The organism is Cellulomonas sp. HD19AZ1, from assembly GCF_004535805.1.
Classification (GTDB): domain Bacteria; phylum Actinomycetota; class Actinomycetes; order Actinomycetales; family Cellulomonadaceae; genus Cellulomonas; species Cellulomonas iranensis.
Genome location: NZ_SPHX01000006.1, coordinates 1 through 54,508 on the forward strand (window position 1 = coordinate 1; position 54,508 = coordinate 54,508).

The following is a 54,508-nucleotide window of genomic DNA, read 5'->3' on the forward strand; positions in this document are numbered from 1 at the left end:
TGGGGTACACCGTCACCGACCAGTTGGACCGGCCGGTCACGGTGTAGGTGACGTTGAAGCGGTCGCCCCAGCTCTCGCCGCGGGTCCAGCTGACGGTGCAGCCGTTGGTGGTGTTGCTGCCCGAGTCGCCGCCGCCGGTGTTGCCGCCGCCGTTGTTCCCGCCGCCGTTGTCGCCGCCGCCCGTGGTCGAGCCGACCGTGATGTTCGACGAGCCGGACGACTGGTACCCCTCGGTCGCGAGGATCTGGTAGTTGTGCGTGCCGAGCTGCATGCCCTTCGACGCCCACGCGTTGAAGTGGTTCTGGGCCGTGATCGTGCCGCCCACGCGCTTGGACTGCCGCACCGACCAGAACTGCTTGAACGTCGAGCTGTTGCCCTCGATCGACGGCGCGTTGTACCGCGTCGTCTCGTAGATGTCGTACGTGCCGCCGTCGGACGTGACGGTGCCCTTGAACGTGCCGGTCGGGCGGTACGTGCCCCACGAGTCGACGATGTAGTACTCGACGAGCGGGCCGGTGGTCCAGCCGTACAGCGTGAGGTACGCGTTGCCGGACGGGTTGAACTGGCCCGAGTAGGAGACGGCGCGGCCGGTGCCCTTCTCCCAGCCCTTGCCGATGACGAAGTTGCCCGTGTTGGACCACTGCGTCGTGTAGTTGCCGCCGTCGTTCAGGTTGGCGGACACCGTGCCGGGCGAGTCGGTCCAGAAGGAGTACCAGTAGCCGCCCTGCGTGCCGGTCTTGTTGCTGTTGACGTACTCGGCGGCCGCCGGCGTGGCGAGCGCGACCGTGCCGGCGAGCAGCGCCGCCGAGGCGACGGCGCTCACGGCGGAGCGGAACGACCGGCGCTGACGGCGCCGAGCCGGGACGAAAGTATCGGACATCTCGCGACTCCTTTGTGCGTGCGATCCGGAGGGCCGGGGGAGGGTGGCTGCGCCTGCGCTGCGGTCCGGCAGGTGCGGGTGGCCGCCCCGGGCGGTGCCACGCGGGACGTCGTCGACCCGCGTGGATACCGTTATCGAGCGAGTCTGCAACGTGGGAGCGCGACCGCCGCGCCCCGTTCGGGCGATGAAGCGTTTCAGTCGGGAGCGTGCGGCGTCGTCGCCGACGCACGCCGGTGAGGAGCGCGGAGACGTCCGACGTGCTCGAAAGTTGCGAGGCACGTGCGGGGTAGTGCCCGCACACGACTACCGTCGTCCCGTGGCGGAGCACGCAGGCGTCGTGACGATCGACGGCGGGGACCTGGGCTGCGCGCGCCTCCTGCTGCTGCTGCGCGACCGCGTCACGACGCTCGCCCCCGGCACGGTCGTGCACCTCGTCACCACCGACCCCGTGGCACCCGTCGACCTGCCGGTGTGGTGCCACATGACCGGGCACGTGTACCGCGGCGTCGTCGCCGGGCCCGACGACCGACCGACCTACGCGGTCGAGGTCGCGGAGCGTCCCGCGGCTACCGACGCGCGGCACCCGTGGCGGCTGGGCCAGGGCTGACGGTTCGTCGTCGCGCCGCCGGCCCCGCGCCCGTCAGCCCAGGACGACGACGAACCCCAGCACGGCGCTCACGACGCTGACCGCCAGCAGCGCGACCGCCGGGCCCACCGGCTCGCGCCGCCGCACGTGCACCACGACCGCCCCGACCATCGTGACCGCGAGCGCCGTCGCCGCGACCGGGGCCAGCACCGGTGCGATCCCGGTCGCGAGCGGCAGCACGAGGCCGAGCGCCCCGAGCAGCTCCGCGAGGCCGACGAGCTTGACCGCGGCGGGCGAGAAGTCCTCGACCCAGGCGAGCCCCGACGTGCGCAGCGCCTCGCGCGGGCGCACGAGCTTCATGACCGCCGCGCCCGCGAACGCGAGCGCGAGCAGGCCGTTCACGATCCAGAGCGCGACGGTCACGGGGTCTCCCCGGGGTGGGCGGTGGCGGGGGTGCTCGCGACGAGCTCGACCTCGAACCCCTGCGCGTCCTCCAGGTAGGCCGCGTAGTGGTCCGGGCCGCCCGCCCACGGGTGCCGGTCGGCGAACATCAGGGACCAGCCGTGCGCGAGGGCCTCGGCGGTCAGCGCGTCCACGTCGGCGGGGGTGCCCGCGTGGAACGCGAGGTGGTTGAGCCCGGGGCGGCGCCGCTCGTGCGCGCCCGCGACGACGTCGGGCCCCGCCTCCAGCACGACGTACGTGCCGCCGCGGCGCCACGTGCCGCCCGTCGGCCACGCGTCGTCGCGCGCGTACCCCAGGCGCTCGAGCAGCCACCCGAGCGAGGTGGTGGCCGTCTCGAGGTCGGCCACCCACAGCTCGACGTGGTGCAGGGCCCCGGTCTGAGTCACGCGGGCCAGTGTGCCGCGTCCGGGCGGGGTCGCGGGCGCGTGGCCGTCGCGCGCGGTCGTTACCCTCGGTGGCCATGCCGACCGATCCGCGCGCCCGCGTGCGCCGCCTCGTCGAGGCCCGACCGTTCCAGCGCGCCATCATCGGCCTCATCGTGCTCAACGCGGTCGTGCTGGGCCTGGAGACGTTCCCGCGCGTGATGGCCACGGCAGGACCCGTGCTGGAGACCGTCAACCACGTGGTCGTCGGCGTGTTCGTCGTCGAGGTCGTGCTGCGCATCTACGCGGACGGGCGGGCGTTCTTCCGTGACCCGTGGAGCCTGTTCGACCTGTTCGTGGTCGTGGTCGCGCTGATCCCCGCGAGCGCGGGGTCCGAGGTGCTGCGCGTGCTGCGGCTGCTGCGCGTGCTGCGCCTGCTGTCGACCGTCCGCTCGATGCGCATGGTGATCTCGGCGCTCGCGACAGCGGTGCCCGGCATCGCCGCGATCGGCGGGCTGCTGGTGATGGTGGTCTACGTGTTCGCGGTGAGCGCGTCGACGCTGTTCGCGGCCGAGGCGCCGGAGGCGTTCGGCGACCTGTCCCGGTCGGTGACGTCGCTGTTCCGCATCATGGTCGCCGACGGCTGGGCCGACATCGCGGTGCCGATCGCCGAGCGGCAGGCGTGGGCGTGGGCGTACTTCATCGGGTTCACGGTCGTGTCGACGTTCGTCGTGCTCAATCTGTTCGTCGCCGTCACGGTCGAGGCCATGAACCGCAGGCATGACGAGGAGCGCGAGCCCGGCCCCGACGCGGACGCCCGGGTGCTCGCCGAGGTCGTCGCGCTGCGCGCGCAGCTCACTCGGCTCGAGGAGCGGCTCGCGACGACCCCGGCGCCGCGGGACGGTGCCTGAGCCGGTCGCCGTCGTCCGTCGTCGGGCGCGCCGTCCCGGCGTGCGGCGTCGGTGCGGGCGGTGGTGCCGGACGTCTCCGCGCTCGGGAGCCGCCGGCACCGTGCGGCGGGCGGGCGTCAGTCCCCGTGCGCGGGAGCCTCGTCGACCGCGCTGCGGAACGGTGCCGTGAGGGTCGGCAGCAGGTGCCGGCGGTGGTAGGTCGCCGCGGCCGCCGCGATCACCAGGTAGACGCCCGCGAGGACCAGCCGCCCGTGCGTGCCGGTGACCGGGAACTGCACCGCGAACAGGGCGAGCAGCGCCCACGCCGACCAGCGCGGGAACCGCAGCGCGAGCAGCACGGCGATCCCCATGAGGGTCTGCGCCGCGGTCAGCAGCATCTCCTCGGTCTGGCGGGCGTCGAGCACGAGGCTCGCGGTGCCGCCGCCGGCGAGGTACGCGATCGGCAGCGACCCGACCAGCAGGGTCCACTGGTTGATCTTCGAGGAGATGAGCGTCGCGATCGCCGCGGTGCCCTTGCCGCGCCACGCGAACAGCACGGCGACGATGAACTCCGGAGCCTCCGAGGCGAGCGGCGCGAGCCACTGCACCAGCAGGAACTCGTCGACGCCCAGGCGTGTGCCGGACGCGACCAGCGACTCCGCGAACGGTTCCGCGGACGCGAGGATCACGCCGGCGGCGAGCACGAACAGCGCGACGACGGTGATGCGGCGCGCCCGCCGGGGGAGCGCCCCGACGGCGGCGGCGGTGCCGATCAGGTCGGGCTCCTCGGCCTCGCCGCGCGTGAGGCGGACCATGTAGAACGCGAACCACGCGATGAGCGCGAGGCCCAGCACCAGGTGGATGTGCCCGGTGGCGGGGATGACGAACGCGACGAGCCCCGCGACCAGCAGGAAGCCGAGCTCCAGGCGGTTGCCCTGGTCGAGCGCGAGCTCGCGCACCGGCGCTCCGGTGGTGCGGGAGGCGACGAACAGCGCGACGAGCACGACGAGCGGCCAGCCCAGGCCCAGCAGCAGGCGGTTGGAGCCCGTCATGTTGGCCGCCGCGTACTGCACGTACGTGGGGTCGCTGCCCGCGGTGTAGGCGTAGTACAGGTCGACGGCGTACTCGGGGAGCACCGCGATGAGCGCGAGCACGGCGATCGCCAGCCCGCCGGACACGTCGACCTGCGCGGCCTCGGCCGCCCACGCGAGCACGAACGATGCCGCGACGACCGCCACGCCGAACACGGCGAGCTGCACGAGCGGGTCGAGGTGCGCGCCCGAGGCGCGCAGCACGAGCGCGGGCAGTACGAGGACGACCGCGATCGTGGCGGACCGGGCGAGCGTGCGTACGGCGGCGCGGTCCACCACGCGCGAGGGCGAGCCGGGCGGCGCGGCGTTGTCGAGGGGTGTCTGCACGGTGCTGCCTCCACGTCGGGCGTGGTCGGGCCGTGCGACGGTCAGGGGTCGACGGCCTCGACCAGCGGTGTCCACTGGTCGAAGGTCTCGTCCACCGTCGTGGCGCGGTGACCGGGCGTCACCGCCAGCATGTCGACCACCGCTGCCGGCCTCGCGGCCGACCGGACTACTCCCCTTCGCGACCGCCACGCTAGGCGAGGCGTGGGACCGGGCGGAAGTGCGGGGCCTGTGAGGCTGATCTCGGAAAATCCGGGTGCCTGACCTGCGAAGACGAGGTTTCGGCGACCCGTGCTCCCGGTCGCCGGACGACCACCGCGCGGCACCTCGGAGACACGGTGCGGGGAGTTGCGGCGGCCTGGTGGCCGCGTCGCCGCACACCACGTCGAGCGTCGGCGGCGGAGGCCGACGCCGGGCCGCTCGGACCTCGCTCAGCCCTCGCGCAGCACGTCCGCGAACGTGATCGGCGGCGCTCCGGTCACGTCCTCGACGTCCTGCGTGACCTGCGCCATGACGTCGCTCGCGATGGCCGTGTACGTCGACACCCACGCGTCGACCTGCCAGTCCGGGGCGCCGTAGGACGCGCGCGACGCGTACGCCTCGTCGAGCGTCTCGTCGACGAAGCGCACGGGGCGCCCGCGCACGTCGGAGATGACGCGCGCGACGTCGGTGAGCGTGAGCGCCTCGGGGCCCGTGAGGTCGTACGTGCGGCCCGCGTGCGGTGCCGGGTCCCGCAGCACGGTCGCGGCGACCCGTGCGACGTCCGCGCGGGCGACGAACGCGCAGCGCCCGTCACCGGCCGGGCCGCGCAGCGCACCGTCGGCGCCGACGAAGTCCTCGAGCACGTCGAGGTAGAACGTGTCCCGCAGGAACGTCCACGCGACGCCCGACGCGCGCAGGTGCTGCTCGGTCGTGAAGTGGTCCCGCGCGAGCGTGAACGTCGCGTCCGGCGAGGCCGCCGCGAACGACGTGTAGACGATGTGCCGCACGCCCGCCGCGGCGGCGGCGTCGACGAAGGCCACGTGCTCCGCGACGCGCGTCGCGCTCTCCGACGCCGAGACCATGAGCAGCGCGTCCACGCCGTGCAGCGCGTCGGTGCACAGCGCGCGGTCGGCGTAGTCGACACGGGCCACCTCCGCCGGCCGGGCCAGGTGCGGGAGACGTGCGCTCGTGGGGTCGCGGACCAGCAGCCGCTGCGTCGCGCCCGCCTCGTCGAGCAGCCGCGCGACGCGCGCGCCGACCTGCCCGGTCGCCCCGGTGACGCCGATCGTGACCGTGCCCATGGTGCCTCCTGCGCGTGCCGCGTGGTCGCCGTCCATCCTCGCGCCGCACGGACGGCGGGGCCACCGGCGCCGGTGCCGGTGGCGGTCCCGCGGGGCGGTCCGCGGGCGCGGGCGTGGGCGGGTTGCCGGTAACGTCACGGTCCGCAGACGCGCCCGCCCACCCCCTCGCCGCGCGTCCCGCCCGTCCCCCGAGGAGCTCGTCCATGAGGATCGTCCGCACCGGCGTCGCGCTGGCCCTGCTCGGTGCGCTGGGGCTGACCGCGTGCTCGTCGGGGGCGTCGGGCACGGGGTCGCCGGGCACGGCTGCGCCCGTGGCCGACGCGGTGACGACGCCGGCCGCCCAGCCGACGCTCGCGCCCGTGGCCCAGGCGCCCGAGGAGTGGCGGACCCTGCCGCTGGGCCCGGTCGTGCTCGACGTCCCGGGCGGGTTCGAGATGGTGCAGGAGCCGGGCGACGACGACGCGCGGACCGCGTCGTGGGTCGTGCGCCGCGGCGACCAGGACGGCGCGCGGGCCGCGATCTCCGTCGCGCGGGACACCGACCCGACGCGCACGCCGGCGCAGAGCGCGGAGGCCGCGCTGCGCTCGGAGGAGTCGCAGCGCGGCGCGCACGACGGCGAGCGCACGCCCCTGACGTGGCCGGGCGTGGCGGACGCCGAGCACCTGAGCTACCTGCAGGACGTGCTGGTCGGCAGCCGCACGGTCGAGCACCGCGCCGAGTGGGTCTACGCCGACCTGCCGGACGGCTCGCAGGTGGCGGTCGGGGTGGTGGCGCCCGTCGAGATGTTCGACGAGCTCGACCTGCACGAGGTCCTGGAGACCTGGCGCCCCGCGTGACGGGGTCCGCGCGCCACCGAGGCGCGGGCGGTCCGCGTCAGACGAGCCGGACCAGCCCGGCGGCGGTCGGTCGCAGCCCGCACGCGTCCTCGTAGAACGCCACGAGGTGCGGCTCGTCGTCGGCGTGCACCCAGCGGCACCCGGCGGCGCGCGCCTGCTCGACCGCGGCGGCGACGAGCGCACGGCCGACCCCGCGCCCCCGCACGTCGGGTGCGACGCACGTGTCGAGGAGGATCGCGTGCACGCCGCCGTCGCCGACGACGTTGACGAAGCCGACGAGCCGGCCGTCGTGCCGCGCGGTGACCCACGTGAGGCTGTGGTCCGCGAGGCGGCGACCCCAGGGCGTGGCGCCCGGGTCGTGCCCGAACGCGGTCGCGTGCAGGGCCTCGAGCTCGGCGTCGGTCAGCGCGCCGCGGACGTGCAGCGTGGGGGCGGGGTCCATCACGTCATCCTGCCTGCGACGTCACGTCGACTCCCGTGCGACCGGCCCCACGGCCCGCCGTGGGCTCAGGGTGCGGCGGCCGGCCCGGCGGGGACGACGGGCGTCGCGTCGTCGTCCCGCGGCGCACCCGCGACGAGCACGCGCCCGACGCCCGCCACGACGACGCCGGCCGCGACGACGGCGAGCAGCGCGACGCGCAGGCTCGCGGCGTCCGCGACGACGCCGATCAGGGTCGGGGACACGAGGAACCCGACGCGCAGCAGCCAGCTGACCACGGTGAGCCCGACGCCCGCGGGCAGCCCGGGCAGCTCGTCGGCGGTGTGCATGACGGCCGGGACGAGCGTCGCGACGCCGAGCCCGGCGAGCGCGAACCCGACGAGCGTGGTCGTGAGCGACGGCACCGCGAGCGCCAGGCCCATGCCGCCGGCGATGAGCACGCCGCCGACCCGGGCGACGCGTCGCTGGCCGAACCGGTCGACGACGCGGTCGCCCGTGAGGCGTCCGACCGTCATGGCGACCTGCAGCGCGACGAACGCGAGGCCCGCGGCGGCGGCGCCGGTGCCGACCTCGCCGCGCAGGTACAGCGCGCCCCACGACGAGCCGGCGTCCTCGACGAACGCGGCGGCGGCCGCGAGCACGCCGAGCGCCGCGAGCAGCGCGACGGTGCGCCCGGCGACGTGCCGTAGCGAGCGCGCGCCGGGGTGCTCGTCGGCGGGGGCGGCGTCGCGCTCGGCGTCCTCGGGGCCGCGGAGCAGGAACCGGTGGGCGACGACGGCGACGACGCTGAAGACGACGGACGTGACGGCGACGTGCAGCGGCAGCGGGACGTCGAGGCCCGCGGCGACGGAGCCGAGCAGGCCGCCGAGCACGGCGCCGACGCTCCACAGGCCGTGGAACGCGTTGACGATGGACCGCCCGTAGAGGCGCTGGACGCGGAACCCGTGGGCGTTCTGCGCGACGTCGACGACCGCGTCGAGCGCGCCGGCGAGCAGGAACAGCCCGGCGAGCGCGAACCAGCTGCCGGACAGCGGGATGACGGCGACGGCGGCGGCGAGCGCGACGAGCCCGAACGACGCGACGGCGGCGGACCCGAGCAGGCGGATGAGCAGCGGTGCGAGCAGCCCGGCGAGCAGCGCGCCGAGCGGCATCGCGGCGATGGCGGTGCCGAGCGCGGCGTTGCTGAGCCCCAGGCCGTCCTTGACCTCGGGCAGGCGGGGCACGAGGTTGGCGTAGAGCACGGCGTTGACGAGGAAGACGGCCGAGACGGCGACGCGCGCGCGGCGGGCGGTGCGCGTGACGGGGGCGGGCATGGGGCTCCGGGTGGTCGTCGACGGGAGGTCGGGGGGGCGGGCGCGCGGTGCTCGACGCCGATGCGGTCGAGCGTACGCATCGATGTGTACGATCGTCCACATGACGACGCGCGACCACTTCGCCGACGACCCGCGCACGAACCGCGAGCGCATGCTCGCGGGCGACCTGTACATCGCCGACGACCCCGAGAACGAGCGCCTCGCGCGCCGCGCGTTCGCGCTCGCCGACGCCTGCTACCGCGCGACCGTCGCCGGCGACGACGAGGCCGCCCGGCAGGCGCTCACCGAGCTGCTCGGGTCGCTCGGCGAGGGCGCGTACGTCAAGCCGCCGCTCGCCGTGGACTACGGTGAGAACGTCCACGTCGGCGCGCGCACGTTCGTCAACTCGAACCTCACGGCGCTCGACGTCGCGCGCATCACGATCGGCGAGGACTGCCAGATCGGCCCGAACGTCCAGCTGCTCACGCCGACGCACCCCGTCGACCCGCAGCCCCGCCGCGACAAGCTCGAGGCCGCGCTGCCCATCGTGCTGGGCGACAACGTGTGGCTCGGCGGCGGAGTCATCGTCTGCCCGGGCGTGACCATCGGCGACAACACGGTCGTCGGCGCCGGGTCCGTGGTCGTGCGCGACCTGCCCGCGAACGTCGTCGCCGTGGGCAACCCCGCGCGCGTCGTCCGCGAGATCGCCTAGGCCCCGCGTGGCCGAGCGGCGTGCCCGACGGCACGACCCCCAGCGGCGCGACCGCATCGTCGAGGCGTGCCTGCGGGTGATCGGCGAGGTCGGCGTGGCCGGCGCCTCGACGCGCCGCATCGCCGCCGCGGCCGACGTCCCCCTCGGGTCGATCACCTACCACTTCGACGACGTCGACGCGCTGCTGCGCGAGGCGTTCGAGCGCTTCACCCGGCGCGTCAGCGACCGGTTCGAGCACGCGATGGCCGCCGCGCCCGACCGCGCCGCGGCCCGCGACGCCGTGATCGCGCTCATCAGCGTCGACGTGCTCACCGACCCGCACGAGCTCGTGCTCACCCACGAGCTCTACACGCTCGCCGCACGCGACCCCGGCTTCCGGCGGCTCACGCACGACTGGATGTCACGCAGCCGCCGCGCGCTCGAGCGGCACGTGGACCCGCAGACCGCACGCCTGCTCGACGCGCTCATCGAGGGCATGACGATCCACCGCGCGCTCGACACCGAGCCGCCCGACCCGTCCGACGTCGCGGTCGCCGTCGACCGCGTGCTCGCGGGTGCACCGTCGCCGTGACCAGCGGCGCGGCGCCCGGCGCGACCACCGGCGCGACACCCGGCCCGGCGGACGACGCCACGGCCGGCCGCACCGCCGGCGCCGACGCGGGTGGGAGGGTCGCCGCGACGACCGCGCTCGGCACACGACCTGTCGGGCGGCTGCTGTGGCACGCGTGCACGCAGACCACTCTCTCGGTGGGCGTGTACGGCGTCTACGCCCTCACCAACGCGTGGTTCGTGGCACGCGGCGTCGGGCCGACGGCGGTCGCGGCCGTCAACCTCGTCGCGCCGCTGCTGCTCGCGCTCGGGGCGCTCGCGACCGCTCTGGGCGTCGGTGCCGCGTCGGTCGTGTCGCGGCGGCTCGGCGCGGGCGACCCCGCCGGAGCGGCACGCGCCACCGGCAACGCGTTCACGGTGTTCTGGCTCGCGGCGCTCGCCACGACCGGCGTCGGGCTCACGTTCCTCGACCCGCTGCTGCACGCGCTCGGCGCGCGGGGCGCGACGCTCCCGTACGCGCGTGACTACGCGGTCGTGGTGCTCGCCGGCGCGATCGTGTCGACCGGCTTCTCGGCCGTCGTGCGCGCCGAGGGGCGGCTGCGGTTCTCGGTGCTGCTGTGGGTCGTGCCGGTCGTCGTGCAGATCGTGCTCGACCCGCTGCTGATCTACGGCGCGGGGCTCGGCGTGCGGGGCGCCGCGCTCGGCACGGTCGGCGGGCAGGCCGTGTCCGCGGCCATGAGCGTGTGGTTCTTCTTCCTGCAGCGCGGCCGCCCGTACCGCGTGCGCGCCGCCGACCTGCGGCCGCACGCGCCGACGGTCGGCACGCTGCTGGGCATCGGGTCGCCGTCGTTCCTCGCGGGCGCGGGCACGACGCTGCTCGTCGTCGTGGTCAACACGGGCCTGGCCCGTACGGCCGGTGCGGCGGCGCTCGCGGCGTACGCGATCTGCGCGCGGCTGCAGACGTTCGTGCAGATGCCGCAGCTCGGCATCAGCCAGGGCATGCAGCCCGTCGTCGGGTACAACGCGGGCGCGGGCCTCACGGCACGCGCGTGGCGTGCCCGTGTGCTGACGCTGCGCGCGACCCTGCTGTACGGGCTGCTCGCGGGTGCCGCGACGGCCGCGCTCGCCGAGCCCGTGGTCGCGGTGTTCGTCGACGCGGGGCCGACGCGGACCACGGCTGTCGACGCGCTGCGCGTGCTCGCGGTCGGGTTCGCCGCGGCGGGTGTGTCCCCGCTGGTCGCGGCGTACTTCCAGGCTCTCGGCCGGCCGCGTCCGGCCTACCTGCTCACGCTCGGCACGCTCGTGGTGGTGAAGGTGCCGCTGGTGCTCGGGCTCGGAGCGGCCGGGCCGACGGGCACGTGGGTCGCGCTCGCGGCGGGCGAGGTGGTGGGGGCCGTCGTCGCGCTCGTCGTCCTGCGGCTGCGCGACCCGTTGCGGGGCGTGGCGGACGAGCCGGACGGGGGACAGGGCCGCGGGTGACGAGCCGGCGGGTGACGAGGCAGCAGGTGACGAGCCAGCAGGCGACGAGCCGGCTGGCGACGAGCCGGCGGGGGCGACGGCGTCGGTGTGACGGCCGTGCGCCGTCAGGCCCGCCCGACCCGCCACGCGACGCCGACCTGCACGGTCGCCAGCGCGGTGAGCACCAGCAGCGCGGGGCGCCACGACCCGGTGGCCTCGGTGAGCACGCCCGCCGCGACGGGCCCCGCCGCCGCGAGCAGGTACCCGAGCGACTGCGCCATGCCCGACAGCCGCGCCGTCTCGCGCTGGTCCCGCCCGCGCAGCGCGACGAGCGACAGCGCGACCACGAGCGCGGCCCCCTGCCCGAGCCCTGCGACGACGACCCACAGCACCACGAGGTCGGGCGCGAGCAGCAGCCCCAGCAGCGCGACGAGCGCGGGAGCGCTCGCGGCGACCGCGCCGAGGCGCTCGTCGGGGCCGCGGTGCAGGAGCGCGGGGACCACGAGCCCCCCGACGATCCCGAGGCCCTGGTAGACGAACAGGTGCACGCCCGCGGTCGTCGCCGTCACGCCCTGCGTGACCTCCACGGTCGGCAGCCACGTGACCAGCACGTAGAACACCGTGGACTGCAGGCCCATGAACGCCGTGAGCCACCACGCGGTGGCCTGCCGCCACACGCTCGTCACCGGGGCCGCGTGCGGGTCGACGACGTGCGGCGCGGAGGGCCGGGCCCGCCACGCGCGCGGCGCCCACACGGCGGCCACGAGCACCACGAGCCCCGCGGACGACGCGAGCGCGACCCGCCAGCTCGTGGCGTCCGCGAGCGGCACCGCGAGCGCCGACGCGGTCGCCGCGGCCCCCACGATGCACGCGGTGTACACGCCCGTCGCGAGCGAGACGCGCCGGGCGAAGTCCCGCTTGACCAGGGCGGGGACGAGCACGTTGCCGACCGCGATCGCCACCCCGATCACGGCGGTCGCGAGCCACAGACCGGCGGTGCCGGTGAAGGGGCGTGCGAGCGTCGCGACGCCCAGCGCGAGCAGCGCCGCGAGGATCGCGCGCTCGGGACCCGTGCGCTCCGACAGCCGGTGCACGAGCGGCGACGCGGCCGCGAAGGCCAGCAGCGGCAGCGTGCCGAGCAGACCCTGCGCGCCCTCGCCGAGCCCGAGGTCGGGCCCGAGCTGCGGCAGCAGCGGACCCACGGCCGTCAGCGCGGGGCGCAGGCACAGCGCGACGAGGAAGACGGTCGCGGGTGCGAGGGTGCGGACGAGCGTGCGCTCGGTGGTGCTCATGCGGGGCGGCTCGTTCCGGTGTGCGCGACGGGGTGCCGCACCTTCCTACACCCGCCCCGGCGCGGCGCCGTCCGAGGCCGCGCCGGGGCGGTGTGTGGCACGCGTCATGATGGGCCGGTGGACGGCTCGACAGTCATCGAGGACCCGCCCGTGCTGACGGACGGCGTCGTGACGCTGCGCTGCCTCACGGCCGACGACGTCGACGCGCTGCTCGCGGGCGAGGACGACGACCAGGTCCGCTGGCTGAACGAGGGCCACCGCTCCGAGCGCCCGCGCACCACCGCGTGGGTCGCGCAGAACCGCGCGCAGTGGCGCGACGGCGGGCCGCGGCGGCACCTCGGCGTGCTCGACGCCGCGACGGGCGAGCTCGCGGGCACGGTCGAGGCCCACCTCGCGCTGCCGGACCTGCCGGACGGCACGGCGAACGTGTCCTACGCGGTCCTGCCCGCGTGGCGCGGGCGCGGCTACGCGGTGCGCGCCGTGCGCCTGCTGCGCCGCTGGCTCGCCGAGCGCACCGACGCCACGAGCGCCGTGCTGCGCGTCGACGCCGCGAACGTCCCGTCGCTGCGGGTCGCGCGCGACGCGGGCTGCCTGCCGCCCGAGCCCGGGCCCGACGGGCTGCTGCACCACGCGCTGCCGTTGCGTGAGCCCGCGCGGGTCGTGCTGGTGTGCGGGCCCGCGGGCTCCGGCAAGTCGACCCACGCGGCGCGGCTCGCGCGCGCGGGCTGGGCGCACCTCGCGTTCGACGCCGCCGCGTGGGCGGCCGGGCACCGCGAGCACCCGCTCCCGGCCGACGTCGCGGCATGCGTCCACGAGGACCTGCGGGCCCGGCTCGTGGGCCTCGTGGGCGACGGCGTGGACGTCGTCGTCGACACGTCGTTCTGGTCGCGTGCCTCACGCGCGTCGTACCGCGCGCTGCTCGCGCCGCTCGGGGTCGTGCCCGTCACGCACCACCTCGTCACGCCCCGCGCCGAGGTGCTGCGACGCCTGGCGGCGCGCACGGGCGCCGGCCCCGACGACGTCGTCGTGCCGCCGGACCGCGCCGCCGTCTACCTCGACGGATTCGAGGACCCGACGCCCGACGAGGGTCCGCTGGTCCGCGTCCCGCCCGCCTGACCCACCTCGCCCGACCCGCCCCCGTCGCGACGACCCGCCCCCGTCGCGACGGACAGCGGTACGGCACGACGGACACGAGCGTGCGGCTGTCCGTCGTGCCGTGGGCCTGTCCGTCGAGGTGGTGGCGGGGCGGCGCCCTCCGGGGCGCGGCGGGGTGCGGACCGGGGGCGGTACCGTGGCGCGCGCCGAACCGACGGCGGCGCGCGCCGAACCGGAGGAGACCCGTGACCGAGCCGACACCGACGGACGCGCCTGCCGACGGCACGCCGCCGACCGCCGACGCGACCCGCACCGTCGACGCGCCTCGTCCGGCCGACGCGCCGCAGCGCACCGGCGCCGCGTGCCTCGAGATCCACGTGCTGCCGTGGAGGCGACGCACGCGGATGGTCGACTTCGGGCCCATCGGCGGCATCCCGTCGGTCGACGACGACGTCCTCGGACCCGTCGTCGCGACGCTGTTCACGGTGCTGGGGATCCTGTTCACCGTCGTCGTGGTCGGGTCGGTCGTGCTCGTGCTGCTCGAGCTGTGGGTGCTGCTCGCGCTCGCGGTCCTGCTGCTTCTCGCGCGGTTCGTCGGGCTGCTGCCGTGGGTCGTCGACCCCGCGACCGGCGGTCCGCGCGAGCGCTACCGCTGGCTGCCGAACGCCGTGCGCCGCGTGCGCGCGCTCAACGGCGGCGGCCGGGTCCGCGTCCGCTGGTCCTGGGTCGGTTGACGACGACGCCCGGGCGGCCGCGCGGTCGGTGAGGCGGTCCGCCGCCCGCCGACGCGTCGGTCCGCCCCCCCGGCTGTGCGGCGGTGCGGCACCTCACGGTGCGGTGCGGGAGGTGAGGTCAGGCGTCGCGCAGGGCCGTCCAGCGCAGGTGCACGTCGAGCGGCAGACCGTCCTCGGTGCCCGCGTCGTCGACGAGCTCGCCGGGCACCGCGCGGCGCATGACGTCCGGCACGGGCCGCGACACGGGTGCGCCGTAGTCGTCGGTCCAGTCGATCTCGTCGTCGTCGGTCGGGTCGAACGCGATGCCGTGGTCGGCCCAGAACCCGGCGGCGTACCGGTCCTCGATCGTGCGCAGCAGCGCGTACGTGCCCTGCTCGTCCTCGGGCACGTCCTCGACGCGGGCGTAGCGCGCGTAGTAGCTCGCGCCGAGGATCCAGTACGCGCTCAGCGCGGTCGCCCGGTCCGTCGTCGGGTCGTCGAGCACGGCGCGCACCAGGTGCTCGCCGCGGTCGTAGTCCGCGCGCCGCACGAACGTGTGGCGCTGCTGCGGGGTCGCCGCGGCGAGGAACTCGCGCAGGAACTGGTCCGGGTCGTCGGTCGCGGGGGAGCTCACCCGGCGATGCTAGACGCCCGCCCCGAGCCGTGCCCGTGGCCGGCCGCAGCCCGTGCCACCCACCCTGCCACCCGCCTCGCCGGTCACCCCGCGACTCACCAGGCGGCGCGCACGTAGTCCTTGAGGAAGCACCCGTACAGGTCCTCGCCGGCCTCGCCCCGCACGATCGGGTCGTAGACGCGCGCGGCGCCGTCCACCAGGTCGAGCGGGGCGTGGAACCCCTCTTCGGCGAGGCGCACCTTGGTGTGGTGCGGGCGCTCGTCGGTGATCCAGCCCGTGTCGACGGCGGTCATGAGGATGCCGTCCTGCTCGAGCATCTGCGCGGCGCTCGTGCGGGTCAGCATGTTGAGCGCGGCCTTGCTCATGTTGGTGTGCGGGTGGCCGGGACCCTTGTACCCGCGCGAGAACACGCCCTCCATGGCGGACACGTTGACGACGTAGGTGCGGCGTGCGGGCGACGCCGCGAGCGCGGGCCGCAACCGGCTGATGAGGATGAACGGCGCCGTCTGGTTGCACAGCTGGACCTCGAGCAGCTCCATCGGGTCGACCTGCTCGACGGTCGCGACCCACGAGTTGCTCTCGGCCACGTCGGGGATGAGCCCGCCCGCGTCGATCGACGTGCCCGCGACGAGTCGCTCGAGGCTCGCGGCCTGCGCCGTGAGCGACTGCTCGACGAGCTCCTGCGCGTCCCGCGCGGCGCGCTCGATCGCGAGCGCGGGGCTCGTCAGGTCGCTCACCGACCCGGCGAGCGCGCGCGGGTGGGCGTCGCTCGTGTGCCCGAACGCGGTGATCATGCGGTCCCCGTCGTCCGGCAGCGGGGACAGCTCGGCGTCGACGAGCCGCGAGTACGCGCCGGGCGAGCGGCGCACCGTCTGCGCGGCGTTGTTGATGAGCACGTCGAGCGGACCCTGCGCGGCGACGTGGTCGGCGAGCTGCACCACCTGCGCGGGGTCGCGCAGGTCGATCCCGACGACGTGCAGCCGGTCCATCCAGTCCGCGGAGTCCTCCATGGCGCCGAACCGGCGCACCGCGTCGCGCGGGAACCGGGTCGTGATGGTGAGGTCGGCGCCGTCACGCAGCAGCCGCAGCGCGATGTACATGCCGATCTTGGCGCGCCCACCCGTGAGCAGCGCCCGCCGACCGGTGAGGTCGGTGCGCGCGTCGCGCTTGGCGTGGTGCAGCGCCGCGCAGGCGGGGCAGAGCTGGTGGTAGAACGCGTCGACCACCGTGTAGTCCTGCTTGCAGACGTAGCAGGGGCGCGCGCGCAGCAGCGTCCCCGCCGTCGCGCCCGTCGCGTTCGACGTCAGCGCGATGCCGCGCGTCTCGTCGTCGATGCGGCCCGGGCTGCCGGTCGCGGTCGCGGCGACCACGGCCGCGTCGGCCTCGGCGATCGAGCGGCGCCGCTCGAGCCGGCGGTGCTTCTTCGCGGCCTTGAACAGCGCGGACGCCGCACGGCGGGCGACGGCGTGCTGCGGGTGGTCCTGCGGCAGCGCCGCGACCTGGTCGGCGACCCGCAGGAACGTCGCGAGGTCGGCGGGGTCGACGCCGGGGAGCGTGCCGTCGGGCGCCGTGCCGTCGGGCGGGGTGGCGTCGTGCACGCTGCCGTCGGCGGTCGCGTCGTCGTCGGTCGTCGCGGTGGCGTGCACGCTGCCGTCGGCGGTCGCGTCGTCGTCGGTCGTCGCGGTGGCGTGCACGCTGCCGTCGGCGGTCGCGTCGTCGTCGGTCGTCGCGGTGGCGTGCTCCGCGGGGGCCGTGGTGTCCGCGCTCATGCGCCGTCCGTCCTGCGTGGGGAAGGGCCCGTCCGGTCACGAGGGCCCGGAAGATCGTACGCGCTGCCCCCGCGTCGCCCCCGGCGCTAGCGCCCGTCCCCGCACCGCGCGCGCCTGCGTGCTCCAGTCGTCGGCGGACAGCCCGACGGTCCCACGGACACCGGCGCGCGCGTGCCCGTGGGACCGGGGCGCTGTCCGCCGGTGGACGAGGGTGCGGCATGGCTACGGTGGTTCGTCGCGTCCGACCGAAAGGAGGCCCTCCTTGCCCACCTCGCCCGTGTCGTCGCCGGCGTCGTCGTCCGAGCGGACGCTGCTCGAGACGTTCCTCGACGGCTGCCGGACCGCGCTCCCGGCCACGCTCGACGGCCTCGACGAGGAGCAGGTCCGGCGTCGGCTGGTGCCGTCCCGTACCACGCTGCTCGGGTTGCTCAAGCACCTGACCTACGTCGAGGTGTTCTGGTTCCAGCACGCCGTCACGGGGGCGTCGCTGCGTGACCTGGGCGTCGCCTCGACGCCCGACCGCTCGTTCGTGCTGCGGAAGGACGACTCGGCGGCCTCGCTGCGCGCCGCGCACGCGGCGGTGGTCGAGGCGTCCCGCGCGGCCGTGGCGGGGCGTCCGTTCGACGATGTCGTCACGGGTCGCGGGCGGCCCGTCAGCGTCCGGTTCGTGCACCTGCAGGTGCTCAAGGAGTACGCGCAGCACACCGGCCACGCCGACATCCTGCGCGAGCAGCTGCTCGCGGGCTGACGGGCACCGGCCGGGGCGGACCCCTCAGCGGCGGCGCGCGACGAGCGTCGTGACGACCGGGGCGAGCAGCGCGACGGCCGACGCGACGAACGCGGCGTTCGCGACGGTCGCGTCGACGAGCGGGCCGTTGGTGCGGCCGAGGCCGATCCACGCCAGGCCCCACGCCATCGCCAGGCCGATCGGCAGCGCGACCGCGGGCCGCACCCGCGCGAAGACGGCGTACGCGACGGACAGCGCCGCGCCCGCGGCGAGCACGACCACGGCCCACGTCGTGGCGCCCAGGCCGAGCTCGCCGACCTCGGCCACCGTGAGGAACGCGGCGACGTTCGCGAGCGTCGCGACGCTCACCCACCCCAGGTACAGGCCGGTCGTCACGTCGGTCACCGCCGACGGCAGAGCCGCGGTGTGCGGCGTCCGCACGAGTCGCACGAGCACCACGGACAGCACGACGACCAGCGCGACGATGACGAGCACGCTGCCGCCCACCGACCCGGCCTGCACGACGCCGATCCACAGCGCGTTGAGCAGCATCGACGCGAGCAGCCACCACGACACGGCCCGCAGCCGCGCGTCGGACGCGTACCGCGGCAGCGCCTGCACGACCGCGAACACCAGGAGCGCGGTGTAGATGACGGACCAGATCGAGAACGCGGGGGTGTCCGGCGCGAGCGGGGTCGCGCTCGCGGACAGCGCACCGCCCGCGGCGTCGGCGGTCGACTGCCCGCCGAACGCGCCCGACCCGTACGCCGCACCGAGCGCGGCGACTAGCGACCCGACGAGGACGACGACCTGCCGGACCCGGTCGCGGGTCGTGGCGGTCCCGGTGGTGGCGGTGAGGGAGGTCATGCCCCCAGCGTGCGCTTCCTCAGCGTGCTGAGCATCTTGAACGCCCGCCCGGCTCCCCGGCTGCCTAGGCTCATGCCGTGACCACCCCCGCACCCGTCCCCCTGGCCGCGACCGTCGTCGGCGACACCGGTGCCCCGGTCGTCTTCCTGCACGGCCTGTTCGGGCAGGGGCGCAACTTCACGCAGATCGCGAAGGCCCTCGCGCCGGACGCGCGGTCGCTGCTCGTGGACCTGCCGAACCACGGGCGTTCGGCGTGGACCGAGCGGTTCGACTACCTCGAGGTCGCCGACGCGGTCGCGGCGCACCTGCGCGGCGGGTTCGCGGCCGACGGTCCCGTGCACGTCGTGGGACACTCGATGGGCGGCAAGGTCGCGATGGTCCTCGCGCTGCGCCACCCCGACGTCGTCGACCGGCTCGTCGTCGCGGACATCGCGCCCACCGCGCGCAGCTCGCTCGGGGAGTTCGAGCACCTGCTGGACAGCCTCGCGGCGCTCGACCTGCCGTCGCTGACGCGCCGCTCCGACGCCGACGAGGCCCTCGCGCGGCGCGTCGACGACCCGCGCGTGCGCGGGTTCCTGCTGCAGAACCTGCGCACCGACGGCGACACGTTCCGGTGGCAGGCGAACCTCGCGCTGCTGCGCCGCGACCTCCCTGCGATCGGCGGGTTCCCCGACCTGGGCGACGCGGTCGACGACGGCCCCGTGCTGTGGGTCGCCGGCGAGCGGTCCGACTACGTGCGCCCGGAGGACGGCCCGACCATGCGGCGGTACTTCCCGCGCACGACGCTCGTGACGATCAAGGGCGCCGGCCACTGGGTGCACTCGGAGCAGCCCGCGGCGTTCGTGTCGGTGCTGCGGACGTTCCTCGGGCTCGGGGCCTGACGGCGACGACACCGTGTTCGGTCGTCCCCAGGCGTGCGTCGGGGCGACGGATGACGGTGTCGGCGTGCGCTCGGTCGTCCCGAGGACGGGCGCCGTCGCGTGGCGCTAGCGTGCAGACGTGCCCCGACGCGCGCGTGCCACCCTGCCGTCCGTCGTGCTGCTGACCGCGCTGCTCGCCGCGCCGGTGCTCACGTCGTGCGCGGGTCTGCGCGCCGCCGACCCGAGCGGCGCCGACGACGCCCGCGCCGACGGCGGCTCGGCCGCGGACGTCGACGCGCGTCTCGCGGGGGCCGGCGTCGCGCGCGACCTCGTGCGCGTCACGCACGTCGACGGCCTCGCGGTGGCGACGCAGTCCGTCGGGGTGTCGGGCGACGAGGGCTTCGGCGCGGCGTACGTCGGCCCGGACGGGGCGCAGGTCCTGCTGCGGACGTCGCGGACCGCCGACCCGAGCGCGGTCGCGTGCGCTGACCTGACGGACGACGACGTCGACCCGCCGCTGTGCGGGGTCGAGCACGAGGGCGTGCACGTCACGTTCGAGGGCGACGGGGTCGACGCGGCGACGCTGCGGGCCGCGGGCGAGGCCGTCCGGGTGCCGAGCGGCGACGAGCTCGCCGCGCTCGTCGCGGACCTGCCCGAGGTCGGCGACCAGCCCGTCGAGCGCGGCGACCTGCCCCCGGGCGACGGCGCGCCGCGCGACGACGTCGGTGAGGGCGGCTGACCGGAGCCGACCGGCACCGGGCACGGCGGGTGCCCGTTCGGCCGGCTCGGTGCATGGCACCCGGGTCCAGGCGCACCGGGTTCAGCGGGCGCAGAGGGGATCAGCGGCTGCCGCGCGACTCGTCGCCCGGCGGGCCGTCGGCGGCCGGGTCGAAGTAGTCGTCGTCGTCCGCGGGGTCGTGGTGCGGCGCGGCCGGTCGCGGTGCGGCGGCCCGCGGTGCGGCGGCCGTGTCGTCGCTCGCGGCGGCGGCGTCGTCGTCGTCGTCAGGAGCGTCCGGGTCCTCGACCACGACGACGAGCATCACGTCGTCGCCCAGCTCGACGCCCTCGGCGCGGCGGGCCGCGACCTTGAGCGGCACCAGGAACCCGCCGTCCTTCGGGAAGATCGAGGTCGTGAACGTCGACGCGCCCAGCGTGACCGTCGCGGGGACGCAGCCCCACCCGTAGGTGACGCGCGACGCGACCGCCCGCAGGCGCTCGGCCTCGGGGCCGGGCAGCGTGACGAAGTGGTGCGGCACGGGCCCGCGCCACCACACGACCTCACCGGAGAACCGCAGCTCCACGGCACCGAGCATGGCACCGCCCGCCGACACCCCGCCCCGCCCACACCCCGCCCGTCAGCGACCCGCCCCGCCCACGAACCGCCCGCCCACGTCGCGCCCGCCGACGACCGCGCGGCGCCATCAGCCCGCGGCGGCCGTGCGGCGCACGTGCGGGCGGTACGTGAGCTCGAGCGTGCGGCCGTCGAGCACGCGCGAGTCCAGCAGGTCGAGGTCGAGGTCGGGGGCGCCGCCGAGCACGGGGTCGGTGCCGGTCACACCCGTGACCACGGGGAACACGGTCACCTGCACGCGGTCGATCAGCCCCGCGGCGAGCAGCGCGCGGTTGAGCGACAGGCTGCCGTGCGAGCGCAGCGGCACGTCCGACTCCTCCTTGAGGCGCGCGACCACGTCCACCGCGGCGCCCGTCGCGACCGTCGCGTCGGGCCAGTCCAACGGGCCCACGAGCGACGACGACACGACCGTCGCGGGCTGTGCGCGCATGAGCCCCACCCACGCGTCGAGCGCCTCCGACGGCACCGTCGTGGCCCCGAGCATCGCGACGAACTCGCGGAACGTCGTCGCCCCGAACACCATGCGCGTCGGCGCGGCGTACAGCGCGCGGCGCCGCTCCAGCAGCTCCGGTCCCTGCTTGCCCCAGTAGCCGCCCCAGTCGCCCGGTGCGCGGAACGAGCCGAACCCGTCGAGGCTCGTGAAGACGTCGTAGGTGTAGGTCGCGGTCACCTGGTGGCTCCTCGGTCGTGGTGGGCGGTGGTGTCGTGGTGGGCGACGGTGCAGACCGGGCCGGGGTGCGGGACTCGTCGGGAGGGAGGCGCGCGGATCGCACGCGGTGCGTCCGGCACGACGCCGCGCGCCCGTGCGCGGCCGGCCGCGGCGGCGCGGGTAGCGTCGTCGGGGTCGACGCGACGTCGCGTCGACGCGCGTGAAGGGTGGCATCGTGGCACGAGTCCCGACCGAGCGGTTCGACGCGCGCGGCCTGCCGCGCTGGCGGCTCGGTGAGCACCCGTGGCTGGCCGACGCGCCGCCCGTGCCGCCGCGGGCGCGCGTGATGGTCGACAACGACTTCGCGGGCGACCCCGACGACCTGTTCCAGCTCGTGCACCACGTACTGTCGCCCGCGGTCGAGATCCCGCTGGTCGTGTCGTCGCACCTGCGCCGTGACGCACCGGGCCCCGCGACGACGGCGGCCGACGGGCTGCGCGTGGTCGAGGACCTGTGCGCGCGCCTGGGTCTCGACGCGGCCGGCCGCCTGGTGGCCGGGGCCGAGGAGCCGCTCGTGGACGTGCGCACGCCGCGCGCGTCGGGGGCGGTCGACGCGATCGTCGCCGAGGCGCTGCGGGACGACCCGCGGCCGCTGTTCTACGCCGCGGGCGGCGGGCTGACGGACCTCGCGTCGGCGTACCTGCGGCACCCGGAGATCGCGCGCCGGCTCGTGGTCGTGTGGATCGGCGGGTTCGAGCACGAGCCGCTGCCGTGGCTCGACGCGTCGGCGCCCGTGACGGCCGAGTACAACCTGTCGATCGACGTGGCCGCCGCGCAGGTCGTGTTCGACGCGCCCGACCTCGAGGTGTGGCAGGTGCCGCGCAGCACGTACCGCACGTGCGTCATGTCGGACGCCGAGATGCGGGTGCGCGTGCGCGACACCGGGCCGCTCGGGCGGCACCTGTACGACGAGGTGCGCGCCGAGATGGTCAAGCACGCGCACCTGCGGCCGCAGGCCGAGGCGTACGTGCTCGGCGACTCGCCGCTCGTGCTGCTCACGGCGCTCGCGGACTTCTGGGAGGCGGGCCCGTCGTCGTGCGAGCACGTCGTGGTGCCGAAGCCCGCGATCCGCGACGACGGCCGGTACGCGCCGCGACCGGACGCGGCGCCGATGCGCGTCTACGGGCGCGTCGACGTGCGTCTCATGCACGAGGACCTGCACGCCAAGCTCGTGCTGTTCGAGCGGTGGCGGGCCGGCACCGCGTAGCGCGGGGCCGCGCGCGTCACTCCGCGACGCGGAACACGGGCCACCCGACCTCGGTGCGCCACGCGGCGGGGTCGGGCGTGTCCCGCGGCCCGACGACGTACGTCTCGCGCACCGGGCCGGCGACGGCGAGCGCGTTCTCGACGACCCACGCGCCGAGCGCGCCGTAGGTGACGTCGACGTCGTCGTGCGGGCCGACGTGCGTGGTGACCGCGAGCTCGACGGCGGGGAGCGTCGTGGCGTGCACGCGCCCCACGGACGCCGCGAGGTCGACGGGCCGGTAGACGAGCGCGTGCCCGCGGCCGTCCTCGAACAGCGCGTTGTCGTAGAGGCCGCCGGGGGTCCCGGCGGTGCCGACGACCGCGTCGAGCTCGGCCATCGCACCCGCGTACCAGGCGGTGACGGCGTCGTGCGTGACGTGCCCGCCCACCGCCGCGACGGGTGTCGCGGGGACGGCGCGCAGCTCGACCGCGAGCGGTGCGGGCGTGGGCGCCAGCAGCCGGCGCAGCGACGCGACGGCCGTGCGCGTGCGGTCCAGCTCGTCCTCGAGGCGGGCCAGGTGCTCGGCGACGAGCGCCGCGCGGTCCGCCGGGTCGGTCGCGTCGAGGATCCGCCGGACGTCGGCGAGCGGCACGTCGAGCTCGCGCAGCCGGTGCACGACCTGCGCGGTCGGGATCTGCTCCGGCCCGTACGACCGGTAGCCGGTGAGGTCGTCGACCGCCGCCGGCTCGAGGATCCCCGCCTCGTGGTAGCGCCGCAGCGTGCGCACGCTCAGGTGGGTCAGCCGGGAGAACTCGCCGATGGTCAGCACGGCACCATCGTCCCCCCTCCCGCCGGGGGAGACCCGCACGCTTGACCCTCCCGCGGTGCGACGCCGCAGCCTCGGGGCATGACGACACCGACCAGCATCGCGACCACCGACCTGCCCGCGACCGTGCGGGACTACCTCGCCGCCCACACGGCGCGCGACACCGACGCCGCCCTCGCGGCGTTCGCCCCGACGGCCGTGGTCGTCGACGACGGGCACACCTACCGCGGCACCGACGAGGTCCGCGGGTTCCTCGCCGACGCGGGCGGCGAGTTCACGTACATGACCGACCTGGTGGCGGCGCAGCGCGTCGACGCGGACCGCTGGACCGCGACCCTGCACCTGGAGGGCGACTTCCCCGGGGGTGTCGTCGACCTCGTGTACCGGTTCGTGCTGGCCGACGACCGGATCGCGGAGCTCGTGATCGCACCCTGACGCGGCGGCCGTGCTACCGCCGCACGGCCCACACCAGCAGGTGCGTGCCGTCCACGGCGTGCAGCTCGACCCCGGTCTCGAGGCCGCGCTCGACGTCGTACGGCTGGGCCGCGCCGACCTCCCACGTGCCGTCGGGCTGCTCGGACGTGAGCGCGGGGCCCGACGCGACGTCGGGCGCCACCGCCGTCGCCGTGTCGCCGGACAGCACGCACACCGACCCGTCGGTGCCCGCGTACGCGCTGGCGCCCCCGGGCAGGGTCGTGACCGCCCCGGCGGGTGCCTCGTCGCACGCGAAGGCGGGCGTGGGCAGCGGCGGCTCGCCCAGCGGGAAGGTCGCCGCACCGGCCCACGCGACCAGCGCGAGCGCGGCGACGCCGGGCAGCAGGCGCCGCGGGGCGGGCAGCGTCGCGCGCCGCGTGACGAGCAGCCCGAGGCCCGTGAGCCCCAGGCCGAGCACGCCGCCGATCGTGTTGAGCAGGATGTCGTTGACGTCGAACGCGCGCCACGCCCACCCGACGGACGCGGACACGACCAGCTGGACCGTCTCGATCGCGACCGTCACGGCGAGGCACGTGAGCACGAGCGTCTCGTAGCGCCACCGCACGACGAGCGGCAGCAGCACGCCCAGCGGCAGCGTCATGAGCACGTTGCGCTGCGCCTCCCAGCTGCCGAGCAGGTCGGGGGCGCGCAGAGTGAGGTCCCAGCGCGGGCCGTCGCCGTGCGGCACCTGCTCGAACGGCAGCGGCAGGAACGCGGCGGCCGCGAGCACCACGAGGTAGAAGGCGAACAGCACGGTCGCGACGACCCGGACGCGCGGTGCGCGGTGCGGACGGTCGCCGGCGCGCCGCGCGGGCGGGGCGCTCGGCGTGGTGGACGGGCTCGGCGCGGCGGTCGGTTCGGGGCGCTGCTCGACGGGCTGCAGGGTCACGGCACCAGCCTGGCGCGCTGACCTGCGTCGGCGCGTCCGCCGGGAGCCGGATCGTGCCTCCACCCCTGGTCGGAGGCGGACGCGGTCAGGCCCCGCCGCTGGGGAGGCTGTGCCAGGCTCGGCGACGTAGTCACTGCCCAGGTCATCGAGCGGGCACCGCTGCCGATGACCGGCCAGGCGCCCGACTACAGCGACGGCACCCCGGCCGACGCCGTGCGCCACACCGGGCGCGGCTACCTCGAGCGGCTCGAGGGGCGGGTAGACGTTTCCCGCATCGGCCTGGCAGGTGTGGGTGGCCGCTGGCGTCGGGCCAGGAGTCAGCAGGCCGGCGGTAGCGTGGAGACGTGGAGGACAGCGTCGCGGCCGCGTTGGCCGATCTGAAGGCAGCTGTGAGCATGGCTGCCGGCCGGGGGCGAGGTGGCCAGGTGCCCGTCGACGTGGATGTCGAGCAGATCCGTGCCAGTGTGGTGCGGGCGGCACACCTCGGGGCTCCGGCGGACACGATTGCGACTGAGGGGCACCTGTCTGTGAACTGGGTGCGAGAGGTGATCGGCGCTCCGGCAGAACCGCTCCACGACCGGTCTGGAAATGCGATCTGGGTGTTCTGGCCACATGGTCAGGTCTCCGACGCGTAGGCGTCGGAGACCTGACGGTGTCGGACCTAGGCGTTCAGGTCGCAGTTGACGATCGGCTCGTTGGTGTCGACGACGGGGCCGAACTGCACGCCGCGTCCGGTCGGCCACACGATCTGCTGGTACTGCCGGTTCCCCGAGGACACGCAGTTCTCGGTGTACGTGACGTTCGCGACACGACTGTAGCCCAGCCCGTTGTTGCTGCGGATGCGACCGGTCTCATTGCTGAAGATCAGGCAGAGGATGCCTGGGCATGTGCTGCGCAGTTGGTAGTCGATCCACTGCGGGTAGGCGCCCTCGGTGCACGTCTGGGTCGCCCCGGTCTGCAGGTAGCCCGCCACCCTGATGATCGGCGCGAACGAGCCGACGCAGCCGCTGACGTACTGCGGAGTGACCTCGTCAGGTGAGGTCACGTCGCTCACCGTCCACGTTCCGTCCTGGGAGAACACCATCTGCTGGTCGCCGATCGTCTGAACGATCGACCCATCGCTGAGCACCTCCACTGCCCCCTCGGCCTCGTCCAGCAGCAGCTGGTAGTCGAGTCCTTCGATCTGGTCCGCCACGGCAGCGGCATTGCTCGCTGCGTTCGCGGCGGGAGTTGGACTGGTCGCAGTGACCGCCGCGACAGTGGCTACAGCCACTCCGACGCTGACGATGGTTCTGACCAAACTCCGTCTCACGGATCCACCTCTTCTTCGAGTTGGTGTCATGCGTACATAAGAGTGGCTAGCGAAGACCCTCGGCGGCGGTCAATACTGGACAACTGTCTTTCACCGGGAAGTGCATCCCGCGCAACCACCACAGGCGGGATCGTCGCGGCGGCGCGACGGGGGGGCAGCGACTGGCTACACCGACAGGCGTGGGGTGCCCGTGCACCGTTCGCCCCTGGGAACTGGACCGCCCCGGTTCCATCGACACCGCGCGGTCCTTGATCGAGCGCGGCGTCGCGGCGCCCGTCGTCATCAATGAGCAGGAACCGACGTTCCCGATGCCCGCGTCCCCTACGACGAACTGGGCGACGTCGTCACCGCGCGGAGTGAAAGGATGACAAGAAGTGCCGTTCGTCGGGCACGACGCCATTTGCTGGGCCGTGCCGAGGACGCAGCCGCGTTGCTTGTCCGGCGCGGGCACGCCGCCGGCGACCTGGTCAGCGGCCGGTGGGAAGTCGTGATCGCGCAGGATGTCGACGGCGGGCTCAACTGTGGGCCGCATCTGCCACGTGTAGACGTCCGCCGGTCCGACGTCGTCGCGGACCTGGTACGGGAGGCCGCGCGCGTCACGGCCTGACGGCTACGGTCCTCGACCGGCCCCGACGAGTTCCGCCGCCGGGGCCGGTCGACACCCGGGACACCCCGAGCACGGAGGACCCGCGATGCCTGACGTCACCTACTCCCTGACCGCCTCGCTCGACGGCTACGTCATCGGCCCCGACGGCCGGTTCGACTGGGCGGCGCCCCCGCCCGACGTGTTCGCGCTCGCCACCGACGAGGTCCGCGGACTCGGCGTGCACCTGCTGGGCCGGCGCCTCTACGAGACGATGGAGTACTGGCAGGACGTCGACCCTGCGTCGCTCGACGACGCCGAGCGGGAGTTCGCCGCGCTGTGGAACGCGCTGCCGAAGGTCGTCTTCTCGCGCACCCTGTCCGACGTGCGCGGCCCCGCGCGCCTCGCGACCGGTGACCTGGCCGCCGAGGTCGCCCGCCTGCGCGACGAGGTCGACGGCGACATCGGCATCGGCGGCGCCGACCTCGCGCACCAGGCCGCGGGCCTCGGCCTGATCGACGAGTACCGCGTGCGCGTGCTGCCCGTGCTCGTGGGCGGCGGCACGCCGTACTTCGCGCACGACGCGCGGCAGGTGCGGCTGCGGCTCGTCGAGTGCCGCACGTACGACCAGGGCGTCGTCTACCTGCGGCACCGCGTGGTGCGCGACGACGCGTGAACGCGCGGACGGTCGCGCGTCGGGGACGATGAGGCATGCGCACCGACGCCCGCACGCCCGCCGTCCTGCCCGGCCGCCCGCACCGCCGCGCCCGTCCCGTGGTCGCCGCGCTGCTGCTCGTCGCACCGCTCGCGGCCTGCGGCGGCGGTGACGAGGAGGCCGACCCGGCCGCGTCGAGCACGCCGCCCGTGACGCCCAGCGCGTCGCCCGCCCCGACGCCGGAGCCCACGCCCACCGAGCCCGTCGAGGTCGGCGCACGCCTGGAGATCACCGCGCCCGGCGCCGTGCTCGGCGCCGGCGACGCGGCCGTGATCGAGATGCACAACGGGTTCGACCCCGCGGGTCCGACGTACTCGGAGGCGCAGGTCACGTCACGGTTCGTGAGCGTCACCGTCGCCGACCCGGCCGACCTCGCGGGCGTCGACCTGGACACGCCGGTCGACCCGGCCACCGAGACGGTCTACTACGTGCGCATGCAGCACACCCTGGAGTGGGCGCGGGGCCTGAGCCTCATCTCGGTGTCGCCGCCGCACGTGCGGGCCTGGGACGTCGACGGCGCCGGTGCGTCGGACCTCCTGGTGTTCGGGACGTTCCCCGCCTGCCAGTCGGGCCGGTTCACCGAGCACGCGCCGGGCGAGACCGTGGAGTCGTGCGACATCGCGGTGCTGCCGAGCGGGCAGCCGCTCGGGTACGTCGGGGTGCCGGAGAACCCGCAGGTCTCGCGTGACGCGCACGAGCAGTACGAGGTGCGGCCCGTACTCTGGCAGGTGCCGGCCGCGGGCTGACGACCCCGGTGCCGGCGGGCGTCAGAGCGTCCGGTAGTGGTCGACCGCGGGCACCAGCTCGACCGGCACCTCGGGCAGCAGGTCGACGAGCCAGCGCGCCATCTCCGCCATGCCCTGCTCCTCCGACGGCGTGTGCCCCACGACCACGAGCCCCGCGCTCACGCCCGCCGCGACCGCGTCGGCCGCGTACTCGCCGGTCTCCCACTCGTGGCCCTCGCCGATCACGACCACGTCGACGTCGGGGCGGGCGAGCAGGGCCCGGTTCTTGGCGAAGCCCAGGAAGCCGGGCTGCAGCGCCACGCTCGACACGCGGCTCGTCGGGTCGCCGACGTACCGCAGCGCGCGCGCCCCCAGCCGGTCGGCGACGTGCGCGGCGAGCTCGCCGAGCGTCGTCGGCGGCAGGTCGTAGACCCCCGGGTCGTCCGGGCGCTCGGCGTCGAGCCAGCCCAGCGCGCGCGCCTGGCCGGTGAGGACGCCGTCGGGCTCACGGTCGTGCCACTGGTCGTGCTGGCGCAGCACCCGCAGCCCGTGCTCGACGACGAACGCCGCCTTGGCGCGGTGCACCGGGTCGTCCTCGGCGACGAACGTCGGCTCGGACGTGCCCGCGTGGTCGAAGTACAGCGGCTCGTGCGTGAGCACCAGGTCCAGGCCGCGGTCGACGGCCGTGCGCAGCACGTCCAACGTCGCCATCACCGTCACGGCCACGCCCCGCACGGGCGCGTCGGGGTCGCCCGCGAGGAACCCGTCCACCGTCGTCGTCCGCAGCGGCACGCCCACGTGCTCGACGATCCGCTCCGCCACCTGCCGCGCCGTCACAGCCATCGCGCCACCCTAGCGACGCGGCGACGTCGGGGGAGCGTGGTCCGGCGGACGCGACGAAGCGTTTCGACGCCTGGTGCGCGCGCCCGCGCCGACGAAGGGTGCACGGACCACCCGTCGTCACCGAGGAGCACCCATGACCCGCACCCCGCCGCTGCGCCGCGTCGCCGCGGTGCTCGGCGCCCTCGCGCTCGGAGCCGGCATGGCCGCCGGCTCGGTCGCGCTGGCCGCCCCCGCCGCGGCGCACGGCGCCGTGTCCGACCCGCCCGCGCGCGTCTACGGCTGCTGGGACCGCTGGGCCAGCAACCACACGAACCCCGCGATGCAGACGCAGGACCCGCAGTGCTGGGACGCGTGGCAGGCCAACCCGCAGGCCATGTGGAACTGGAACGGCATCTTCAAGGAGGGCGCGAACGGCAACCACGAGCAGTCGGTGCCCGACGGACGCCTGTGCTCGGCCGACAACGACCTGTACGCGGCGGCCGACGACCCCGGCCCGTGGCGCACGACCGCCAAGCCGTACGACTTCCGGCTCACGGTCCACGACCCGTCGAACCACGGCGCGGACTACCTGAAGATCTACGTGACCAAGCAGGGGTACGACGCGCTCACCGAGCCGCTCACGTGGGCCGATCTCGAGCTGGTCAAGACCACGGGCCGGTACGCGCCGTCCAGCCCGTACGTGACCGACGTGAGCATCCCGCGCGACCGCACGGGGCACCACGTCGTCTTCACGATCTGGCAGGCCAGCCACCTCGACCAGCCGTACTACCAGTGCAGCGACGTGACGTTCGGCGGCACGACGACCCCGACGCCGACACCCACCCCGACGGCGACGCCCACGCCGACCCCGACGCCCACCCCGACCCCCACGCCCACCCCGACCCCCACGCCCACCCCGACCCCGACGCCCACTCCCACGCAGCAGCCCGTCGGCGGCTGCACCGCGACGGTCCAGGTGGTCAGCACGTGGACGGGCGGCTACCAGGCCACGGTGACCGTCACGGCGGGCACGTCCGCGATCAGCGGCTGGCAGGCCACCGTGGCCGGCGCGACCATCACGCAGGCGTGGAACGGCACGGCCTCCGGCAGCACGATCAGCTCGGCGTCGTGGAACGGCGCCCTCGCACCCGGGGGCACCGCGTCCGCCGGGTTCCTGGGCAGCGGCAGCCCCAGCGGGCTGACCGCGACCTGCAGCGCGACCTGACCGGTCTGCACCGACCGGCCGACGACGGGGCCGCACGTCCGAGGCGGGCGTGCGGCCCCGCCCGCCTGTCATGATCGGGCGGTGCTCGCCGACCGTCGTGCCCGCCACGACCGGGTCGCGGCCGCCCTCGCGGCGCTCGACGACGACGCGCTGGGCGCGCTGCTGGCCGACGGCACCGACGGCTCGGTGGGCGTCGGCGGCGGCACGTCGGTCGTCGACGTCGACGGGGTCGCGGTCTTCGCCAAGCGCGTGCCCGTCACGGCGCGCGAGCTCGCGCACCCGGGCAGCACCGCCGACCTGCACGGTCTGCCGATAGCCTGCCGGTACGGCATGTTCCCGCTGGCCGGGCCGGGCGTCGGCGCGTGGCGCGAGCTGGCCGCGAACCGGGTCGTCACCGCGGGCGTGCTCGCCGGCGAGGCGCAGGGGTTCGCGCTGCTGCACCACGGGCGCGTGCTGCCCGGCCGCCCGCCCGTCGCCGACGAGCAGCGCGACGTCGACGCCGTCGTCGCGCAGTTCGGCGGGTCGCCGGCCGTGCGCGAGCGGCTCGAGGAGCTCGCGGCCGCGACGTCGAGCCTCGTGCTGCTCTCCGAGCACGTGCCGTCGTCCCTGCTCGACACGGTGCCGGACCCGGTGGCCGCGGCGGAGCGCGTCGAGCGGCAGCTCGGCGACGTCGTCGCGTTCCTCCGCAGTCGTGCGCTGCTGCACCTCGACGCGCACCTGGGCAACCTGCGCGCCGACGGCGACCGGCTCGCCCTGGTCGACTTCGGCCTCGCGACGTCGGCCCGGTTCGACCTGTCCGACGACGAGCGGGCGTTCGTCGCCGCGAACGTCGACCACGACGCCGACTACGTCGCCATGCGCCTGGTGAACTGGCTGGTCACGACCGTGTGCGGGGTGCCGGGTCCGACGGCCGGGCCACCGGTCGAGCGCAACGCGTACGTGCGGCGGTGCGCGACGCACGGCGTCCCGCGCGACGTCCCGGCGCCCGTGGCGGGCGTCCTCGCGCGGCACGCGGCCGCGGCGGCCCGCATGAACGCGTTCGTCGCACGGCTGCACGACGGCGACCTCGACGCCCGGTACGCCCCGACGCGCCGCTGACCGGCAGCCCCGCCGGGCATCGTCCAGATCGTGGGACACGCCCCGCGCGAGACCGGGCTCGGTGGCCTCCTGCCGCCGGTGAGCGCCGTCAGCCCGGTCTCGTCGAGGGCGTCGTCCACGGGGTGGGACCTGTTGCCAGCCCCGAGGTGTCTCGTGCCCGCCAGCGCCGCACCCGAGGGGTGCGGTCGCGGGGCGCCGCATCGGGGTACGACGGGCAGCCGACGTCGAGCCCGCCGCCCCGAGGCGGTCCGGCCTCGTCCTGCGCGAGGGCCGAGCGGTGCCCGTGGCGGGCGCGGTGGTGCGCCCGCCACGGGCGGCCGGTCACGCGTCGTACTGCGCCGCGACCGTGTAGAGGCCCGGCCGTGCGCCGGCGATGGCGGCGGTGCGGGACGCGTACTCGGCAGCGGCCGGGTCGGCCTGCGTCGCCCGCACGTCGTCGGCGCTGCGCCAGCGGGCGAGGTTGACGACGCGCGAGCCGTCCGTGCTCGCGAGCAGGGTCAGGGAGACGAAGCCGGGGCGGTGCCGGATCACGCGCTCCGCGCCCTCCCGCAGCAGGGCCACCAGCTCGGCCTGCCGCGCGGGGTCGACGTCGACGACGTTGACGAAGGTGATGCCGTTGTCGGTGGTCATGGACCACGTCCTTCCTGCCGGGTGCGGGCCGTGGCCGGTCCGCACGTCGTGGGTGGCCGCGGGGCGGCCGTGCGCACCGCCGGGCGACGGCGCACACGCACGTCATGACGAGGCAGGACCCCGGGACGTCAGGACGGACGGGCCGCTAGCGTGGCGTGGGCACAGGTCCGCGCCCCGGGACGGGTGCGGCGACGGGACACGTCGAGACGCGACGGCAGGGGGCCGGGTGCACGACGACCGAGACGCACCGAGGGTGCTGCCGGACGGTGCGCCGAGCGCGACGCAGGTGGAGGAGCCGCGCCCCGACGACGACCGGCGGCTGCTCCTCGACGTCGCGTACCGGCTGCTCGGGTCGGTCGCGGAGGCCGAGGACGCCGTGCAGGAGACGTACGTGCGGTGGTTCGCGACGCCCGCGGCCGAGCGCGCCCGGGTCGTGACGCCCACCGCGTGGCGCGTGACGGTGTGCAGCCGCGTCTGCCTCGACGTGCTGCGATCGGCCCGCGTGCGGCGCGAGCGCTCCGCGGGCGAGCGGCTGCCCGAGCCGGTCCCGGGGGCCGCGTGGACCAGCCGCGCCGCCACGGCAGGGGCCGGCGACCCCGCCGACCTCCTGACGGCCGACGAGTCGCTGCGCACCGCCTTCCTCGTGGTGCTCGCGCGGACCACGCCCGCCGAGCGGGTCGCGCTCGTGCTGCACGACGTGTTCGGGTACGCGTTCGCCGAGGTCGCCGACGTGCTGGGACGCTCGCCGGCGGCGTGCCGGCAGCTCGCGTCGTCGGCGCGGCGCCGGGTCGGGGCCGAGCCCGCACGGCGCGCGCCGGTCGACCCGGCCGTGGTGGACGCGCTGCGCGACGCGTGGCGTCGGCGCGACGTCGCCGCCGTGGTCGCCGTGCTGGACCCGTCGTGCGTCGCCGTCGTCGACGGCGGCGGCGTGGTCAGCGCACCCGCGGCGCCGGTGGTCGGCGCGACGGCGGTCGCCGAGCTGCTCGCGGGCGTCGCCGAGCGGGCGCCCGGGCTCGCGCTCGCGCGGGTCGTCGCCAACGGCGAGCCCGCGCTGCTCGCGCACGACGGCGGGCAGGTGCTCGCGGTCGTCGGCGTGGGGGTGCGCGACGGGCGCGTCGTCGACCTGTGGGTCGTGCGGGACCCCGCCCGGCTGCGCGGCTGGCGCGTGCCCGCCTGACGCGCCCGCCGCGCCGGGGCGTGCGTGGCGTCCGGTGCGCCCGGTCGGGCCCTACGCGAGCGACAGGAACAGCTTCTCGAGCTTCGCGACGTCGAGCGTCGGGTCCTGGTCGGCGTCCTCGTCCGTGCCCGGAGGTCGCGTGAGGCACTGCTTCATGCCGGACGCGATGATCGCGAACCCGGCGCGGTCGAGCGCGCGCGACACGGCCGACAGCTGCACGACGACGTCCTCGCAGTCGGCGCCCTCGTCGATCATGCGGATCACGGCGGTCAGCTGCCCCTGGGCGCGCTTGAGCCGGTTGCCGACCTTCGTCATCTCCGTGGGGTCGAGCTCCACGAGGTTCTCCTGTCGCCGGTGGGGTGCCGCGTCAGCGGCAGGTGCACTGCTGGTCGCGGGGCACGTCGGCCATGACGGCGTCGACGTGCTGGCCGCAGCCGGTCCAGGTGACCTTGCCGCAGGTCTCGCAGGTGGCGGGGCTGCACATGAGGGGAGTCCTTCCGGTGGGGGGTGGGGTGAGGGTACGTCGTGGGTCGGGGGCGGGTCAGCGGCGGACGGCGCCGCCCGCCGCCTGCCAGGCGCCGATGCCGCCCGACAGGCTCGTGGCCGCGATCCCCGCGGCGCGCAGCTGCTTGGCGGCGGTGCGCGAGCGCATGCCCGACGCGCACATCACGACGACGGGCGTGCCCGCGGTGAGGCGGCGGGGTGCGTCGGCGACGTCGCCGAGCGGTACGTGCACGGCCTGCGGCGCGTGACCGGTGCGCCACTCGGCGCGCTCGCGGACGTCGAGCAGCTGGGCTCCCTCCCGCACGAGGGCGACGGCACGCGGGCCGTCGACCGTGGCGGGCAGGGCGCCGTCGTCGGGGGTGCGGCCGCGCAGGCGGTCGAGGACGTCGCGCAGGCTCATGAGCGGGCTCCTTCGAGGGGGCGGACGGCGTCGGGGCGGGTGAGGGCCGGGTGGGTGAGGACGAGGCTGAGCCAGCCGCCCGAGAGGTTGCGCGCGTCGAGGCCGGCGTGCAGCAGCACGCGCGTCGCGATGTGCGCGCGGACGCCGCTCTGGCAGTGCACCGCGACGGGCCGGCCGGCCGCGGCCGCGCGCACCTCGTCGAGGCGGTCGCGGAGCTCGGTGTGCGGCACGTGCAGCGCGCCGTCGAGGTGGCCGCGCGCGTGCTCGGCGGCGGTGCGGACGTCGAGCACGAGGTGCGTCGCGCGCACGGCGTCGAGGTCGGCGGCGTGCCACTGCGGCATCGTGCCGTCCAGGACGTTCTGCGCGACGAACCCGAGCATGTTCACGGGGTCCTTCGCGGCGCCGTAGGGCGGCGCGTACGCGAGATCGAGCTCGGCGAGGTCGTCGGCGGTCATGCCCGCGCGCAGCGCGGTCGCGAGCACGTCGATGCGCTTGTCGACGCCCGCGCGGCCGACGGCCTGCGCGCCGAGCAGGCGGCCGTCGGGCGCGAACGACGCGACCAGGTGCACGGCCTGCGTGCCGGGGAAGTACCCGGCGTGGTGCCCGCCGTGCACGCGCACGACCTCGTGCTCGATCCCCGCACGGGCGAGCGCGGCCTGGCTCGCGCCCGTGACGGCGGCGGTGAGGCCGAACACCCGGACGATCGCGGTGCCGAGCACGGGGGCCTGCGGCGTGGTGCGGCGGCCGAGCATCGCGTCGGCGGCGCGGCGGCCCTGCCGGTTGGCGGGGCCCGCGAGCGGGACGGGGCCGACGGCGCCGGTCACGGCGTGCGTCACCTCGACCGCGTCGCCGACGGCCCACACGTGCGGGTCGGACGTGCGCTGGTCGGCGTCGACGACGATCGCCCCGGTGGCGCCGAGCGTGAGGCCCGCGTCGCGCGCGAGGTCGCTCGCGGGGCGCACGCCGACGTTGACGACGACGAGGTCGGCCGGCACCCGGGTGCCGTCGGTGAGCGTGACGAGCGCGGCGCCGTCGGCGCCGGTCGTGACGGACCGGGCGGCGACGCCGAGGTGCAGCGCGACGCCGTGCGCGCGCAGCTCGTCGGCCAGCAGCGGGGCGAGCTCGGGGTCGAGGGGCGGCAGCACGTGGTCGGCGAGCTCGACGAGCGTGACGTCCAGGCCGCGGTGCGCGAGCGCCTCGACGGCCTCGAGGCCGATGAACCCGGCGCCGACGACGACGGCCCGGCGCGGGCGGTCCGCGGGCAGGGCCGCGACGCGCGCCGTGAGCGCGTCGAGGTCGGGGACGGTCCGCAGCGTGTGCACCGCGGGGTGGTCGAGCCCGTCGACGGGCGGCCGGACGGCCACCGCGCCGGGGGCGAGCAGCAGCGCGTCGTAGGGCAGGTCGTACGTGCCGTCGGCGGTGGCGACGGCGACGGTGCGGGCCGTGCGGTCGATCGCGGTGACGCGGTGGCCGGTGCGCACGTCGAGCGCGAGCGCGGCGTGCAGCGACGCGGGGGTGTGCAGCAGCAGGGAGTCGCGGCTCTCGATCTCGCCGGACAGGTGGTACGGCAGGCCGCAGTTGGCGAACGACACGTGCGCGGACTGCTCGAGGACGACGATCGACGCGGACTCGTCGAGCCGGCGGGCGCGGGCCGCGGCGCTCATGCCGCCGGCGACGCCGCCGACCACGACGAGGCGTCGTGGTGCGGGTTCCGGGGTGGGGGACATGGCTCCAAGATACCCCCGGGGGTATATCTGGCCAAGTGCGCAGGTCGCGCCGCGGACCCGCCCGCCGCTCGCGCTCAGTCCCGGGCGCGCACCTTGATGCCGCACCCCAGCCAGCGCCCGTCGACGTCCTCCAGCACCAAGTCGACGTTGCCGTAGTCGGTCAGGCCCGGCGCGCGCACCACCCGCACACCCGCCGCGAGCAGCTCGGCGTGCAGGCCCGCGGCGTCGTCGGTGATGACGTACGCGTCGTACCCGAAGCCGTACCGCTCGCGGTGCGGCACCACCGGCACGCCCGGCGCGGACGTCAGGACGATCTCGATGCCGTCCCGGTACAGGCACACGTGCGGCTCCGCGGCGTCCAGGTACTCGACGACCCGGAACCCGAGGCGGTCGCGGTACCAGGCGGCCGTCGCCGCGACGTCGGGGACGGGGAAGACGGGGTGGGTCGCCTGCAGCGTGGCCATGGGAACCTCCGGTCCGAGGGGTCGGTGCCGCCGACGCTAGGGCGGCCGTCGACCCTCTCACCAGGGATTTCGACGCGTCCGGCGAGGATGTGGGTGCTCGGTGCCGGCGGTCAGCGGCCCGTCGAGAGCGGGTCGGCGAGCACGTCGCGCAGCACGAGCTGCGCCGCGCCGACCGCGAGCAGGTCCGCGCCCAGCGCGGCCGTCACGACGCGGGCGTCCTCCCTGGCGCCCGGCAGCGCGCGCGCCAGGTGGGCGTCGAGCGCGGCGGTCCCGCGCGTGCGGACGAGCGCGGCGAGGAACCCGCCCAGCACGATCCGCTCGGGGTTGAGCACGTTGACGACCGTGCGCAGCGCGACGCCCAGGTAGCCGAGCTGCCGGTCGATCTCGGCGAGCGCCGTCGACGGGGTCGCCGCGACCACGCGCGCGAGCGTGGGCTCGAGCTCCGAGGCGGGCACGTCGCCCAGCGCCGCGAGCAGCCGGTCGCGCGACACCTCGGTCTCGAGGCACCCGTCGGCCCCGCAGTGGCAGGGGCGACCGTCGGACCGGACCAGCGTGTGCCCGATCTCGCCGCCGAACCCGTGCGCGCCGACGGTCAGCACGCCCGCGTCCGCCGCCGATCCGCCGATGCCCGAGGCGCCGCCGTTGAGGTAGACGACCGCCCGTGCGCCGCGCCCCGCGCCGAACAGCGACTCGGCGACCACGCCGCAGTTGGCGTCGTTGTCGACCGCGACGGGTGCGTCGAGCGCGGCGGCGAGCAGTGGCCCAAGCGGGACGTCGCGCCAGCCCAGGTGGGGTGCGACGACGACGGTCCCGGTGCGCCGGTCGACCAGCCCCGGCGCGGCCACGCCGACGCCGCGCAGCGGGCCGGTCGGCGCGAGCCGGTCGCGGAGCTCGCGCGCCGCGGCGAGCACGTCGTCGGGGCGCGGCGGTGCCTCGTGCGGGACGCGGGCGTGCGCGAGCACGCGGCCGCCCAGGCCGACCAGCGCGCCGTGCGTCGCGTCGAGCTCGGGGTGGAGCGTGAGCACGCGGGTCGCGTCCGTCGCGCGCACGCGCGGGCTCGGGCGGCCGACGCCCCCCGACGGTGCGGGCAGGTCCTCCGTGACGGTCCCCGCGCGCACCAGCTCGGCGACCAGGGCCCGCACGGTCGAACGGTGCAGGCCGGTCTCGCGCGTGAGGTCGGCGCGCGTGCTGCCGTCGCGCAGGTGCACGGCCTGCAGCACGGCGGCGAGGTTGCGTCGACGCAGGTCGTCGCGGTCGCTGCCGGACGGGTCGGACGCGGCGCCGGCGGGGTGCGCGGGCGGCGTCGGCGGGCGGGGGGTCATCGCGTCCGATCGTAGGTCGCGGTCCGGCGGGCGGGTCGTGGCACAGCGGGTCTTGTGGGACGGCGGTCGGCCTCCCTAATATGTTTTGCATGACAACAAATCGACGGGACGAGCACGTCGCGACGCTCGTGGCCCAGCACGACGACGTGCGCGACCAGTTCGCGGGCGACTGGATCCGGTACCGCGTCTCACCCGCGCTCCAGCGGCTCTCGTGGGAGACGCAGTCCGCCTGCGCCCGCATCAGCCGGATCTTCTACGACGACCCCGACGAGGCCCGCCGCCTGTTCCGCGAGCTCGTGCCCGGCGCCGGCGACGGCATCGACCTGCGCCCCCCGTTCGCGCTCGACTACGGCGTGGGCCTGAGCATCGGCGACCGCACCTTCATCAACAAGGACTTCCTCGTCACCGGCGGCGGGCGCATCACGATCGGCGCCGACTGCCTCATCGGCCCCCGGTGCAGCATCTACACGCCCAACCACGCCGAGGGCCGCGTGCGGCGCCTCGAGGGCTGGGAGCGCGTCAGCCCCGTGACCATCGGCGACAACGTGTGGATCGGCGGCTCCGTCACGATCCTGCCCGGCGTCACCATCGGCTCCGACGCGATCATCGGCGCCGGGTCCGTCGTGATGCGCGACGTGCCGCCCGGCGTCGTCGCCGTCGGCAACCCGTGCCGCGTGCTGCGCCCGATCACGGAGGACGACGAGCTCGCGCGCACCGCCGAGGTGCCGGCATGAGCTGCCACGAGTGCGCCGCACGCGGCGGCGCCCCGCGCCCCGCGACCGCCGTCTGCTCCGGCTGCGGCGCCGGCACCTGCCCCGAGCACACGCACGAGACCGTCGACGTCATGCGCGTCAGCAGCGTCGGCAACCCCGTCGAGCGCCGCACGCGCCGGCTGACGTGCACGACGTGCGCTCGCGCCGCAGCGGTACGCGCCGGCGGGGTGGCCTGACCGGTCGGTCGCGCGCCCTCGCCGGCCCGGTCCCGGGGACCGCAGGCAGAAGTGTCACCCGCCCGGCGTGGCAGACTCGGTGGGTCGTGCCCGCGTGAACGGGCCGGCAGGTCCGCGGCGAGCCGCACAGCGTGGGCCGACCGTCTCCGTGCGAGACGGCCCCGACGTCAGGCGTCGGCGACACTGGACGGCAGCACCAGCATCATTCGTCGAGGAGTCGTCATGCCCCAGGCCACCGTCCGTTGGTTCGACACCGAGCGAGGCTTCGGCTTCCTCGCGCTCGAGGACGAGGGCGACGACCTGTTCGTCCACGCGTCCGAGATCGTCGGCGACTCCTCGCGCGGCCTGCGCGAGGGCCAGACCGTCGAGTACGAGCTCGGCGAGGGCGACCGCGGCCCCGTCGCCCGCAAGGTCCGCGTCACGGGCGACGTCCCGGCCGACGCGTCGCTCGGGCGGCTCGGCACCGTCAGCTGGTACGAGCCCACCAAGGGCTACGGGTTCGTCACGCCCGACGGCGACGGCGCCGAGATCTTCCTGCACTCGTCCGCGATCGTCGGCGGCGGGGTCGTCACCGAGGGTCAGCGCGTCGCGTTCCTCGTGGTCCCCGGCGAGAAGGGCCCGCAGGCCGACCACCTGCTGCCGCTCGGCCCCGACGCCGCGCCCGCCGGCGCCGGCGGTGCCAGCAAGGACGACGGCGCCGACGGCACCGTCACGTTCTACGACGCCGACAAGGGCTTCGGCTTCGCGACGGTCGACGACGGCAGCGAGGACGTCTTCGTGCACGCCCGCATGCTGCAGGGCGTCACCGAGCTCGCCGAGGGCGACCGCATCAGCTTCACGGTCGTCGCGGGCGAACGCGGCCCGCAGGCCACCGACGTGCGCCTCGTGGGCGGGACGCGCCCGCGCCGGTCGTCCGCCCCCGCGGGTCGCGGCCAGGACCGTGGGCGTGCGGGCGGGTTCGACCGCGGGCGCTCCGACCGTGGCGGGTACGACCGCGGGGCCGACCGTGGCGGGTACGACCGGGGTTCCGACCGCGGCGGCTACGACCGCGGCGGGGACCGTGGGCGCTCCGACCGCGGCTCCGACCGCCGGTCCTCGGGCGCACCCGCGCGCGGCGGCGAGGGCGTCGTCGCGCGCTACGACGCCGACCGCGGCTTCGGCTTCATCCGCCCCGACGCGGGCGGCGACGACCTGTTCGTGCACGTGTCCGTCGTGCGCGGCGGCGAGGCGCTCTACGAGGGCGACCGCGTGCGCTTCAAGGTCCGCCAGAGCGACCGCGGCCCGCAGGCCGACGGCGTCGAGCTGCTCTGATCGTCCCGTCGGTGGGTGCCCTCGCGGCACCCACCGACGGCTCTCACGTCTCCAACTCGATCTCGACGGCGTACCCGGTCGGGTCTCCGTCGAGGTCCTCCCCGACGTCCGCACCGTCCTCTCCCGAGGGCGGGGGTGGCGGGGGCGCCTGCCGGGGGACGGGTCTCCTCCCGTGGGAGGAGAAGGGTGCCCCCGCGGTCTCCTCTCGCGGCAGGTGCTGGCGCACCCCCGCGTCTCCGTAGCGTCGCCGACGGACGCCCCACGAGGGGCCGGCACGGGCGAGGAGACGTGATGATCGAGGTCGAGGCGCTGACCAAGCGCTACGGGAGCACGACGGCGGTGGACGGGCTGACGTTCACCGCGCGGCCGGGCACGGTGACGGGGTTCCTGGGCCCCAACGGTGCGGGCAAGTCCACGACCATGCGCGTCGTCGTCGGCCTGGAGCGCGCGACGTCGGGGACGGCTCTCGTCGAGGGGCGTCGGTACGCGGACCTGCCGGCGCCGCTGCACGCGGTCGGCGTCATGCTCGACGCGCGCTCGGTCCACCCCGGGCGCACGGCGTACAAGCACCTGCTGTCGCTCGCGCAGACGCACGGCATCGGCAAGGCGCGGGTCCGCGAGGTCCTGGAGCAGACCGGGCTGGAGGCCGTCGCGCGCCGCCGGGCGGGCACGTTCTCGCTGGGCATGGGCCAGCGGCTCGGCATCGCGGGTGCGCTGCTGGGCGACCCGCGGACGCTCGTCCTCGACGAGCCGGTCAACGGTCTCGACCCCGACGGCGTGCTGTGGGTGCGCCGCCTGGTGCGCGAGCTCGCCGCGGAGGGCCGCACGGTGCTGCTGTCGTCGCACCTCATGCACGAGCTCGCGCTGTGCGCCGACCGCGTGGTCGTCATCGGCCGCGGGCGGCTGCTCGCCGACGCGTCGGTGCAGGAGGTCGTCGACCGCTCCGAGCGCGCCGGCACGGTGCGCGTGCGCACGACCGACCCCGAGCGCCTCGCCCGTGAGCTGCTGGCCGCCGGCGCCGAGGTGACTCCCCAGGAGGGCGGTGCGCTGCACGTGCGCGGCGCCACGGTCGACGACGTCGGCACGGCCGCGCAGCGCTGCGGTGCGGCGGTCCTCGAGCTGGCGGCCGAGCAGGTGTCGCTGGAGGACGCGTACCTGCAGCTCACGGCCGACGCGGTCGAGTACCGGGCCGCGGGGACCTCGGGCGGTGCGCGGTGAGCGCGGCGGTGGCGGCGGCGCCCGGCGGCGTCCGGTCCGACGCGCGTCGCGGGCCGACGTTCGCGCGCGTGGTCGCGTCCGAGTGGACCAAGCTCGTGTCGCTGCGCGCCCCCTGGTGGACGGGCGGCGTGACCGTCGTCGTGGCCGGGGTCATCACGTACCTCAGCGCGCAGGCGTCCTCGGTGGACCCCGGGTTCGACCCGGTCGACTCGCTGGGCACCGGCCTCGGGCTCGCCCAGGTGGGGGCGCTCGTGCTGGGGGTCCTCGCGGGCGCCGGCGAGTTCCGCACGGGTGCGGCGCGCACCACGTTCACGGCGGTGCCGCGTCGTTGGCCCGTCGTCGCGGCGCAGGCGCTCGTGACCGCCGCGTTCGCGGCCGTGGTCGCGGTGCTGAGCGTCGCCGCGAGCGTCGTGGGCATCCTGCCCCCGGCCGCGCGCCGCGGCATCGAGGTCGACCTCTGGGCCGGCGAGACCCCGGGCGTCATGCTCGGCATGGGCCTGTTCGTCGTCGGGCTGACGCTGCTGGGCCTCGCGATCGGCGTGCTGCTGCGCCGGACCGTCCCGGCGATGGTCACGACGCTCGTCGTCGCGCTGGTCCTCCCGGTGCTGCTGACGATGGTGGGCCCGCCGCCGCTCCCCGCCGACCCGGCCGTGCTGGAGCCCGTCGCGCAGGTGACGGTCGGCGGCACGCTCATGGTCCTGTCGCCCGGCGGCGCCGCGCAGCTCATGACGTTCCCCGCGTCGTCCGGCCCCATGGAGGGCGGCCCGGACATCGGCCCCGTGGGCGGTGGCCTCGTGCTGGCCGCGTGGGTGCTCGTGCTGCTCGTCGCGGCGGCGCTGCGGCTGCGGCTGCGGGACGTGCGATGACGGCGCTGGTCACCGCGCGACGTGCGGACGGGGGTGCCGTGTGCGGCGCCCCCGCCCGCCGCGGGCCCACGTTCCCGCGTGTGCTGCGCTCGGAGACGACCCGGTTCACGAGCCTGCGCACGAACGGCTGGCTCGTGCTCGGCACGGTCGCCGCCGCCGCGGCCGTCGCGTACGGGCTGGGGCTGTTCGTGCGGCCCGACGACGGCCGGTCCGGCTCGTGGGTGGTCACGTCGGGGTTCGTGCTCGCGCAGCTCGGGTTCCTCGTGCTCGGGGCGCTCGTCGCGACGGCCGACCACACGACGGGCACGGCCCGCACGACGTTCACGGCCGTGCCGCGGCGGCTGCCCGTGCTGCTCGCGCAGGTGGTCGTCACGACCGTCGTCGCGCTGGTCACCGGGGCGCTCGCGCTCGTCGCGTCGTGGGTCGCGACCGTCCCGGCGCGCGCGGCCGACGCCCCCGCGCTCGACCTCGCCGTGCCCGGCACCGCGCGGGCGCTGCTGGGCCTCGTGCTCGCCGGGGTGGGCGTCGCGCTGCTCGGCCTCGGCCTCGGTGCGCTGCTGCGACGCCCCGCCGGTGCGATCGTCGGCGGTCTCGTGCTCGTGCTCCTCGGCGACCAGCTCCTCGCCGCCAACCCGGGCCGCTTCAGCGACACGCTGCGCGCGTTCCTGCCGTCCGCGGGTGCGCGCCTGCTGCAGGACGACGCGGCGATCGCCGCCCTCGACGCCGCCACGCGCGGCCCCCGGCTGGGCGTGTGGGGCGGGGGCGCCGTGCTCGCGGTGTGGGTCGTGGTCGTGCTCGCCGCCGCCGGGTACCGCCTGGTGCGGCATGACGTCCGCTGACCGGGCGCGCCCGCCGACGGGCGGCGTGCCCGTCGCTCGGCCTGGCGTCGCGCCGGGCGTCCGCCGCGAGGTGGCGCCCGTCGTCCCGCCCGGGCACGACCCCGCGCGGGGGTGGGAGAGTGGGCGCGTGGTGGTCCGACGCGCGCCGGCGACGCAGCCCGTCGCACCCGTGTCGGCGCCGCTCACCGAGGAGCAGGTCGGCGACGGCACCGCGCTCGCGCGGCTCGTGCGCGCGCGGCCGTGGCTCGTCGACGTCGTGGTCGTCGTCCTCGTGGTGGCCGTCGGGCTCGTCGGTGCGGGCTTCGGGTGGGAGGGCGCCGCGGGGGCGCGGTACCTGGGGCTGTACCCGCGGGACTCGGAGATCGAGCGCACGGTCGCCGCGACGTGGGTGGCCGGGACGGTCCTGGGTGCCGCGGTGCTCGTGCTGCGTCGCACGCGCCCGCTCGCCGCGACCGTGCTGCTCGTCGGGCTGTCGATCGCGTCGCTGCTGGTCGCCGGCGTGCTCGGGGTCCTGGGGCTGTGCCTGGCCGTCGCGCTGTCGGGCGTCGCGGCCACCCGCGAGCCCCGCACCACGTGGGCCGTCACGGGCGGCGTGCTCGTCGTGGTCGTCGGGGCCGTGTGGCGCTGGCAGGACCTCGGCCTCATCGAGATCCTCGCGTGGGCGGGTTCGGTGCCCTCCCCGCTGTGGGAGCCGCAGCAGTTCCTCGCGCAGCCGAACTTCTCGCCCGGGCGCCGGATGGGCTCGGTGCTGCTGCTGCTCGTGCTCGTCCTGCTCGGCGTGGCCGTCGGGTCCGCGACGCGCTCGCGGCGGCTGCACGTGCAGGAGCTCGTCGAGCGGTACCGCGCGCTCGCGCGCGAACGCGACCAGAGCGCCGCGCTGGCCCGCGCGGCCGAGCGCGCGCACATCGCGCGCGAGATGCACGACGTCGTCGCGCACAACGTGTCGGTGATGGTCGCGCTGGCCGACGGCGCCGACGCCGCGTTCGAGCGCGCGCCGGACCGTGCGCGCGACGCGGTGCGGCAGGTCGCGCGCACCGGCCGGGCGGCGCTGGGGGACATGCAGCGCGTCCTCGGGGCCTTGGGCCCGGCCGCGACGGAGCCGGTGCCGGGTGGTGGCGAGCAGCCGCAGGACCCCGCCGAGGTGGGTCTCGCGACCGTCGTCGAGCGCTTCGGTGCGACGGGCCTGGCGGTCACCGCGACGGGCCTGGACACGCCGCTGCCACAGGACACCGCGGTGCGGCTCGCGGTGCTGCGGATCCTCGGCGAGGCGCTGACCAACGTGCTGCGGCACGCCCCGGGCGCCCCGTCGGTCGAGGTGACGGTGCGCCGCACGCCGACGGCCGTGGAGGTGGACGTGCTCGACTCGGGCGGCACGCGCCCGGGCGACGGGCCCGGGTCGGGCCGTGGCGTGCTCGGCATGCGCGAGCGCGCCGCCCTGCTCGGCGGGACCGTCGACGCGGGCCCGCGCCCCGGCGGCGGCTGGCGCGTGCACGCGGTCCTGCCGTGGCACGACGACGACGGAGGTGCGTGATGGCCGGCACGACGACGGGCCGCGACGGCGGTCCCGCGACGACGGTGCTGCTCGTGGACGACCAGGCGCTCGTGCGCGTCGGGTTCCGGCTGGTCATCGAGTCCGAGCCGGACCTCGTGGTCGTCGGGGAGGCGTCCGACGGCGGCGCAGCGCTCGCGCAGGTCGCGGCGCTGACGCCCGACGTCGTGCTGATGGACATCCGCATGCCCGGCGTGGACGGCATCGAGGCGACGCGGCGCGTCGTCGCCGAGCACCCCGGGTCGCGCGTGCTGGTCCTCACGACGTTCGACGTCGACGACCTCGCGTTCGCCGCGCTGCGCGCCGGTGCGAGCGGGTTCCTGCTGAAGTCCGCCGCACCCGGCGAGCTCGTCGACGCGATCCGCACCGTGGCGGCCGGCACCGCGGTCGTCGCGCCGCGCGTGCTGCGGCGCATGCTCGACCTGTTCGCACCGCACCTGCCCGCGCCCGGCGAGGTCGCCCAGCCGGGGGAGGACCCGCGCCTGAGCGTGCTCACGCCGCGCGAGCTCGACGTGCTGCGGCTCATCGCCGCGGGTGCGTCGAACTCCGAGATCGCGACCGAGCTGTACGTCTCGGAGACGACCGTGAAGACGCACGTGGGCAACGTGTTCGCCAAGCTCGGCGCGCGCGACCGCGTGCAGGCCGTGATCATCGCCTACGAGTGCGGGCTGGTCGGCAGCACGCCGCGCCGCGCCTGAGCCGCCGGCGCGGCGTCCTCTACGGAGGCCGCAAGACCACCGCAGACCATGCTGGTGCTGTGATTGTCACACCTTAGGCGTTACATTTGCAGCATGCGCACGTCCGATCTCGCGACGCTCACCGAGCTCGCCGCTGCGCAGTGGGGGCTGGTGACTACCGCCCAAGCGCAGGAGGTCGGGGTCTCGCGCATGACGCTGGCCCGTCTGGTCGACGCCGGCATCCTCGATCGGGTCGCGCACGGCGTGTACGCCACCCCGGCGGTCCTGGGCGACGAGCTGCTCGGGCTGCGGACGGCGTGGGTCGCGCTGCAGCCGCGCCGTGCCGTAACCGATCGCCTGGCGGACCCGATCGGCGCCGGCGTCGTCTCGCATGCCTCCGCCGCGCAGCTGCACGGGCTCGGCGACCTGCTTGCCGACGAGCACGAGCTCACCCTGCCGACCCGCTACCAGTCCACACGCCCCGGCGTGCGAGTGCACCGCGCGACCCTGGCGCCGGCCGACGTCACCGTGGTGGCAGGTCTGCCCGTCACCACAGCGGCGCGTACGGTCGCCGACCTCCTGGCCGCCGGCCACGACGTCGAACACGTCGGCCAGGTCGCGGCCGACGCCGTGCGTCAGGGATCGGCCGACGGCCGAGCGCTCGTGCGCGCGCTCGAGCCTGTCGCGCGACGCCACGAGTCCGGTGACGTTGCCGCGCTGACGACCCGGCTGCTGCAGGCAGGGGGTCTGGCCCCACGTGAGCTCGGGGACCGCCTGATCGGCTCCGACGTCGGCGTCGACCTGGTCGCCCGCTCCCTGAACGACCGCCTGGTCCTGTCTCCCGAGAGCGTCAAGCTCGTCGAGGACCTCGTCACGCTCGTCGGCGTCGTAGAGAGCAACCCCGAGGTGCGTGCCCGTCTGGCCAGCATGGCCGAGCGAACCCGAGCGAGGGTTGCGCCGATCAACGAGGCCATCACCGGCATGCTCCTGCCCGGCGTCGACGCTGCGCGCGCCCGGATCGCGGCCGCCCTGCCGAGCCCGGAGACCCGCCAGCGGATGGCGACCTGGTTCGAGGACCCGGAGAACCAAGCCGCCCTGCAGCAGATCCTGCTCGCGCTGCAGACCGCCGCCCAGACCACGGCCGCGGCTGCCGACGGCGACGTCCACGAGCACGACGACGACGAGCACGACGAAGACGAGGATCAGCTGTGAACGTCACCGGGTACCGCGACGGCGTCGCGATGTGGCGCGCCATCAGCGATCGCGCACGCGTCGCCTCCAAGGAGACAGGGCGCCCGACGAACGAGCTGGTCCGCCGGTTCGTCTACGACCGCTTCCTCGCCCGCGTGTTCGCCGACCCCGGCTCGCCCTGGGTGCTCAAGGGCGGCACCGCCGTGCTCGCGCGCGTGAACGACGCCCGGCACAGCAAGGATGTCGACCTCCTGCGCAGCCTCGGCAACATCGACGACGCGCTCGAGGCGCTGCGCGCGGCCGTGGCCGTCGACCTCGAGGACCACTTCCGGTTCGTGGTCGGCACCGTGCGTCCCGTCGGCGGGCCGGCCAGCAGCCCGACGTCGCGGGCCACCGCGTGCAGATCGACGCGTACTGCGGCACCCGCAGGTGTGAGGCATTCGGGGTCGACCTGGTCACCGGCTCGCTGATGACTGCCGAGCCGGAGGTCGTGCGCTCGAGCCTGCCGCTCGAGCTGCCGGGTGTGCAGGCGCCGACGGTGCGGGCCTACCCCGTCGTCGATCACGTCGCCGACAAGCTCGCCGCCACCGAGACCGTCTACGCCGACGGCGCCCGCTCCAGCCGCGCGCGCGACCTCGTCGATCTCGTCGTGTTCGCCCGGACCCAGGCCGTCGACGGCGAGGCGCTGCACAACGCGATCGTCGCCGAGCGCCTGCACCGGCGGCTGCCGGCCAGCGAGACCTTCGCCGTCCCGCCGGCCTGGGCGACCACCTACCCGCCACTGGCAGCCAAGACGCCTCACTGCGACGGGCTCCACGACCTCGAGGCAGCGGTCAGCCTCGTCGCGGCATTCCTCGAGCCGGCCCTGACCGACGCGGCCACAGGTCACCGCTGGGACCCGGACGGTCAGGTCTGGAGCCCGCTCGGCTGACACGGGGCAGGGGCCGCGGTTCAGCGGCCGCTGGCATCCCCGACGACGCTGCGCGGGTCGGTGTTCCGCGGACACTGCGAGGTCACGCGAAGCCACGCACGAGCGGCTCCGGCAGTCGGCCCGCGACGTCGGGTGTCTGGTCCACGAGGTCCCCGTCGTCGCGGTCACGACCCGCACGAACTCGCCTGCGGGTTCCGCCGGCCCGGTCAGGGCCGCGGGGCGGGTGTGTGGAGGTGCGCGACGTCGCCGACGGTGACGACCGCGCGGTTGTGGAAGAACCCGTCCTCGCGCAGCGTCGTGATGCTGCCCGACGGCACGGGGAACGCGACGTGCCCGGCGGACGCGACGGGCATGCCGATCCACGCCGCGACGAGCAGCCCGGCGGTGAAGCCGTGCGTGACGACCACGAGGTGGTCGACGTCGAGCGTCAGCAGGTCGGTCAACGCGGCGTACGCGCGCACGGCGAGGTCGAGGCGCGTCTCGGCGCCGGGCACGCCCTCGTCGTGGCGCAGCCGGTCGCCGACGGCGGGCGGCGGCACGAAGCGCGCGTCGAGCCACGCCTGCGGGCGGCCGCCCGCCTCGCCGTAGGACTTCTCGCGCAGCCGCGCGTCGAACGTGGGGGTCACGGCGAGCGCCGAGGCGACGACCTCGGCGGTCCGGCGGGTGCGCAGCAGGTCCGACGACGCGACGGCGACGCCCGCCCCCGCGGTGATGCGCGCCCGCAGCGCCGCCCCGATCGCCGCCGCCTGGCGCTCGCCCAGCGGTGTGAGGTCGGAGTCGAACTGCCCGCCGACCAGGCCGTCGACGTGGTGCGTCGCCTCGGGGTGGGTGACGACGTGCACGGTGCGCTCACGCGCGGGGACGCGGCCGGGCACGGGCGGCAGCGGCACGGGGTCCGCGGTGACCGGCGGCGCGGCGTAGAACACCTCGGGGTCGCCCTCGTCGAGCCCGTCGACGACGCCGACGCACGCCCACCCGGCCGCGTCGAGCACGGCCTGCATGGGACGGTTCGACAGGTTCGTGGACGTGAAGACCTTCGCCGTCGTGCGCGTGGCGGACGCGTGCGCGAGCAGCGCCGTCGCGACGCCGCGGCGCCGTGCGGCGGGCGCGACCTTGACCAGCTCGACGAGGTCGTGGTCGAAGAAGTGCCGCACGACGACCGCGAACCCGACGACGTCGCCGGCCGTCCCGGCGACGCGCAACGCACCCGTCGACGTCCACGCCGTCGCGTCGTCGACGGTCAGGGTGCCGCCGGTCGCGTGGTCGAGGTCGAGGACGGCGGGCACGTCCGCGGGCGTGGCGCGGCGGGTCTGCGGAGTCGGGTGGGCGCTCACGCGGGCACGCTAGCGACGGCCGTCGCGTCGGGCCAGGGGGATCGTGCCGTCCGTACCGGGCGGCACGCCCGTCGCCGTCCGCGAGCGCACGTCGGTCTGGTGCGCACCACACGGCCCGTCACGCGAGTCGCCGCGTCACGACCCCGCGCGGCGCAGCAGCACGACCCGCTCGTCGTCGGCGGGCACCTCGACCCGCTCGACCGTGAGCCCCGCGCCCTCGGCCAGCAGCCGGAAGCCGTCGTCGGTGTACCAGTGCATCACCCAGTCGCGATCGGCCTCCTGCACGCCGTCGGGGCCGTCGAGCCGGTAGCGCACGTGCGTCGTGCGCGTCCGTGCGGCGGCGTCGTACTCCTCGCCGACGACGTGGAACCGCGCCTGCCGGCCCTGCTCGGTGACGGCCTCGCGGACCCGGCCGATCTGCTCGGCGGGAGTCGGCGGCGGCGACCACAGCGGCACGAGCGCCGCGCCGCCGGGCAGCAGGTGCCGCGTGATCGACAGCAGCGCGGCCGCCGCGGTCGCGTCGTCGGGCAGCAGGTTGAACGTCGCGCCCGCGAGGTACACCGACCGGAACCGCCGCGGCAGCGCGAGGTCCTCCATGCGCTGGTGGTGCACGGTGGCGGTCAGCCCTTGCGCGGCGGCCTTCTCGCGGCAGCGCCGCACCATGTCGGCCGACGAGTCGACGCCCTCGACGTCGATCCCCGCCGCCACCAGCTCGAGGAACGGGCCGACGTCGCCGCAGCCCAGCTCGAGCGCGGGCTCACCCTCCGCGCGGACGAAGTCGAGGTACGGACCGGCCTCGACGACGTCGCCCCGCAGCGGCCCGTAGGCCTCGGCGACGATCCCGGTGTAGAAGTCCGCAGCGCGCATGGCGGCACGCTAGTGAGGCGTCCACGGCCGCGACCAGGGGATTCGACGCGCGGTCGCCGAGGGCGCCACCGGCCCGCCCGACCGGGCAGCCCCTCACGACGCGCAGGCGACCTGCGGCGTCCCCGGCGTCCCGGTGGCGATGAACCCGAACGTCGTCGTCCCGCCCGCCGCGAGGGCGCCGTTGTAGGGCGCGTTGCTCACGACGACGCTCGTCCCGGACGTCGTCTGGACGCCGTTCCACAGCGTGCTCACGGTCGCGCCGGTCAGCGTCACGCGCCACGACGTGAGCGCCGCCGCACCCGCCGTGACCGTGACCTCGCCCTGGTAGCCGCCGGGCCACGTGCTGACGGCCCGGAACGTCGCGGTGCACGCGGCACCGGGCGTCGGGGTGGGCGTCGGCGTGGGCGTGACGGTCGGTGTGGGCGTCGGAGTCACGGTGGGCGTCGGCGTCACGGTCGGCGTCGGCGTGGGCGTAGGCGTCGTGCCGTCGCCGCCGGACGTCGTGTACGGGACGACGGTCCGCGGCGCGGAGCACTTGCCGCCGCAGGCCGTGGGCAGCGAGAACGCGTACTCGCGCCCGCCGAAGAGGTAGGCGTCGGTGACGTCCTTGACGCGGATCCGGTAGTCGGTGCCGCCGGGCGTGGTCGGCTTCACCAGGAACGACTGCCCCATGTCGGTGTTCATGGGGGTCGTGACCCACGCGCCGTCGGCGTAGTGCTCGACGCCGTGGATGCCGTTGGGCAGGTGGTTGATCGACACCCCGGCCCACCAGCGCTCGGAGCCCTGGATGAACCCGATCTCGATGTCCCCGGTGTAGTGCGGCGCCTCGATGAACTCCCAGGTCACCTTGCGGTTGCCCCAGTGCGCGGGCTCGAGGTCGCCGACCGCGGCGCCGTCCTTCACGAACCGGTTGATGGCGGCGTGCGCGAGGTCCAGGTGGTACGGGTCGTCGCGGCACCACGCGTTGGGGTCGCCGCAGCTGTCGGCGACGAGCATGTCGAGCGTCGCACCGTTGTACCGGTCCTCGACCCATGCGCCGTTGCGGCAGAACGCCTGCCCGGCGGCGCCGTCGTTGAGGCCCGTGCAGTAGTCGTCGATGGTCACGCGCACCCACCGGCCGCAGTTGCGGCCGTTGTCCCACATGCCGATCTTCGGGTCGCCGGCGGCCATCGGGCGCGGGTACATGGCGTAGTCGCCGGGCGTGTGGAACACGTTGAGCGCGATCCAGTCCTGCGTCTCCAGCTGGTCCTGCGGCAGCCCGCAGCCGCCGTAGGGTGCGCCGAGGTTGTCGAACCACGTCGCGTTGCCCGTGACGGGTGCGGGCTCGCCGCCCGGGGTGATGGCCTGCGTGGTGGGCGCCTGCGTGGCGACGGCCTGCGCCGCGGAGGGGGCCGCGACGAGCGCGGCACCCGTCAGCAGCACGGCGAGCACGTGGCTCCACGTCCGGACCAGCCTCTGCGTGGACATCACGATCCCTCTCGGTGGGCGACGGGTCGCGCCGAGTGTGCTCCTGCTGTGGGCCCGGCGGGCGGGGGTCGGGCGTCGTCCGGGGCTGCGAATCGTTTCCGACGACGGACGGGCCCGCCCGACCCCGTGAGGCGCTCACCGCAGCCGCGCCCACGTCCCCTCGGAGACCACCTCGACCACGCCGTCGACGACCGTGATCGCCGTCTGCTCGTCGATCGCGTACGCGGGCACGTCGAGGTCGGCCGCCCACCGTTCGGCGTCGGCCGGGGTGTTGGTCGGGAACGCGTCGAGGTGCGGGAAGATCGCGAAGTCGACGAGGCCCAGCGTGCGGTCGTCCGGTGCGGACGGCCACGCGACGAAGGACGGGCCGATGCGCGGCGTCAGCACCATGCTCCCCGCGCTCACCCCCACCCACACGGTGTCCGTCAGCGACGGCAGCAGGTCCGCGACGCCCGACGCGCGCAGCCAGTGGGCCAGGTAGGTCGCGTCGCCGCCGTCGACGAGCAGCACGTCGGCCTCCCGCAGCCACGTCTCCCAGCGTCGTGAGCCGGTCGACGGCAGCGCCGTCAGCTCCAGGACGCCGAGCGACGCCCACCCCAGACCAGTCAGGTGCGCGTCGCCCGCGACGACGCGCCGCACCGACGCCGGCCCGCACATCGGGTGCCCCCACTGCGCGGTCGGGATGCACAGCGCGTGCGCCTCGGCCACGGGCCTGCCGAGCAGCCGGACCAGCGCGTCGTGGATCGACGGGTTGGTGACCCCGCCCGACGTGAGCAGCAGCTTCATGGCACCTCCGGGTCGGCGTGGACGTCCTGGTCCGACCGACCGCCGGGAGGGCCGAAGATCACCGGGGCGCGCGAAGCGGTTCTCGGGCGGGTCGCCGGTCCTGCGGGGTCGCGACTCCTACGCTGCCGCCATGGCCCGCCCCACCCGCCGCGTCCAGGTCGCCCGCCGCCGACGGCGCCGGCTCGCCCGGGTCGACAACGACCTCACCGACCTGGAGTGGGGCGCGCTGCGAGACGCGTGGGGCGGCTGCGCCTACTGCGGCGCGACCGACCGTCCGCTGCAGCGGGACTGCGTCCTGCCGATCTCGCGCGGCGGCCGGTACACCGTCGACAACGTCGTGCCCGCGTGCGGGGCGTGCAACGCCAGCAAGTGCAACACCGAGGTCGTGTCGTGGCTGCGCCGCAAGAAGCTCGACGAACGTGCGTTCCTGCTGCGGCACGCGACGATCCGACGGGCGCTGGGTACGCCGGCGTCGGCCGAGGTCCCGGTGCCCGCCGACGTTCCGGTGCCGACCGCCGTCCCGGTGCCGGCTGAGGTCCCGGTGCCGGCCACGCCGTCGGCCTGAGCGTGCCGCGCCGACGTCCGGGTGCGCGCGGTCGCACCCGGACGCCGGCCCCGTCGTGAGGGCGGCGCTCAGCCGACCTTCACGAGCTGCCACTGCTGGTTGGCGCCGTTCCAGTCGCTGTACTGCACGACGTTCGCGCCGTCGGCGGTGGAGGCGCCCTGCACCTCGACGGCCTTGCCGCTGTTGCGGTTGATCAGCTGCACGTAGCCCTCGACGGTCTGGAGGCTGAACTGCTGGTTGGTGCCGTTGTTGTCGGTCCACTGCTGGATCGTCGCGCCGTCGGCGGTGGACTTCGCGGCCACGTCGAGCACCTTGCCCGACAGCCGCGACCTCAGCTTGTAGTAGCCGTTGCCGGCGTCGACGAACTGCCACTGCTGCTGGTTGCCGCCGTTGCGGGACCACTGGGCGATGCGCGCACCGTCCGCGGTGGACAGGTTGTACACGTCGAGGGCCTTGCCGCTGTTGCGGTTGACGAGCGTGTACCAGGCGGACGTGTCGACCGTGCCGGGGGTCCCGGGGTTGCCCGGGTTTCCGGCGGGGTTGCCGATGCTGCCGGGCACGGAGCGCAGCGCCGCGAACCAGGCGGCGGCCATCTTGTCGTAGCCCGCCGCGTTGGGGTGCACGCCGTCGGGGAGGTCGGCGGTGCTGACGGCCCGGTACATGTCGACCAGGTGCACCTTCTTGCCGGCGGCGGCGCGGCTCTGCACGAGGCCGGGGATCGCGGAGTTGTAGGCGCGGACCTGCGCGTCGGCGAACGACACGGGGATCAGGGTCGCGACGAACACGTCGGTCTGCGGGGACGTGCTGGTGATCTTGTCGACGACGGACGCGAGCCGCGCGGGCGCGTTGGCGAGGTCGCGGTTCTGGGTGATGTCGTTGGTGCCGATGTGCAGCAGCACGGTGCGCGGCTGGTACGTGCGCACCCAGCTGACGACGTTCGCGTCGATCTGGTCGATCCGCCAGCCGGAGTGCCCCTCGTGGTCGTGGTCGCCGAGGCTCGCGGGCCCGTTGAACCCCGACCCGACGAAGTCGGTCGTGTAGCCGTTCTGCGCGAGGCGCTGCCACAGCCCGACGCGGTACCCGCCGCCCCCGGTCATGCCGACGCCCTCGGTGATCGAGTCGCCCAGGGGCATGACGCGCGTGCCGCCGTTGCTCTCGGCGGACGCGGGCGCGGACGTCGTGACGACGCCTCCGGCCAGCGCGAGGCTGAGCGTGACGGCCATGAGGAGCCGTCGGGCGAGTCGGTGCATGGCGTCTGCCTCCTGTGATCGCGGCGCTGCGGTCGACCGCCGATGTGAGCGTTCACGTGGGCGGGTCCGGTCACTGTGGCACGCGCGCGGCGGGCCGGGCGATCAGCACAAACGATTAGGTGCGGCCGTCGCTCAGAGCTCGCGAAGCATCGTGTCCGAACCCGTCCGCGAGGGTGGCACGATCGCCGCATGGCACCGATGCCCGTGCCGGACCTGCTCGAGACCGATCGCCTCGTGCTGCGGCCCCGCCGGGCCGAGCACGCGGCGACGTACCGCCTGCTGTGGACCGAGCGGGACCCGCGGGTGCCGGAGCACCGGCGCATCGACGCCCACGGTCGGCCCACCGTCGCGGACGTGGCCGCGCGGCTCGGCGACGAGCCCGGACTCCTCGCCGTGCACCGCAGGGACACCGATGAGGTCGTCGGGTACTGCGGCCTGACGGGGTGGGGGAGCCCGCCGCCCGACGAGCCCGAGCTCGCGTTCGAGATGCTGCGCGCGGCGCAGGGCCGCGGCTACGCGACCGAGGCGGGACAGGCGGTCGTCGCGTGGGCGCGCGAGTCCGGGTGCACGCGGCTGCGGGCGACGGTGTGGGACTGGAACGTGGCCTCTCGGCGGGTGCTGGAGAAGCTCGGGTTCCGCGAGACGGGCGACGTGGTGGCACGGTCCGCCGCGGGCTGCAGCCTGCTGACGGTTCGGGACCTCTGAGCGGGTCGGCGCGCTGCCGCGAGCGCTGGTGGCCAACCCTCGCGCCCACTCGACCGACCTCCGCGGCCAGGAGAACACGCTCGCCGTCTCACCGAGCTGTCCGGATCCTCGTCGTGCGCGCCGCCGTCAACCACGGCTGCTCTCGCAGGCCGTCGGTGAGCTCACGTCACGCGGCCGACCGAGATTCCTCTTCGAGTCGTCCATCGAGCATCCGGACCGTCTGGTCGACCGAGTCGAGTGTCGAGGCGTCGTGCGAGACGACGAGTGTCGCCGCGTCGAGCTCACGGGCGAGGCGGGTGATGAGGTCGATGACCTGGGTGCCGCGGGCGTGGTCGAGCGCCGATGTCGGTTCGTCGACCAGGAGGACCTGCGGGGCGCCGATGAGCGCGCGGGCGATCGCCACCCGCTGGCGCTGCCCGCCGGACAGCTGAGCGGGTCGCTTGTGCGCGTGGTCGCTCATCCCCACCTCGGCGAGGAGGTCCAGGGCCTGCGTTCGCACGCTGGCGGGCCGGTTGCCGCGCAGGTGTGCGTGGAGCTCGAGCTGCTCGAGCGCGGTCAGGGATCCCAGCAGCTGGGGCGACTGGAAGACGATGCCGATCCGGTCGAGACGTGTCCTGGTGGCTGCCGCGACGCCCGTGCCCGGGTGGAAGACGACGTCCTGGCCGATCCGGACGGTGCCGGTCGTGGGCCGGGTGAGGCCACCGGCCACGGAGAGCAGGCTCGACTTGCCGGAGCCGGACGGT

General features: G+C 75.7%; 61 protein-coding genes (1 of these 61 cut by a window edge). 32 read left to right on the forward strand and 29 right to left on the reverse strand.

What is annotated here, in order from left to right:
• A partial coding sequence (locus tag E4A51_RS13260) for a glycoside hydrolase family 11 protein (RefSeq protein ID WP_134852049.1) occupies positions 1 to 880 on the reverse strand: 880 nt, incomplete at its 3' end.
• A gap of 316 nt (positions 881 to 1,196) precedes the next feature.
• Here E4A51_RS13260 and E4A51_RS13265 point away from each other — a divergent pair.
• Complete coding sequence (locus E4A51_RS13265) at positions 1,197 to 1,487, forward strand: sulfurtransferase tusA (RefSeq protein WP_070318500.1); 291 nt, start codon at positions 1,197 to 1,199, stop codon at positions 1,485 to 1,487.
• 33 nt (positions 1,488 to 1,520) lie between these two features.
• On the opposite strand, the gene E4A51_RS13270 is transcribed toward E4A51_RS13265, so the two are convergent.
• Complete coding sequence (locus tag E4A51_RS13270; RefSeq protein WP_134852050.1) at positions 1,521 to 1,889, reverse strand: DoxX family protein; 369 nt, start codon at positions 1,887 to 1,889, stop codon at positions 1,521 to 1,523.
• On the reverse strand, positions 1,886 to 2,314 hold the full coding sequence (locus E4A51_RS13275; protein WP_240696479.1) for a VOC family protein: 429 nt from the start codon (positions 2,312 to 2,314) through the stop codon (positions 1,886 to 1,888). The genes E4A51_RS13270 and E4A51_RS13275 overlap by 4 nt, the downstream gene beginning before the upstream one ends.
• A 74-nt stretch (positions 2,315 to 2,388) precedes the next feature.
• On the opposite strand from E4A51_RS13275, the gene E4A51_RS13280 reads away from it, so the two are divergent.
• Complete coding sequence (locus E4A51_RS13280) at positions 2,389 to 3,201, forward strand: ion transporter (protein WP_070318503.1); 813 nt, start codon at positions 2,389 to 2,391, stop codon at positions 3,199 to 3,201.
• 116 nt (positions 3,202 to 3,317) lie between these two features.
• On the opposite strand, the gene E4A51_RS13285 is transcribed toward E4A51_RS13280, so the two are convergent.
• Positions 3,318 to 4,598: a sodium:proton exchanger gene (locus tag E4A51_RS13285; RefSeq protein WP_206120056.1), complete on the reverse strand. Its 1,281-nt coding sequence runs from the start codon at positions 4,596 to 4,598 to the stop codon at positions 3,318 to 3,320.
• A 428-nt stretch (positions 4,599 to 5,026) separates the two neighbouring features.
• Positions 5,027 to 5,878, reverse strand: coding sequence for an SDR family oxidoreductase (locus E4A51_RS13290; protein ID WP_240696480.1), 852 nt, complete (start codon positions 5,876 to 5,878; stop codon positions 5,027 to 5,029).
• Positions 5,879 to 6,081: 203 nt separating this feature from the next.
• Between E4A51_RS13290 and E4A51_RS13295 the strand changes: the two genes are divergently transcribed.
• A complete protein-coding gene (locus E4A51_RS13295; protein ID WP_134852053.1) occupies positions 6,082 to 6,714 on the forward strand; it encodes a hypothetical protein in 633 nt (210 codons plus the stop codon).
• Between the two features lie 37 nt (positions 6,715 to 6,751).
• Here E4A51_RS13295 and E4A51_RS13300 read toward each other — a convergent pair whose 3' ends face one another.
• Together E4A51_RS13300 and E4A51_RS13305 are read right to left on the reverse strand one after the other, a co-directional pair.
• A complete protein-coding gene (locus E4A51_RS13300; RefSeq protein ID WP_134852054.1) occupies positions 6,752 to 7,156 on the reverse strand; it encodes a GNAT family N-acetyltransferase in 405 nt (134 codons plus the stop codon).
• A gap of 65 nt (positions 7,157 to 7,221) precedes the next feature.
• Positions 7,222 to 8,466, reverse strand: coding sequence for an MFS transporter (locus E4A51_RS13305; protein ID WP_134852055.1), 1,245 nt, complete (start codon positions 8,464 to 8,466; stop codon positions 7,222 to 7,224).
• A gap of 100 nt (positions 8,467 to 8,566) precedes the next feature.
• Between E4A51_RS13305 and E4A51_RS13310 the strand changes: the two genes are divergently transcribed.
• The 3 genes from E4A51_RS13310 to E4A51_RS13320 are packed head-to-tail and all read left to right on the forward strand — an operon-like array spanning position 8,567 to position 11,185.
• A complete protein-coding gene (locus tag E4A51_RS13310; RefSeq protein ID WP_134852056.1) occupies positions 8,567 to 9,157 on the forward strand; it encodes a sugar O-acetyltransferase in 591 nt (196 codons plus the stop codon).
• 7 nt (positions 9,158 to 9,164) lie between these two features.
• Positions 9,165 to 9,728, forward strand: a complete 564-nt coding sequence (locus E4A51_RS13315; protein ID WP_070318509.1) for a TetR/AcrR family transcriptional regulator — start codon at positions 9,165 to 9,167, stop codon at positions 9,726 to 9,728.
• Complete coding sequence (locus tag E4A51_RS13320) at positions 9,725 to 11,185, forward strand: MATE family efflux transporter (protein WP_134852057.1); 1,461 nt, start codon at positions 9,725 to 9,727, stop codon at positions 11,183 to 11,185. Before E4A51_RS13315 ends, E4A51_RS13320 begins: the two co-directional genes overlap by 4 nt.
• A gap of 104 nt (positions 11,186 to 11,289) precedes the next feature.
• On the opposite strand, the gene E4A51_RS13325 is transcribed toward E4A51_RS13320, so the two are convergent.
• The gene (locus E4A51_RS13325) at positions 11,290 to 12,456 is read right to left on the reverse strand and encodes an MFS transporter (protein ID WP_134852058.1); all 1,167 of its coding nucleotides are present in this window, start codon (positions 12,454 to 12,456) and stop codon (positions 11,290 to 11,292) included.
• Between the two features lie 117 nt (positions 12,457 to 12,573).
• Between E4A51_RS13325 and E4A51_RS13330 the strand changes: the two genes are divergently transcribed.
• Both E4A51_RS13330 and E4A51_RS13335 read left to right on the forward strand, forming a co-directional pair.
• On the forward strand, positions 12,574 to 13,572 hold the full coding sequence (locus tag E4A51_RS13330; protein WP_167748918.1) for a GNAT family N-acetyltransferase: 999 nt from the start codon (positions 12,574 to 12,576) through the stop codon (positions 13,570 to 13,572).
• A 224-nt stretch (positions 13,573 to 13,796) separates the two neighbouring features.
• On the forward strand, positions 13,797 to 14,285 hold the full coding sequence (locus E4A51_RS13335) for a hypothetical protein (RefSeq protein WP_134852060.1): 489 nt from the start codon (positions 13,797 to 13,799) through the stop codon (positions 14,283 to 14,285).
• A 118-nt stretch (positions 14,286 to 14,403) separates the two neighbouring features.
• Here the strand turns inward: E4A51_RS13335 and E4A51_RS13340 are convergent, their stop codons facing one another.
• Together E4A51_RS13340 and E4A51_RS13345 are read right to left on the reverse strand one after the other, a co-directional pair.
• Entirely contained in the window at positions 14,404 to 14,898 is a 495-nt protein-coding gene (locus E4A51_RS13340; RefSeq protein ID WP_134852061.1) for a DUF4274 domain-containing protein, read from the reverse strand.
• A gap of 95 nt (positions 14,899 to 14,993) precedes the next feature.
• Positions 14,994 to 16,667, reverse strand: coding sequence for an SDR family NAD(P)-dependent oxidoreductase (locus E4A51_RS13345; RefSeq protein ID WP_240696481.1), 1,674 nt, complete (start codon positions 16,665 to 16,667; stop codon positions 14,994 to 14,996).
• A gap of 262 nt (positions 16,668 to 16,929) precedes the next feature.
• Between E4A51_RS13345 and E4A51_RS18735 the strand changes: the two genes are divergently transcribed.
• On the forward strand, positions 16,930 to 17,415 hold the full coding sequence (locus E4A51_RS18735; RefSeq protein WP_240696482.1) for a DinB family protein: 486 nt from the start codon (positions 16,930 to 16,932) through the stop codon (positions 17,413 to 17,415).
• Positions 17,416 to 17,439: 24 nt separating this feature from the next.
• Here E4A51_RS18735 and E4A51_RS13355 read toward each other — a convergent pair whose 3' ends face one another.
• Positions 17,440 to 18,261, reverse strand: a complete 822-nt coding sequence (locus E4A51_RS13355; RefSeq protein WP_134852063.1) for a tryptophan-rich sensory protein — start codon at positions 18,259 to 18,261, stop codon at positions 17,440 to 17,442.
• Between the two features lie 77 nt (positions 18,262 to 18,338).
• Here E4A51_RS13355 and E4A51_RS13360 point away from each other — a divergent pair, with 77 nt between their 5' ends.
• Positions 18,339 to 19,142, forward strand: coding sequence for an alpha/beta fold hydrolase (locus tag E4A51_RS13360; RefSeq protein WP_134852064.1), 804 nt, complete (start codon positions 18,339 to 18,341; stop codon positions 19,140 to 19,142).
• Positions 19,143 to 19,260: 118 nt separating this feature from the next.
• Complete coding sequence (locus tag E4A51_RS13365; RefSeq protein ID WP_134852065.1) at positions 19,261 to 19,860, forward strand: membrane lipoprotein; 600 nt, start codon at positions 19,261 to 19,263, stop codon at positions 19,858 to 19,860.
• Positions 19,861 to 19,960: 100 nt separating this feature from the next.
• On the opposite strand, the gene E4A51_RS18990 is transcribed toward E4A51_RS13365, so the two are convergent.
• Positions 19,961 to 20,422, reverse strand: coding sequence for a DUF1905 domain-containing protein (locus E4A51_RS18990; protein WP_134852066.1), 462 nt, complete (start codon positions 20,420 to 20,422; stop codon positions 19,961 to 19,963).
• 120 nt (positions 20,423 to 20,542) lie between these two features.
• Positions 20,543 to 21,142, reverse strand: coding sequence for a dihydrofolate reductase family protein (locus tag E4A51_RS13375; protein WP_134852067.1), 600 nt, complete (start codon positions 21,140 to 21,142; stop codon positions 20,543 to 20,545).
• A gap of 214 nt (positions 21,143 to 21,356) precedes the next feature.
• Here E4A51_RS13375 and E4A51_RS13380 point away from each other — a divergent pair, with 214 nt between their 5' ends.
• Positions 21,357 to 22,388 carry a nucleoside hydrolase gene (locus tag E4A51_RS13380; RefSeq protein WP_240696483.1) on the forward strand — a complete coding sequence of 344 codons (1,032 nt, stop codon included), beginning with the start codon at positions 21,357 to 21,359 and terminating at the stop codon, positions 22,386 to 22,388.
• A 16-nt stretch (positions 22,389 to 22,404) separates the two neighbouring features.
• On the opposite strand, the gene E4A51_RS13385 is transcribed toward E4A51_RS13380, so the two are convergent.
• Positions 22,405 to 23,196, reverse strand: a complete 792-nt coding sequence (locus tag E4A51_RS13385; protein ID WP_134852068.1) for a MerR family transcriptional regulator — start codon at positions 23,194 to 23,196, stop codon at positions 22,405 to 22,407.
• Positions 23,197 to 23,274: 78 nt separating this feature from the next.
• Here E4A51_RS13385 and E4A51_RS13390 point away from each other — a divergent pair, with 78 nt between their 5' ends.
• Positions 23,275 to 23,628 carry a nuclear transport factor 2 family protein gene (locus E4A51_RS13390; protein ID WP_134852069.1) on the forward strand — a complete coding sequence of 118 codons (354 nt, stop codon included), beginning with the start codon at positions 23,275 to 23,277 and terminating at the stop codon, positions 23,626 to 23,628.
• Between the two features lie 13 nt (positions 23,629 to 23,641).
• Here the strand turns inward: E4A51_RS13390 and E4A51_RS18405 are convergent, their stop codons facing one another.
• Complete coding sequence (locus E4A51_RS18405) at positions 23,642 to 24,556, reverse strand: VanZ family protein (protein ID WP_167748919.1); 915 nt, start codon at positions 24,554 to 24,556, stop codon at positions 23,642 to 23,644.
• A gap of 344 nt (positions 24,557 to 24,900) precedes the next feature.
• On the opposite strand from E4A51_RS18405, the gene E4A51_RS18410 reads away from it, so the two are divergent.
• Positions 24,901 to 25,191, forward strand: a complete 291-nt coding sequence (locus E4A51_RS18410; RefSeq protein ID WP_167748920.1) for a hypothetical protein — start codon at positions 24,901 to 24,903, stop codon at positions 25,189 to 25,191.
• 26 nt (positions 25,192 to 25,217) lie between these two features.
• On the opposite strand, the gene E4A51_RS13400 is transcribed toward E4A51_RS18410, so the two are convergent.
• A complete protein-coding gene (locus tag E4A51_RS13400; RefSeq protein ID WP_134852071.1) occupies positions 25,218 to 25,751 on the reverse strand; it encodes a hypothetical protein in 534 nt (177 codons plus the stop codon).
• Positions 25,752 to 26,560: 809 nt separating this feature from the next.
• Here E4A51_RS13400 and E4A51_RS13405 point away from each other — a divergent pair.
• Both E4A51_RS13405 and E4A51_RS18745 read left to right on the forward strand, forming a co-directional pair.
• On the forward strand, positions 26,561 to 27,127 hold the full coding sequence (locus tag E4A51_RS13405; RefSeq protein ID WP_134852072.1) for a dihydrofolate reductase family protein: 567 nt from the start codon (positions 26,561 to 26,563) through the stop codon (positions 27,125 to 27,127).
• A 35-nt stretch (positions 27,128 to 27,162) separates the two neighbouring features.
• Positions 27,163 to 27,912, forward strand: coding sequence for a hypothetical protein (locus E4A51_RS18745; protein ID WP_134852073.1), 750 nt, complete (start codon positions 27,163 to 27,165; stop codon positions 27,910 to 27,912).
• 21 nt (positions 27,913 to 27,933) lie between these two features.
• On the opposite strand, the gene E4A51_RS13415 is transcribed toward E4A51_RS18745, so the two are convergent.
• Positions 27,934 to 28,734, reverse strand: a complete 801-nt coding sequence (locus E4A51_RS13415; protein WP_134852074.1) for a Nif3-like dinuclear metal center hexameric protein — start codon at positions 28,732 to 28,734, stop codon at positions 27,934 to 27,936.
• A gap of 133 nt (positions 28,735 to 28,867) precedes the next feature.
• Between E4A51_RS13415 and E4A51_RS13420 the strand changes: the two genes are divergently transcribed.
• Complete coding sequence (locus tag E4A51_RS13420; RefSeq protein WP_134852075.1) at positions 28,868 to 29,938, forward strand: lytic polysaccharide monooxygenase; 1,071 nt, start codon at positions 28,868 to 28,870, stop codon at positions 29,936 to 29,938.
• Positions 29,939 to 30,019: 81 nt separating this feature from the next.
• A complete protein-coding gene (locus E4A51_RS13425) occupies positions 30,020 to 31,036 on the forward strand; it encodes a phosphotransferase (protein WP_134852076.1) in 1,017 nt (338 codons plus the stop codon).
• A gap of 321 nt (positions 31,037 to 31,357) precedes the next feature.
• Here E4A51_RS13425 and E4A51_RS13430 read toward each other — a convergent pair whose 3' ends face one another.
• On the reverse strand, positions 31,358 to 31,666 hold the full coding sequence (locus E4A51_RS13430; protein WP_134852077.1) for an antibiotic biosynthesis monooxygenase: 309 nt from the start codon (positions 31,664 to 31,666) through the stop codon (positions 31,358 to 31,360).
• A gap of 226 nt (positions 31,667 to 31,892) precedes the next feature.
• On the opposite strand from E4A51_RS13430, the gene E4A51_RS13435 reads away from it, so the two are divergent.
• Complete coding sequence (locus E4A51_RS13435) at positions 31,893 to 32,843, forward strand: sigma factor (protein WP_240696484.1); 951 nt, start codon at positions 31,893 to 31,895, stop codon at positions 32,841 to 32,843.
• Positions 32,844 to 32,894: 51 nt separating this feature from the next.
• Here the strand turns inward: E4A51_RS13435 and E4A51_RS13440 are convergent, their stop codons facing one another.
• The 5 genes from E4A51_RS13440 to E4A51_RS13460 all read right to left on the reverse strand — a co-directional run bounded on the left by E4A51_RS13440 (position 32,895) and on the right by E4A51_RS13460 (position 37,260).
• The gene (locus tag E4A51_RS13440; protein WP_070318532.1) at positions 32,895 to 33,179 is read right to left on the reverse strand and encodes a metal-sensitive transcriptional regulator; all 285 of its coding nucleotides are present in this window, start codon (positions 33,177 to 33,179) and stop codon (positions 32,895 to 32,897) included.
• A 205-nt stretch (positions 33,180 to 33,384) separates the two neighbouring features.
• A complete protein-coding gene (locus tag E4A51_RS13445; RefSeq protein WP_134852078.1) occupies positions 33,385 to 33,747 on the reverse strand; it encodes a rhodanese-like domain-containing protein in 363 nt (120 codons plus the stop codon).
• Entirely contained in the window at positions 33,744 to 35,474 is a 1,731-nt protein-coding gene (locus tag E4A51_RS13450) for an FAD-dependent oxidoreductase (protein WP_134852079.1), read from the reverse strand. The genes E4A51_RS13445 and E4A51_RS13450 overlap by 4 nt, the downstream gene beginning before the upstream one ends.
• 74 nt (positions 35,475 to 35,548) lie before the next feature.
• Complete coding sequence (locus tag E4A51_RS13455) at positions 35,549 to 35,938, reverse strand: VOC family protein (RefSeq protein WP_070318534.1); 390 nt, start codon at positions 35,936 to 35,938, stop codon at positions 35,549 to 35,551.
• Positions 35,939 to 36,048: 110 nt separating this feature from the next.
• Positions 36,049 to 37,260 carry an ROK family protein gene (locus E4A51_RS13460; RefSeq protein WP_134852080.1) on the reverse strand — a complete coding sequence of 404 codons (1,212 nt, stop codon included), beginning with the start codon at positions 37,258 to 37,260 and terminating at the stop codon, positions 36,049 to 36,051.
• An 89-nt stretch (positions 37,261 to 37,349) separates the two neighbouring features.
• Here E4A51_RS13460 and E4A51_RS13465 point away from each other — a divergent pair, with 89 nt between their 5' ends.
• The 11 genes from E4A51_RS13465 (at position 37,350) to E4A51_RS18870 (ending at position 46,791) form a co-directional block, all read left to right on the forward strand.
• Positions 37,350 to 37,994: a sugar O-acetyltransferase gene (locus E4A51_RS13465; RefSeq protein WP_134852081.1), complete on the forward strand. Its 645-nt coding sequence runs from the start codon at positions 37,350 to 37,352 to the stop codon at positions 37,992 to 37,994.
• On the forward strand, positions 37,991 to 38,209 hold the full coding sequence (locus E4A51_RS13470) for a DUF2180 family protein (protein ID WP_134852082.1): 219 nt from the start codon (positions 37,991 to 37,993) through the stop codon (positions 38,207 to 38,209). Before E4A51_RS13465 ends, E4A51_RS13470 begins: the two co-directional genes overlap by 4 nt.
• A gap of 222 nt (positions 38,210 to 38,431) precedes the next feature.
• A complete protein-coding gene (locus E4A51_RS18925) occupies positions 38,432 to 39,520 on the forward strand; it encodes a cold-shock protein (protein ID WP_134852083.1) in 1,089 nt (362 codons plus the stop codon).
• A 291-nt stretch (positions 39,521 to 39,811) separates the two neighbouring features.
• The gene (locus E4A51_RS13480) at positions 39,812 to 40,738 is read left to right on the forward strand and encodes an ABC transporter ATP-binding protein (protein WP_134852084.1); all 927 of its coding nucleotides are present in this window, start codon (positions 39,812 to 39,814) and stop codon (positions 40,736 to 40,738) included.
• Positions 40,735 to 41,604 (forward strand): hypothetical protein, encoded by an 870-nt coding sequence (locus tag E4A51_RS13485; protein ID WP_240696485.1) that lies wholly within the window; start codon positions 40,735 to 40,737, stop codon positions 41,602 to 41,604. Before E4A51_RS13480 ends, E4A51_RS13485 begins: the two co-directional genes overlap by 4 nt.
• Positions 41,601 to 42,443, forward strand: coding sequence for a hypothetical protein (locus tag E4A51_RS13490; RefSeq protein WP_134852085.1), 843 nt, complete (start codon positions 41,601 to 41,603; stop codon positions 42,441 to 42,443). Before E4A51_RS13485 ends, E4A51_RS13490 begins: the two co-directional genes overlap by 4 nt.
• Before the next feature lie 127 nt (positions 42,444 to 42,570).
• Positions 42,571 to 43,974 carry a sensor histidine kinase gene (locus E4A51_RS13495; protein WP_240696486.1) on the forward strand — a complete coding sequence of 468 codons (1,404 nt, stop codon included), beginning with the start codon at positions 42,571 to 42,573 and terminating at the stop codon, positions 43,972 to 43,974.
• Complete coding sequence (locus E4A51_RS13500; protein WP_134852087.1) at positions 43,974 to 44,690, forward strand: response regulator transcription factor; 717 nt, start codon at positions 43,974 to 43,976, stop codon at positions 44,688 to 44,690. Before E4A51_RS13495 ends, E4A51_RS13500 begins: the two co-directional genes overlap by 1 nt.
• A 93-nt stretch (positions 44,691 to 44,783) precedes the next feature.
• Positions 44,784 to 45,881 (forward strand): type IV toxin-antitoxin system AbiEi family antitoxin domain-containing protein, encoded by a 1,098-nt coding sequence (locus E4A51_RS13505; protein WP_134852088.1) that lies wholly within the window; start codon positions 44,784 to 44,786, stop codon positions 45,879 to 45,881.
• Positions 45,878 to 46,330: a nucleotidyl transferase AbiEii/AbiGii toxin family protein gene (locus E4A51_RS18865; protein ID WP_255430640.1), complete on the forward strand. Its 453-nt coding sequence runs from the start codon at positions 45,878 to 45,880 to the stop codon at positions 46,328 to 46,330. The genes E4A51_RS13505 and E4A51_RS18865 overlap by 4 nt, the downstream gene beginning before the upstream one ends.
• The gene (locus E4A51_RS18870) at positions 46,258 to 46,791 is read left to right on the forward strand and encodes a nucleotidyl transferase AbiEii/AbiGii toxin family protein (protein WP_255430642.1); all 534 of its coding nucleotides are present in this window, start codon (positions 46,258 to 46,260) and stop codon (positions 46,789 to 46,791) included. Before E4A51_RS18865 ends, E4A51_RS18870 begins: the two co-directional genes overlap by 73 nt.
• A 206-nt stretch (positions 46,792 to 46,997) precedes the next feature.
• On the opposite strand, the gene E4A51_RS13515 is transcribed toward E4A51_RS18870, so the two are convergent.
• The 4 genes from E4A51_RS13515 to E4A51_RS13530 all read right to left on the reverse strand — a co-directional run bounded on the left by E4A51_RS13515 (position 46,998) and on the right by E4A51_RS13530 (position 51,245).
• Positions 46,998 to 48,125 (reverse strand): GNAT family N-acetyltransferase, encoded by a 1,128-nt coding sequence (locus tag E4A51_RS13515; RefSeq protein WP_240696487.1) that lies wholly within the window; start codon positions 48,123 to 48,125, stop codon positions 46,998 to 47,000.
• Positions 48,126 to 48,260: 135 nt separating this feature from the next.
• Positions 48,261 to 48,992 carry a class I SAM-dependent methyltransferase gene (locus E4A51_RS13520; RefSeq protein ID WP_070318548.1) on the reverse strand — a complete coding sequence of 244 codons (732 nt, stop codon included), beginning with the start codon at positions 48,990 to 48,992 and terminating at the stop codon, positions 48,261 to 48,263.
• A 93-nt stretch (positions 48,993 to 49,085) separates the two neighbouring features.
• Positions 49,086 to 50,459 (reverse strand): cellulose binding domain-containing protein, encoded by a 1,374-nt coding sequence (locus E4A51_RS13525; protein ID WP_134852089.1) that lies wholly within the window; start codon positions 50,457 to 50,459, stop codon positions 49,086 to 49,088.
• A 135-nt stretch (positions 50,460 to 50,594) separates the two neighbouring features.
• Complete coding sequence (locus tag E4A51_RS13530) at positions 50,595 to 51,245, reverse strand: Type 1 glutamine amidotransferase-like domain-containing protein (RefSeq protein ID WP_134852090.1); 651 nt, start codon at positions 51,243 to 51,245, stop codon at positions 50,595 to 50,597.
• Between the two features lie 130 nt (positions 51,246 to 51,375).
• Here E4A51_RS13530 and E4A51_RS13535 point away from each other — a divergent pair, with 130 nt between their 5' ends.
• On the forward strand, positions 51,376 to 51,810 hold the full coding sequence (locus tag E4A51_RS13535; protein ID WP_134852091.1) for an HNH endonuclease: 435 nt from the start codon (positions 51,376 to 51,378) through the stop codon (positions 51,808 to 51,810).
• Between the two features lie 68 nt (positions 51,811 to 51,878).
• Here the strand turns inward: E4A51_RS13535 and E4A51_RS13540 are convergent, their stop codons facing one another.
• Positions 51,879 to 53,060: an RICIN domain-containing protein gene (locus E4A51_RS13540; protein WP_134852092.1), complete on the reverse strand. Its 1,182-nt coding sequence runs from the start codon at positions 53,058 to 53,060 to the stop codon at positions 51,879 to 51,881.
• 189 nt (positions 53,061 to 53,249) lie between these two features.
• Between E4A51_RS13540 and E4A51_RS13545 the strand changes: the two genes are divergently transcribed.
• On the forward strand, positions 53,250 to 53,765 hold the full coding sequence (locus tag E4A51_RS13545; RefSeq protein ID WP_240696488.1) for a GNAT family N-acetyltransferase: 516 nt from the start codon (positions 53,250 to 53,252) through the stop codon (positions 53,763 to 53,765).
• A 166-nt stretch (positions 53,766 to 53,931) separates the two neighbouring features.
• Here E4A51_RS13545 and E4A51_RS13550 read toward each other — a convergent pair whose 3' ends face one another.
• Positions 53,932 to 54,508: the 3' portion of an ABC transporter ATP-binding protein gene (locus E4A51_RS13550; RefSeq protein ID WP_134852093.1), read on the reverse strand. Its footprint extends 116 nt past the window's final position; the window shows 577 of its 693 coding nt (coding positions 117-693); the start codon falls outside the window, past its right edge; its stop codon occupies positions 53,932 to 53,934.

Bases quoted from the DNA above. Each gene is read 5' to 3' on its own strand.
- E4A51_RS13540 (WP_134852092.1), bottom strand. From the start codon at position 53,060: ATGCACCGACTCGCCCGACGGCTCCTCATGGCCGTCACGCTCAGCCTC.
- E4A51_RS18925 (WP_134852083.1), top strand. From the start codon at position 38,432: ATGCCCCAGGCCACCGTCCGTTGGTTCGACACCGAGCGAGGCTTCGGC.
- E4A51_RS13505 (WP_134852088.1), top strand. From the start codon at position 44,784: ATGCGCACGTCCGATCTCGCGACGCTCACCGAGCTCGCCGCTGCGCAG.
- E4A51_RS13535 (WP_134852091.1), top strand. From the start codon at position 51,376: ATGGCCCGCCCCACCCGCCGCGTCCAGGTCGCCCGCCGCCGACGGCGC.
- E4A51_RS13310 (WP_134852056.1), top strand. From the start codon at position 8,567: ATGACGACGCGCGACCACTTCGCCGACGACCCGCGCACGAACCGCGAG.
- E4A51_RS13525 (WP_134852089.1), bottom strand. From the start codon at position 50,459: ATGTCCACGCAGAGGCTGGTCCGGACGTGGAGCCACGTGCTCGCCGTG.
- E4A51_RS13300 (WP_134852054.1), bottom strand. From the start codon at position 7,156: ATGGACCCCGCCCCCACGCTGCACGTCCGCGGCGCGCTGACCGACGCC.
- E4A51_RS13305 (WP_134852055.1), bottom strand. From the start codon at position 8,466: ATGCCCGCCCCCGTCACGCGCACCGCCCGCCGCGCGCGCGTCGCCGTC.
- E4A51_RS13530 (WP_134852090.1), bottom strand. From the start codon at position 51,245: ATGAAGCTGCTGCTCACGTCGGGCGGGGTCACCAACCCGTCGATCCAC.
- E4A51_RS13545 (WP_240696488.1), top strand. From the start codon at position 53,250: ATGGCACCGATGCCCGTGCCGGACCTGCTCGAGACCGATCGCCTCGTG.
- E4A51_RS13430 (WP_134852077.1), bottom strand. From the start codon at position 31,666: ATGACCACCGACAACGGCATCACCTTCGTCAACGTCGTCGACGTCGAC.
- E4A51_RS13500 (WP_134852087.1), top strand. From the start codon at position 43,974: ATGGCCGGCACGACGACGGGCCGCGACGGCGGTCCCGCGACGACGGTG.
- E4A51_RS13455 (WP_070318534.1), bottom strand. From the start codon at position 35,938: ATGGCCACGCTGCAGGCGACCCACCCCGTCTTCCCCGTCCCCGACGTC.
- E4A51_RS13390 (WP_134852069.1), top strand. From the start codon at position 23,275: ATGACGACACCGACCAGCATCGCGACCACCGACCTGCCCGCGACCGTG.
- E4A51_RS18745 (WP_134852073.1), top strand. From the start codon at position 27,163: ATGCGCACCGACGCCCGCACGCCCGCCGTCCTGCCCGGCCGCCCGCAC.
- E4A51_RS13480 (WP_134852084.1), top strand. From the start codon at position 39,812: ATGATCGAGGTCGAGGCGCTGACCAAGCGCTACGGGAGCACGACGGCG.
- E4A51_RS13405 (WP_134852072.1), top strand. From the start codon at position 26,561: ATGCCTGACGTCACCTACTCCCTGACCGCCTCGCTCGACGGCTACGTC.
- E4A51_RS13465 (WP_134852081.1), top strand. From the start codon at position 37,350: ATGACAACAAATCGACGGGACGAGCACGTCGCGACGCTCGTGGCCCAG.
- E4A51_RS13345 (WP_240696481.1), bottom strand. From the start codon at position 16,667: ATGAGCGCGGACACCACGGCCCCCGCGGAGCACGCCACCGCGACGACC.
- E4A51_RS13460 (WP_134852080.1), bottom strand. From the start codon at position 37,260: ATGACCCCCCGCCCGCCGACGCCGCCCGCGCACCCCGCCGGCGCCGCG.
- E4A51_RS13445 (WP_134852078.1), bottom strand. From the start codon at position 33,747: ATGAGCCTGCGCGACGTCCTCGACCGCCTGCGCGGCCGCACCCCCGAC.
- E4A51_RS13355 (WP_134852063.1), bottom strand. From the start codon at position 18,261: ATGACCTCCCTCACCGCCACCACCGGGACCGCCACGACCCGCGACCGG.
- E4A51_RS13520 (WP_070318548.1), bottom strand. From the start codon at position 48,992: ATGCGCGCTGCGGACTTCTACACCGGGATCGTCGCCGAGGCCTACGGG.
- E4A51_RS13470 (WP_134852082.1), top strand. From the start codon at position 37,991: ATGAGCTGCCACGAGTGCGCCGCACGCGGCGGCGCCCCGCGCCCCGCG.
- E4A51_RS13325 (WP_134852058.1), bottom strand. From the start codon at position 12,456: ATGAGCACCACCGAGCGCACGCTCGTCCGCACCCTCGCACCCGCGACC.
- E4A51_RS13415 (WP_134852074.1), bottom strand. From the start codon at position 28,734: ATGGCTGTGACGGCGCGGCAGGTGGCGGAGCGGATCGTCGAGCACGTG.
- E4A51_RS13420 (WP_134852075.1), top strand. From the start codon at position 28,868: ATGACCCGCACCCCGCCGCTGCGCCGCGTCGCCGCGGTGCTCGGCGCC.
- E4A51_RS13290 (WP_240696480.1), bottom strand. From the start codon at position 5,878: ATGGGCACGGTCACGATCGGCGTCACCGGGGCGACCGGGCAGGTCGGC.
- E4A51_RS13295 (WP_134852053.1), top strand. From the start codon at position 6,082: ATGAGGATCGTCCGCACCGGCGTCGCGCTGGCCCTGCTCGGTGCGCTG.
- E4A51_RS13450 (WP_134852079.1), bottom strand. From the start codon at position 35,474: ATGTCCCCCACCCCGGAACCCGCACCACGACGCCTCGTCGTGGTCGGC.
- E4A51_RS13490 (WP_134852085.1), top strand. From the start codon at position 41,601: ATGACGGCGCTGGTCACCGCGCGACGTGCGGACGGGGGTGCCGTGTGC.
- E4A51_RS13280 (WP_070318503.1), top strand. From the start codon at position 2,389: ATGCCGACCGATCCGCGCGCCCGCGTGCGCCGCCTCGTCGAGGCCCGA.